Source organism: Corynebacterium silvaticum, from assembly GCF_004382825.2.
Lineage (GTDB): Bacteria > Actinomycetota > Actinomycetes > Mycobacteriales > Mycobacteriaceae > Corynebacterium > Corynebacterium silvaticum.
The window spans coordinates 1-57,671 of sequence record NZ_SDQO02000004.1 but is presented as its reverse complement, the minus strand read 5'-3'; the positions used below and the strand labels follow the sequence as shown (position 1 = coordinate 57,671).

At 54.5% G+C, this 57,671-nt stretch carries 52 protein-coding genes, 2 pseudogenes and 1 riboswitch (1 of these 55 running past the window's edge); of the genes and pseudogenes, 41 read left to right on the top strand and 13 right to left on the bottom strand.

Annotated elements, in window-relative coordinates:
• Positions 1-624 carry the 5' portion of a long-chain fatty-acid--CoA ligase gene (locus tag ET810_RS10115; RefSeq protein WP_134316002.1) on the bottom strand. Its footprint begins 1,113 nt before the window's first position, so 624 of the gene's 1,737 nt are visible here — the first part of the coding sequence; its start codon is at positions 622-624; its stop codon lies off the left edge, out of view.
• A 445-nt stretch (positions 625-1,069) separates the two neighbouring features.
• Between ET810_RS10115 and rho the strand changes: the two genes are divergently transcribed.
• The 17 genes from rho to ET810_RS10030 all read left to right on the top strand — a co-directional run bounded on the left by rho (position 1,070) and on the right by ET810_RS10030 (position 16,907).
• Entirely contained in the window at positions 1,070-3,145 is a 2,076-nt protein-coding gene (gene rho, locus ET810_RS10110; RefSeq protein WP_375167319.1) for a transcription termination factor Rho, read from the top strand.
• Complete coding sequence (gene prfA, locus ET810_RS10105) at positions 3,145-4,215, top strand: peptide chain release factor 1 (RefSeq protein ID WP_087453795.1); 1,071 nt, start codon at positions 3,145-3,147, stop codon at positions 4,213-4,215. The genes rho and prfA overlap by 1 nt, the downstream gene beginning before the upstream one ends.
• 9 nt (positions 4,216-4,224) lie before the next feature.
• Positions 4,225-5,043, top strand: coding sequence for a peptide chain release factor N(5)-glutamine methyltransferase (prmC, locus tag ET810_RS10100; RefSeq protein WP_087453796.1), 819 nt, complete (start codon positions 4,225-4,227; stop codon positions 5,041-5,043).
• Between the two features lie 72 nt (positions 5,044-5,115).
• Complete coding sequence (locus ET810_RS10095) at positions 5,116-5,766, top strand: L-threonylcarbamoyladenylate synthase (protein ID WP_087453797.1); 651 nt, start codon at positions 5,116-5,118, stop codon at positions 5,764-5,766.
• Positions 5,767-6,921, top strand: coding sequence for an MraY family glycosyltransferase (locus ET810_RS10090; RefSeq protein ID WP_087453798.1), 1,155 nt, complete (start codon positions 5,767-5,769; stop codon positions 6,919-6,921).
• Positions 6,922-7,054: 133 nt separating this feature from the next.
• Positions 7,055-7,489 (top strand): Cg1360 family ATP-synthase-associated protein, encoded by a 435-nt coding sequence (locus ET810_RS10085; protein ID WP_087453799.1) that lies wholly within the window; start codon positions 7,055-7,057, stop codon positions 7,487-7,489.
• Positions 7,490-8,125: 636 nt separating this feature from the next.
• Positions 8,126-8,911, top strand: coding sequence for a F0F1 ATP synthase subunit A (gene atpB, locus ET810_RS10080; protein ID WP_087454862.1), 786 nt, complete (start codon positions 8,126-8,128; stop codon positions 8,909-8,911).
• 89 nt (positions 8,912-9,000) lie between these two features.
• Positions 9,001-9,240: an ATP synthase F0 subunit C gene (locus ET810_RS10075; protein ID WP_013241700.1), complete on the top strand. Its 240-nt coding sequence runs from the start codon at positions 9,001-9,003 to the stop codon at positions 9,238-9,240.
• A 33-nt stretch (positions 9,241-9,273) separates the two neighbouring features.
• On the top strand, positions 9,274-9,840 hold the full coding sequence (locus ET810_RS10070; RefSeq protein WP_013911274.1) for a F0F1 ATP synthase subunit B: 567 nt from the start codon (positions 9,274-9,276) through the stop codon (positions 9,838-9,840).
• A 5-nt stretch (positions 9,841-9,845) separates the two neighbouring features.
• A complete protein-coding gene (locus tag ET810_RS10065) occupies positions 9,846-10,667 on the top strand; it encodes a F0F1 ATP synthase subunit delta (protein WP_087453801.1) in 822 nt (273 codons plus the stop codon).
• A 61-nt stretch (positions 10,668-10,728) separates the two neighbouring features.
• Positions 10,729-12,357: a F0F1 ATP synthase subunit alpha gene (gene atpA / locus ET810_RS10060; protein ID WP_134316001.1), complete on the top strand. Its 1,629-nt coding sequence runs from the start codon at positions 10,729-10,731 to the stop codon at positions 12,355-12,357.
• Positions 12,358-12,412: 55 nt separating this feature from the next.
• Complete coding sequence (locus ET810_RS10055; RefSeq protein ID WP_087453803.1) at positions 12,413-13,393, top strand: F0F1 ATP synthase subunit gamma; 981 nt, start codon at positions 12,413-12,415, stop codon at positions 13,391-13,393.
• A gap of 3 nt (positions 13,394-13,396) precedes the next feature.
• Positions 13,397-14,842: a F0F1 ATP synthase subunit beta gene (gene atpD / locus ET810_RS10050; RefSeq protein ID WP_013911278.1), complete on the top strand. Its 1,446-nt coding sequence runs from the start codon at positions 13,397-13,399 to the stop codon at positions 14,840-14,842.
• Between the two features lie 13 nt (positions 14,843-14,855).
• Positions 14,856-15,227, top strand: a complete 372-nt coding sequence (locus tag ET810_RS10045) for a F0F1 ATP synthase subunit epsilon (protein WP_087453804.1) — start codon at positions 14,856-14,858, stop codon at positions 15,225-15,227.
• 199 nt (positions 15,228-15,426) lie between these two features.
• Positions 15,427-15,921 (top strand): DUF2550 domain-containing protein, encoded by a 495-nt coding sequence (locus ET810_RS10040; RefSeq protein WP_087453805.1) that lies wholly within the window; start codon positions 15,427-15,429, stop codon positions 15,919-15,921.
• A gap of 18 nt (positions 15,922-15,939) precedes the next feature.
• Positions 15,940-16,623, top strand: a complete 684-nt coding sequence (gene nucS / locus ET810_RS10035) for an endonuclease NucS (protein ID WP_087453806.1) — start codon at positions 15,940-15,942, stop codon at positions 16,621-16,623.
• Entirely contained in the window at positions 16,623-16,907 is a 285-nt protein-coding gene (locus tag ET810_RS10030; protein ID WP_087453807.1) for a hypothetical protein, read from the top strand. Before nucS ends, ET810_RS10030 begins: the two co-directional genes overlap by 1 nt.
• Before the next feature lie 53 nt (positions 16,908-16,960).
• On the opposite strand, the gene mce is transcribed toward ET810_RS10030, so the two are convergent.
• Positions 16,961-17,419, bottom strand: a complete 459-nt coding sequence (gene mce, locus ET810_RS10025) for a methylmalonyl-CoA epimerase (protein WP_087453808.1) — start codon at positions 17,417-17,419, stop codon at positions 16,961-16,963.
• A 201-nt stretch (positions 17,420-17,620) separates the two neighbouring features.
• Between mce and ET810_RS10020 the strand changes: the two genes are divergently transcribed.
• Both ET810_RS10020 and ET810_RS10015 read left to right on the top strand, forming a co-directional pair.
• Positions 17,621-17,938: a thiamine-binding protein gene (locus tag ET810_RS10020; RefSeq protein ID WP_087453809.1), complete on the top strand. Its 318-nt coding sequence runs from the start codon at positions 17,621-17,623 to the stop codon at positions 17,936-17,938.
• A gap of 116 nt (positions 17,939-18,054) precedes the next feature.
• Positions 18,055-18,948, top strand: coding sequence for a tetratricopeptide repeat protein (locus tag ET810_RS10015; RefSeq protein ID WP_087453810.1), 894 nt, complete (start codon positions 18,055-18,057; stop codon positions 18,946-18,948).
• Between the two features lie 60 nt (positions 18,949-19,008).
• Here ET810_RS10015 and glgB read toward each other — a convergent pair whose 3' ends face one another.
• Together glgB and ET810_RS10005 are read right to left on the bottom strand one after the other, a co-directional pair.
• Complete coding sequence (gene glgB, locus ET810_RS10010; RefSeq protein WP_087453811.1) at positions 19,009-21,207, bottom strand: 1,4-alpha-glucan branching protein GlgB; 2,199 nt, start codon at positions 21,205-21,207, stop codon at positions 19,009-19,011.
• A gap of 31 nt (positions 21,208-21,238) precedes the next feature.
• On the bottom strand, positions 21,239-23,254 hold the full coding sequence (locus ET810_RS10005; protein ID WP_134316000.1) for an alpha-1,4-glucan--maltose-1-phosphate maltosyltransferase: 2,016 nt from the start codon (positions 23,252-23,254) through the stop codon (positions 21,239-21,241).
• A 94-nt stretch (positions 23,255-23,348) separates the two neighbouring features.
• Between ET810_RS10005 and ET810_RS10000 the strand changes: the two genes are divergently transcribed.
• From ET810_RS10000 to ET810_RS09975, 6 genes and pseudogenes are all read left to right on the top strand, one after another.
• Positions 23,349-24,197: an ABC transporter ATP-binding protein gene (locus ET810_RS10000; protein WP_087454863.1), complete on the top strand. Its 849-nt coding sequence runs from the start codon at positions 23,349-23,351 to the stop codon at positions 24,195-24,197.
• Positions 24,198-24,298: 101 nt separating this feature from the next.
• On the top strand, positions 24,299-25,105 hold the full coding sequence (locus tag ET810_RS09995; protein ID WP_087454864.1) for an NUDIX hydrolase: 807 nt from the start codon (positions 24,299-24,301) through the stop codon (positions 25,103-25,105).
• A 17-nt stretch (positions 25,106-25,122) separates the two neighbouring features.
• Positions 25,123-26,336: pseudogene (locus ET810_RS09990) on the top strand (THUMP-like domain-containing protein).
• A 116-nt stretch (positions 26,337-26,452) separates the two neighbouring features.
• Complete coding sequence (locus tag ET810_RS09985) at positions 26,453-27,247, top strand: electron transfer flavoprotein subunit beta/FixA family protein (protein WP_087453813.1); 795 nt, start codon at positions 26,453-26,455, stop codon at positions 27,245-27,247.
• A 20-nt stretch (positions 27,248-27,267) separates the two neighbouring features.
• The gene (locus ET810_RS09980) at positions 27,268-28,224 is read left to right on the top strand and encodes an electron transfer flavoprotein subunit alpha/FixB family protein (protein ID WP_087453814.1); all 957 of its coding nucleotides are present in this window, start codon (positions 27,268-27,270) and stop codon (positions 28,222-28,224) included.
• Positions 28,225-28,342: 118 nt separating this feature from the next.
• Complete coding sequence (locus ET810_RS09975; RefSeq protein ID WP_087453815.1) at positions 28,343-29,470, top strand: cysteine desulfurase family protein; 1,128 nt, start codon at positions 28,343-28,345, stop codon at positions 29,468-29,470.
• Here the strand turns inward: ET810_RS09975 and ET810_RS09970 are convergent.
• A complete protein-coding gene (locus ET810_RS09970; RefSeq protein WP_087453816.1) occupies positions 29,467-30,336 on the bottom strand; it encodes a spermidine synthase in 870 nt (289 codons plus the stop codon). The two genes, ET810_RS09975 and ET810_RS09970, sit on opposite strands and share 4 nt — an antisense overlap.
• 118 nt (positions 30,337-30,454) lie before the next feature.
• Between ET810_RS09970 and mnmA the strand changes: the two genes are divergently transcribed.
• Positions 30,455-31,579 carry a tRNA 2-thiouridine(34) synthase MnmA gene (gene mnmA, locus ET810_RS09965; RefSeq protein ID WP_087453817.1) on the top strand — a complete coding sequence of 375 codons (1,125 nt, stop codon included), beginning with the start codon at positions 30,455-30,457 and terminating at the stop codon, positions 31,577-31,579.
• Between the two features lie 17 nt (positions 31,580-31,596).
• A complete protein-coding gene (locus tag ET810_RS09960; RefSeq protein WP_087453818.1) occupies positions 31,597-32,568 on the top strand; it encodes a uroporphyrinogen decarboxylase/cobalamine-independent methonine synthase family protein in 972 nt (323 codons plus the stop codon).
• A 23-nt stretch (positions 32,569-32,591) separates the two neighbouring features.
• Here the strand turns inward: ET810_RS09960 and ET810_RS09955 are convergent, their stop codons facing one another.
• Positions 32,592-33,290: a 3'-5' exonuclease gene (locus ET810_RS09955; RefSeq protein ID WP_087453819.1), complete on the bottom strand. Its 699-nt coding sequence runs from the start codon at positions 33,288-33,290 to the stop codon at positions 32,592-32,594.
• A gap of 71 nt (positions 33,291-33,361) precedes the next feature.
• Here ET810_RS09955 and ligA point away from each other — a divergent pair, with 71 nt between their 5' ends.
• Positions 33,362-35,446, top strand: a complete 2,085-nt coding sequence (ligA, locus tag ET810_RS09950; RefSeq protein ID WP_216605379.1) for an NAD-dependent DNA ligase LigA — start codon at positions 33,362-33,364, stop codon at positions 35,444-35,446.
• A 46-nt stretch (positions 35,447-35,492) separates the two neighbouring features.
• Here ligA and ET810_RS09945 read toward each other — a convergent pair whose 3' ends face one another.
• Positions 35,493-36,155, bottom strand: coding sequence for an ACT domain-containing protein (locus tag ET810_RS09945; protein ID WP_134315998.1), 663 nt, complete (start codon positions 36,153-36,155; stop codon positions 35,493-35,495).
• A gap of 401 nt (positions 36,156-36,556) precedes the next feature.
• On the opposite strand from ET810_RS09945, the gene gatC reads away from it, so the two are divergent.
• The gene (gatC, locus tag ET810_RS09940) at positions 36,557-36,850 is read left to right on the top strand and encodes an Asp-tRNA(Asn)/Glu-tRNA(Gln) amidotransferase subunit GatC (RefSeq protein ID WP_013911300.1); all 294 of its coding nucleotides are present in this window, start codon (positions 36,557-36,559) and stop codon (positions 36,848-36,850) included.
• A gap of 4 nt (positions 36,851-36,854) precedes the next feature.
• On the top strand, positions 36,855-38,339 hold the full coding sequence (gene gatA, locus ET810_RS09935; RefSeq protein ID WP_134315997.1) for an Asp-tRNA(Asn)/Glu-tRNA(Gln) amidotransferase subunit GatA: 1,485 nt from the start codon (positions 36,855-36,857) through the stop codon (positions 38,337-38,339).
• A 101-nt stretch (positions 38,340-38,440) separates the two neighbouring features.
• On the opposite strand, the gene ET810_RS09930 is transcribed toward gatA, so the two are convergent.
• Positions 38,441-38,935, bottom strand: coding sequence for a GNAT family N-acetyltransferase (locus ET810_RS09930; RefSeq protein WP_087453822.1), 495 nt, complete (start codon positions 38,933-38,935; stop codon positions 38,441-38,443).
• 225 nt (positions 38,936-39,160) lie between these two features.
• Here ET810_RS09930 and ET810_RS09925 point away from each other — a divergent pair, with 225 nt between their 5' ends.
• Positions 39,161-40,609 (top strand): DHA2 family efflux MFS transporter permease subunit, encoded by a 1,449-nt coding sequence (locus ET810_RS09925; RefSeq protein WP_375167313.1) that lies wholly within the window; start codon positions 39,161-39,163, stop codon positions 40,607-40,609.
• A 29-nt stretch (positions 40,610-40,638) separates the two neighbouring features.
• Here ET810_RS09925 and ET810_RS09920 read toward each other — a convergent pair whose 3' ends face one another.
• Positions 40,639-40,971: a hypothetical protein gene (locus tag ET810_RS09920; protein WP_134315996.1), complete on the bottom strand. Its 333-nt coding sequence runs from the start codon at positions 40,969-40,971 to the stop codon at positions 40,639-40,641.
• 131 nt (positions 40,972-41,102) lie between these two features.
• Positions 41,103-41,297: riboswitch (cobalamin riboswitch) on the top strand.
• Positions 41,298-41,356: 59 nt separating this feature from the next.
• Between ET810_RS09920 and ET810_RS09915 the strand changes: the two genes are divergently transcribed.
• The 7 genes and pseudogenes from ET810_RS09915 to ET810_RS09880 all read left to right on the top strand — a co-directional run bounded on the left by ET810_RS09915 (position 41,357) and on the right by ET810_RS09880 (position 49,420).
• Positions 41,357-42,385 (top strand): FecCD family ABC transporter permease, encoded by a 1,029-nt coding sequence (locus ET810_RS09915; protein WP_134315995.1) that lies wholly within the window; start codon positions 41,357-41,359, stop codon positions 42,383-42,385.
• 1 nt (position 42,386) lies between these two features.
• Positions 42,387-43,157 (top strand): ABC transporter ATP-binding protein, encoded by a 771-nt coding sequence (locus ET810_RS09910; RefSeq protein WP_134315994.1) that lies wholly within the window; start codon positions 42,387-42,389, stop codon positions 43,155-43,157.
• A 30-nt stretch (positions 43,158-43,187) separates the two neighbouring features.
• A pseudogene (locus tag ET810_RS09905) lies at positions 43,188-44,239 on the top strand (ABC transporter substrate-binding protein).
• A 193-nt stretch (positions 44,240-44,432) separates the two neighbouring features.
• Positions 44,433-44,936: a hypothetical protein gene (locus ET810_RS09900; RefSeq protein ID WP_225870122.1), complete on the top strand. Its 504-nt coding sequence runs from the start codon at positions 44,433-44,435 to the stop codon at positions 44,934-44,936.
• A 499-nt stretch (positions 44,937-45,435) separates the two neighbouring features.
• Entirely contained in the window at positions 45,436-46,464 is a 1,029-nt protein-coding gene (locus ET810_RS09890; RefSeq protein ID WP_014525642.1) for an ATP-dependent 6-phosphofructokinase, read from the top strand.
• Positions 46,465-46,625: 161 nt separating this feature from the next.
• The gene (gene gatB / locus ET810_RS09885; RefSeq protein ID WP_087453827.1) at positions 46,626-48,131 is read left to right on the top strand and encodes an Asp-tRNA(Asn)/Glu-tRNA(Gln) amidotransferase subunit GatB; all 1,506 of its coding nucleotides are present in this window, start codon (positions 46,626-46,628) and stop codon (positions 48,129-48,131) included.
• A 176-nt stretch (positions 48,132-48,307) separates the two neighbouring features.
• Positions 48,308-49,420: an aldo/keto reductase gene (locus ET810_RS09880; RefSeq protein ID WP_087453828.1), complete on the top strand. Its 1,113-nt coding sequence runs from the start codon at positions 48,308-48,310 to the stop codon at positions 49,418-49,420.
• Between the two features lie 51 nt (positions 49,421-49,471).
• On the opposite strand, the gene ET810_RS09875 is transcribed toward ET810_RS09880, so the two are convergent.
• Positions 49,472-50,209 (bottom strand): LysE/ArgO family amino acid transporter, encoded by a 738-nt coding sequence (locus ET810_RS09875; protein ID WP_087453829.1) that lies wholly within the window; start codon positions 50,207-50,209, stop codon positions 49,472-49,474.
• Positions 50,210-50,279: 70 nt separating this feature from the next.
• Between ET810_RS09875 and ET810_RS09870 the strand changes: the two genes are divergently transcribed.
• The gene (locus ET810_RS09870) at positions 50,280-51,170 is read left to right on the top strand and encodes a LysR family transcriptional regulator ArgP (protein WP_087453830.1); all 891 of its coding nucleotides are present in this window, start codon (positions 50,280-50,282) and stop codon (positions 51,168-51,170) included.
• A 112-nt stretch (positions 51,171-51,282) separates the two neighbouring features.
• Here ET810_RS09870 and ET810_RS09865 read toward each other — a convergent pair whose 3' ends face one another.
• Positions 51,283-52,362, bottom strand: coding sequence for a glutathione S-transferase C-terminal domain-containing protein (locus ET810_RS09865; RefSeq protein WP_134316061.1), 1,080 nt, complete (start codon positions 52,360-52,362; stop codon positions 51,283-51,285).
• A gap of 164 nt (positions 52,363-52,526) precedes the next feature.
• On the opposite strand from ET810_RS09865, the gene ET810_RS09860 reads away from it, so the two are divergent.
• Together ET810_RS09860 and ET810_RS09855 are read left to right on the top strand one after the other, a co-directional pair.
• Positions 52,527-53,348 (top strand): HNH endonuclease family protein, encoded by an 822-nt coding sequence (locus ET810_RS09860; protein ID WP_087453831.1) that lies wholly within the window; start codon positions 52,527-52,529, stop codon positions 53,346-53,348.
• Between the two features lie 89 nt (positions 53,349-53,437).
• The gene (locus ET810_RS09855; protein ID WP_087453832.1) at positions 53,438-54,889 is read left to right on the top strand and encodes a DoxX family protein; all 1,452 of its coding nucleotides are present in this window, start codon (positions 53,438-53,440) and stop codon (positions 54,887-54,889) included.
• A 68-nt stretch (positions 54,890-54,957) separates the two neighbouring features.
• On the opposite strand, the gene ilvD is transcribed toward ET810_RS09855, so the two are convergent.
• Positions 54,958-56,799 (bottom strand): dihydroxy-acid dehydratase, encoded by a 1,842-nt coding sequence (ilvD, locus tag ET810_RS09850; RefSeq protein ID WP_087453833.1) that lies wholly within the window; start codon positions 56,797-56,799, stop codon positions 54,958-54,960.
• Between the two features lie 212 nt (positions 56,800-57,011).
• Complete coding sequence (locus ET810_RS09845; RefSeq protein ID WP_087453834.1) at positions 57,012-57,563, bottom strand: PH domain-containing protein; 552 nt, start codon at positions 57,561-57,563, stop codon at positions 57,012-57,014.
• Between the last annotated feature and the right edge of the window lie 108 nt (positions 57,564-57,671).

The following is a 57,671-nucleotide window of genomic DNA, read 5'->3' as shown; positions in this document are numbered from 1 at the left end:
GTAGAGGGCGCGGTGGGAATAGACAACGCCCTTGGGGGCTCCGGTGGTTCCGGTGGAATAGCAGATGGCAACCGCATTATTTTCTTCGATGACGGGCCAATCATAAATTGTGCTTCGGCCGTCTAGGAGGGCCTCGTAGGAGTAGCACGTGATGGTATCGGGAATAAAGCGTGCTGCAGCGGCAATGTCATCGCGGCCGATAAAAATTACGGATCGGACTGAGGGGCAGCCTTCATCCAAAATAGTGCCCAGCTGCTTTGCTAACCGCTGATCTGCGACAATCACGTGATCTTCCGCGTGGTTGATGATGTGACGGATTTGATCGTTCATCAATTGCTTGTTTAACGGATTAAACACGGCTCCCATGCAGCCCACGGCAAAGAGTGTTTCTAGATGCTCCGAGCAGTTATACATCATTGATGCTACGCGTTGGTCAGCGGTGATGCCCAGCTCATCGCGGAGGGCATGGGCGAGGGCCGCGGCGCGGGCTGCAATCTCAGCAAAGGTGGTCTCTTGCATAGCGTCGCCCTCAAAAGTGGACACTTTAGTTTCGGCATGGATCTGTGACCCATAGGTGAGGATCTGTGCAAGGTTGAGCGGAATAGGCTGCATCGTACTGAGCATGACTTACACCATAGTTGCGAAAATTGCCTCAAGTTCACCTCACACGCATTTATGCGTTAGACTGCGTTACGAGCTTCACAATAATTTTTGTACTGACCGCGTTTCGCCGAGTAATAACCCGAGACGCAGTGTTCAGTTCCCGCTTTAGAAGTTCACCACCGAATTGCTGTCAAGGCCGCGCCGGCGCGGGACGATACATCCTCGCATGTGTGCGTTCTTAACGCATTTGGTAGGGATTCTCGGGCACCTACGCCATCAGTACCTGAATCCAGTTAATTCCACAGCATGCTTTCCAGTGGTGGTTACTTGGTTGAATATTTTCCCGGTGACCTCTTTTCCCTCTGGTAAAGGCGATGAAAGGACATCTGTGACAACAACAGATAACGGCGCACAGCGTAATCTTGCTGCATTGCGTCTGCCCGAGCTGCGCAAGATTGCCGCTGAAATGGGTCTAAAAGGCACCTCTGCACTGCGCAAAGGCGACCTTATTGCCGCGATTAGCGGTGCGCAGGGGGGAAAGGCTGCACAGGGTGGACGTAGCGCCGCTCCTGCAGCAAAGCACAATACCCAAGCAAAGGCTACGCCCAAGGTGGAGAAGGATTCTGCACCTGTAGAAAGTTCAGCCCCAGAGGCCGCTAAGACCCAACAGGAAAAGGCTGATCAGGCTCCCGCCAAGGAGTCAAAGTCACGCCGTCGTCGGGTGCTGAAGACCGCGGGAACCGCCGAGGCAACAAATGATGCGGTCTCCCACGAGTCCAGTACACAGGAATCTGCGCCCGTGGAAGAAGAGAAGCCGCGTCGTCGTCGCGCGACTCGTCGTGTAGAAACTCCTTCAGAGAAGCACGGCTCTGCAGAAAGCTCCTCACGTGACAAAGCGGATACGCCCGTTGAATCTAACGATGGGGCAGCGGAAGCTGTTGGACATGGCGATGCCGATGATGAGAATCGCTATGAATCGCGCTCGGCTGCTCGACGTGCTCGTCGTAACCGTGCTCGTCGGGAACACCGCGAGGATCGACAGGTTTCTCAGCGAGAAGACAATCGTGCTGAGAACGATCAGGCTTCCCACGACGGGGAACAACGTAAAGAAGCACCCGCGGATAACGTGAAGACAGAGGAGCGTCGAGAAGCTTCTGAGCATCAGGCTGCAGATCAGCAGCAGACTCGGGAATCTCGTGAGGGCTCTGAAAACGAGCATCCTCGTCAGCGTAACGGTCGCCATCATGAGCGCGGCGACCGAGGTGATCGCAATGATCGTAACCGTCGGAATCGCCGTAACCGACGTGGTCGTGACCGCGATGATAACCGGGAGAACACCAGCGTCGAGCCTCGTGAAGACGAAGTTTTGCAGAACATCGCCGGCATTCTCGACATCGTGGACAGCAATGTCGCTTTCGTTCGTACGTCGGGCTACCATGCTGGTCCCGCAGACGTCTACGTAAACAACCAGATGATTCGTCGCTTGGGCCTACGCGCCGGCGATGCCATCATTGGCCAGGTTCGGATGAATGGCGATAACAGCCATGGTGGACATCATGGACACAACCGCGGGCGCAATCGTCAAAAGTACAATCCGTTGGTTCGCGTTGAATCCGTCAACGGCATGTCTATAGAGGAAGCTAAGGCTCGTCCGGACTTCTCTAAGCTCACTCCGCTGTACCCGAACCAGCGACTGCGCTTGGAAACCGAACCAAAGATCCTTACCACTCGTGTGATCGACTTGATCATGCCTATTGGTAAAGGCCAGCGTGCACTTATCGTGTCCCCGCCGAAAGCCGGTAAGACTACGATTTTGCAGAACATCGCCAACGCTATTGCCACAAATAACCCTGAGTGCTACTTGATGGTGGTGCTTGTCGACGAGCGCCCCGAGGAAGTCACCGATATGCAGCGCTCCGTCAAGGGTGAGGTTATTGCCTCCACCTTCGATCGCCCGCCAAGCGAACACACCGCTGTGGCTGAGCTGGCAATTGAGCGCGCTAAGCGACTCGTAGAACAAGGACAAGACGTTGTGGTGCTTCTCGACTCCATCACACGCCTTGGCCGTGCTTACAACAACTCTTCTCCTGCTTCAGGCCGTATCCTGTCTGGTGGTGTGGACTCGAATGCCCTCTATCCGCCAAAGCGTTTCCTAGGCGCAGCTCGTAACATCGAAAATGGTGGCTCTTTGACTATCATCGCCACTGCGATGGTAGAAACTGGCTCCGCAGGCGATACCGTGATCTTCGAGGAATTCAAGGGAACCGGTAACGCAGAGCTCAAGCTGGATCGCAAGATCTCCGAGCATCGCGTATTCCCAGCAGTGGACGTTAACCCGTCAGGAACTCGTAAAGATGAACTTCTTCTGGTGCCTGAGGAAGCTCGCATCATGCACAAACTGCGCAGGATTCTCGCGGCCTTGGACAACCAGCAGGCCATTGATCTGCTTATCAAGCAGCTCAAGAAGACCAAATCCAACGGTGAGTTCTTGATGCAGATTGCATCGAGTGCTCCGATGGCTGCAGACGCCGAGGAGGAGTAATGGCCCAGGTATCAGCAGTCGATGACATCGTCTCGGAGTACCAGGGTATTGAAGCTCAGATGGCCGACCCAGAAACCATGGGCGACCAGATGTTGTTCCGGAAATTATCCAAGCGCTATTCCGAGCTGCAGCCGATCATCAACGTGAATAACAAGCTGGTGCAGGCCAGGGATGATCTGGAAGTAGCCAAAGAGATGGCTCACGAGGACCACGAATTCCAAGAAGAGGCAGCTCGCTTGGAATCTGAGGTTGTGGTCCTTGAAGAACAGCTCGCTGACCTTCTGGCACCTCGCGATCCCCATGATGGAGATGACATCGTCATGGAAGTGAAGGCAGGCGCAGGCGGAGAAGAAGCTGCCTTGTTTGCCGGCGAGATTGTGCGCATGTATCAGCGTTATGCTGATAAGCATGGCTTTGCCGTGGAGATTTTGGACTCCTCTGAATCTGATTTAGGAGGTGTCAAGGATATGACTCTGTCTATCCGATCAAAGACGCCTTCTCGTGATGGTGCCTGGAGCGTGTTCAAGTTTGAAGGCGGAGTCCATCGCGTGCAGCGCGTTCCGGTCACTGAGTCTCAAGGCCGCATCCAAACATCTGCCGCAGGTGTGCTGGTGTATCCAGAGCCTGATGAGGTCGCGGAGATTGAGATCGACGATAAAGATTTGCGTATCGACGTCTACCGTTCCTCCGGTAAAGGCGGTCAGGGTGTGAACACGACTGACTCTGCTGTGCGTATTACCCACCTTCCTACTGGCTTGGTTGTTACCTGTCAGAAGGAGCGCTCGCAGATTCAGAACAAGGCACGAGCCATGCAGGTTCTAGCTGCGCGTCTTCAGTCTATGGCTGAAGAGCAAGCAGAGGCAGAAGCTGCTGAGGGACGCGCTGCACAGATTCGCACCATGGATCGCTCCGAGCGCATCCGCACGTATAACTGGCCAGAGAACCGGATTTCCGATCACCGTATCGGATTTAAAGCAAATAACCTTGATTCGGTTCTCAACGGTGAGTTGGATGACCTGTTTACTGCGCTACGTGCAGCAGAACGCGCGGAACGCCTAGAAGTTGAGTAAAATAATTTCGTGTTATTTACTTCTCTGAGAGACGCCGAGGCCACCCTGGAAGCAGCCGGGGTGGCCTCCCCGCGTAACGACGCTCAGATCCTAGCCGCGCATCTTCTACGATGCACTCCCATGGAACTGGGGCTACGCATGCGCGAACCGACCCCGGATCAGTTCGAGGCTCTTGTCGCACGGCGCGCACAGCGCGAACCCTTGCAGCACATCGTAGGAGAAGCATGGTTCGGTCCTCTTACTTTGAAAGTGGGGCCGGGGGTTTTTATCCCACGTCCAGAAACAGAAGTTCTTGCCGACTGGGCGGTGCAGCAACTCGGCGGTGGGGAAACCGTCGTGGACCTGTGTACGGGGTCGGGAGCCCTAGCGGCTTACGTCGCAACGCTTGTTCCTACGGCGAAGGTTACTGCAGTGGAACTTTCTCCTGCTGCGACCCGCTACGCACAGGAAAACCTTCCTACTAACGTGAATCTGGTCATCGGCGATGCAACGGATTCTGATCTGCTGAGGTCGTTGGCCGGGACAGTGGATGTAGTGGTGAGCAACCCTCCGTATGTGCCGGAAACTCCTGACCTTGCTCCCGAGGTTTATCACGATCCTGCAATGGCTGTGTTCTCCGGCGCGGATGGGATGGACACGATCAAACTGTTGATTCCTGTCATCCATGAGCTCTTGGCTCCTAAGGGACGAGTGGGGATAGAGCATGATGATGCAACGTCTCTAGCCGTGCTCCAAGAATTCCATAAACACGGAGGATTTTGCGAGATTGCCGTTTTGGAGGACCTGACGGGTCGAAAACGATTTGTTACGGCGAGTAAGCTTCCTTAAAAGAACGGTTGTGCCCGAAACTGCGGAAGAGATTATTTATCTCTACGCCGTAAGACGAAAGAAAAATATATCGTGAGCAGAATTTATGACTGCAGTGACGCAAGTATTCGTAACGCTGCACTCAAAGTAGCAAGTGATGCCGTCAAAGACGGTCGCCTTGTTGTCATGCCAACGGACACTCTTTACGGCATCGGTTGCGATGCGTTTGACAATAATGCGGTGGCAAAGCTTCTTGCTACTAAGCATCGTGGTCCCGATATGCCCGTGCCGGTGCTCGTGGGAAGTTGGGACACAGCTCGTGGGCTTGTCCACTCCTACTCAGAGCAGATGCGAACACTCATAGAGGCGTTCTGGCCAGGTGCCTTGAGCATTGTGGTTGCTCAAGCACCGAGCCTGCAATGGAACCTGGGGGACACCCGTGGCACAGTAATGCTGCGCATGCCACTTCATCCTGTTGCTATTGAGCTACTGCGAGAAACCGGTCCGATGGCTGTATCCTCGGCAAATATTTCGGGGCAGAAGCCACCGGCTACAGCATTAGCCGCTCAGGAGCAGCTTGGCGATGCCGTGAGTGCGTATCTTGATGGCGGTGCTACACCGGTAGGGACCGCCTCAACGATTATTGATCTTTCTGGTCCTACGCCTCGAATTTTGCGCGAAGGCGCGATCAGCGCTGAACGCATTGCAGAAGTGCTGAACCTCGATGTGGAGACGCTACGCTAAATGGGCGCTGGTGTTGCTGGTGTGCCGATGAGGGAATTGGCGCTTGTCATTTTGGTGGCTGCCGCGCTGACGTACCTCACGACAGGCATCGTTCGTTATTCCATGGTCCGCTCAGGTCGCATGGGAGAAATACGCGAGCGCGATGTTCACACCCAACCGAAGCCTCGGTTGGGCGGCGTGGCAATGTTTACGGGATTTCTAGGGGCAGTATTCCTTGCAGACCAGTTTCCCGCCTTGACTAGAGGATTTCAGCCGATCACTCCGGAGATGAGCGCAGTGATTTGGGCGGGAGTGGTCATTGTCACCGTGGGTATTATCGACGACCTCTACGAGCTTGACGCCATAACCAAACTATTTGGGCAGATCCTCGGATCGATCGTGATGAGCATCCTCGGTCTGACCTGGTCATTGCTTTATGTCCCTTTCGGTGGCGGTACCACCGTCATCCTTGACCAAGTTGCGTCAACCATCGTTACGGTGCTGTTTACGGTTACTCTGATCAACGCCATAAACTTTGTGGATGGACTCGACGGTCTAGCGGCGGGGCTTGGCATGATAGCTGGGCTTTCCATCCTGGTTTTCTCTATGACGGTGCTTCATGATCAAGGGGGCATGGTGTCGGCGTACCCGCCGGCCATCATCGCGGCAGCACTTGTGGGAATGTGCGCTGGCTTTCTTCCTCATAACTTTGAGCCGGCGAGGATTTTTATGGGGGACTCGGGCTCTATGTTGATTGGACTTTTACTTGCGGCGGCGTCCACCTCGGCGAGTGGAAAGATTGATATGAGCCTGTATGGGACTGTGGACGTTATTGCTCTTATGTCTCCGATCATCGTGGTGGCTGCCGCTGTTTTTGTCCCTATGCTCGATCTGGTTATGGCTGTCGTTCGACGGGTACACAAAGGACAGTCTCCTTTTTCGGCGGACAAGATGCATCTGCACCATCGGCTGTTGTCGCTTGGGCACACTCATCGCCGCGTAGTGTTGGTTCTCTACTTATGGGTCTCCGTCGTAGCATTTGGTGCTGTTTCATTTTCTGTGGTGCCACCGATTGCCTCGGTCATTGGAATTGTGATCGCTATGTTCGTAGCTTTCCTAGCCACGCGAGGGCCAGTGCGCCGCGCTAACGAGCTGGGAAAAACTACACAGAAATAAGTCTTAATGGCTAGCAGATCAGGTTTATTGTAGGGTTCTCGGCTGAGGCCAAGCGGGTTTTGTTTCGGCAAGGTGGCCCCACAATGGACTGTAGTTTTCCTAATAGTTAGTGATCTCGATAGGATTTCAACTCGTGACTAACCTGAATCCCAGCCAAAGCACTTCGCCTTACGACGATCACCGGCGCCCATTACTGCGAGCCCTGAAATACGGTTCCGGTGCATTAGTACTCATAACTTTGGTTTCGCTAGCCGCGTGGGGCTGGGCGCGAGATCTTCCCGGTATGTGGGGAGTACTGCTCGGTGCAGCCATTGGCGGCGGTTTTGTGCTACTCACGGCTTTGAGTGTGTTAGCAACGTCAAATACCTCGGCTGCGACTACTGGTGCCATAGTGCTGGGCGGATGGTTGCTGAAGATTGTTGTCCTTATCATTGTGCTTGTAGGCATCCGCAATCTGGAGTTTTATGACAAGTATGCGTTTCTTATCACGCTCGTTCTTGCCTTGGTCGTAGTGCTTGCTTGCGAAGTCTGGGGCGTCATTACCTCAAAGGTGACTTACGTGAGCTAAAGGCTGCGCCCCTCCTTGGGGTACTCCCATAGAACCTTTGCGCGTTTATTTGTGGATTCGGAGCTATGCCGTGGAGAGAAATTTCTATCACGGAATAGCCCCGTTTTTCTCTGTAACCAAACAGTGCCGTGTTTGGTGTGCAGATTTTTGTGGCTTCTCCTCGTCGCGGAGCTCCGGAGGGGCGCTTTTGGGCTGACTCGCTAGGAAGGGGAAAAGGCGAGGAAGTGGCCTTAAAGTTATCCGTTTTTATCTGAACTTGACGGCGCGGAACGTCGTAAAGGCGTGCGGGTGGGGGACAGGGGTAGTACCCCTAAGTATGTACAGTGAGTGACGTCACAATTCCGCGTTTTCCCCGCTTATTGCCTTAATTAAGGTTTCTGGCATCAAGGGGGTGTTCATAGGGCTGGGCTATATGGGAAATTCGGTGAACTGCCTGATAGGGTAATCCGCGGGTTGCTTAAGTTTGCAGTTGTAAGCTTTTAAGCGAGATCCCCTGCGATCGCCATGCTGATGTGCGACGGAGTCCGTGGTGGTCGCAGAGAGTTTTCAGACGTCCATCGCACCGCACACCCGCTTAAGCGGGTAAAATATGCGGCCCGAACGCGGGAGAGAACGCTGAGCGTTACAACATTGGCCATGAAGGGTGAATTCCATGCACCCTCCTTGGATCACGAATTTTTCCCGGATCCCATCTGGTTCGCCGACGTGGCGAACGGCTGGTTCACAATCGACCGTCTGATGTTCGTCCGCCTGCTTATGGCGCTTGTCCTCGTACTATTCTTTGCAGTCGCTATGCGTAACCCGAAGCTGGTTCCTTCTGGTCTCCAGAACTGCGCTGAATATCTTTTGGACTTTGTCCGAATCCATATTGCAGAAGACATTTTGGGCAAGAAGGAAGGCAACCGGTTCCTGCCGGTTATTGCCACCATCTTCTTCATCGTCTTGTTCTGCAACCTTCCTTCGGTCATCCCGTTCCTAAACATTTCGCCAAACGCGCGCATTGGTATGCCGCTTGTCTTGGGACTGTTTGGCTACGTTGCGTTTATTTATGCAGGTGCGAAGCGCTATGGCTTCTTCAAGTACATCAAGTCATCGGTGGTTATTCCTAACCTTCCTCCGGTCTTGCACCTACTTGTCGTGCCTCTCGAGTTTTTCTCGACCTTCGTTCTGCGCCCGGCCACGCTGACCCTGCGTCTTATGGCCAACATGCTCGCAGGACACATCATTTTGGTTCTGTTGTTCTCTGCTACGAACTTCTTCTTCTGGCAGTTGAATGGCTGGACCGCGCTGTCCGCCGTGACACTCGTCGCGGGGATTGCGTTCACGCTGTTCGAGCTTTTGGTGATTTTCCTTCAGGCTTACATCTTTGCCCTGTTGTCCGCCGTGTACCTCGAACTGTCGCTGCACGCCGACGAACACTGACCCCGCAGAACCGCGGATCATCATTCTCGAAATATTGACACTCCGCCCCGTGATTTCCATGGGGCACTTAGAAAGGGAACGAACCTCTCATGAACGAAGCCATACTCGCTGCATCTGACACCGCAGTTTCCGGCTCCATCGCAACCGTTGGTTACGGCCTTGCTACCATCGGCCCGGGCCTCGGCATCGGCATCCTCGTTGGTAAGGCACTCGAGGGCATGGCTCGCCAGCCCGAGATGGCCGGCCAGCTCCGCACCACCATGTTCCTCGGTATCGCTTTCGTTGAGGCTCTTGCCCTCATCGGTCTGGTTGCAGGCTTCATCCTTTAATTCCTCCAACCACCCGACACGAAAGCCGAGATTATGACGAACGTCATTAATTACCTCGCTGAGGCGCAAGGATTGCCGCTGGAGGAATCCCCCAGCGTTCTTTTGCCTGCCAGCTACGACATCGTCTGGTCGCTCGTCGTGCTCGTAATTGTCTCGATCCTATTTAAGAAGCTTGTGCTTCCTAAGTATCGAGAAGTCCTGACCGAGCGTGAGGACCGGATTAAGGGTGGCATTCAGCGTGCAGAGGCTGCACAGGCTGAAGCTAAGGCAGCTCTTGAGAAGTACAATGCTCAACTCGCAGAGGCACGCGCCGAAGCAGCAGAAATCCGCGAAGATGCCCGCGCAAAGGGTAAGCAGATCGAAGCTGACATGAAGGCAAAGGCCACCGAGGAGAGCAACCGCATCATCGAGTCCGGTGAGAAGCAGCTGGCCGCTCAGCGTGAGCAGGTCGTCGAAGAGCTTCGCCGCGAGATGGGCCAGAACTCGATCAGCCTTGCAGAGCGCCTTCTCGGAGACCAACTCTCCGACGATGTGAAGCGTTCTGGCACGATCGACAAGTTCCTGGCTGAACTCGACACCGTGTCTCCGGCAGGGAAGTGAGCACCATGCACGCAGCGAGCCGCGACGCACTAGCACGCGTGATCTCTCACCTAGACGTAGCTCTGTGGGAGGCCAAAGAAAACGCAATCGCTACTGCAGCGCAGACTGGCGCTGAGCTTTTCGACGTCGTAGATGCCTTGGACAACGAGCGCGGATTGCGCATCGCTGTCGCAGATGCATCCACGACTGCCGACCAGCGTACCGGTTTGGTTTCTGCTGTGTTCGCCGGAAAGGTTTCGCCTGCCACCCTCGAAGTGCTGATTTCTGCAGCACGCGAGTCGTGGTCTAACTCCCGCGAATTCCGCGCAGGCTTGATTACCTTGGGTCGCCGGGCACTCCTGAGGTCCGCTGAGGGACAAGGACAGATAGCACAGGTCGAAGACGAGCTCTTCCGCCTGTCTCGGATCCTGGAAAAGGAATCCGAGTTGACGCTGCTTCTTGATGACCGCAGCATCGACCGCACGAGGAAGCGCGAACTGCTGGCGAAGGTGCTGTATGGCAAGGTCACCGCTGTGACTGAGGCCCTTGCACTTCAGGTTATTGGTCGCCGTGAGTCCAACGCCATCGATGACATCAATGCATTGTCCAAGGAAGCGGCTGCATTGCAAGGCCGTTCCGTTGCACATGTTGTCTCTGCTGGCCCGTTGAGCGACGAGCAAAACCAGGCACTGGTACAGAAGCTAGAGCGCATTTATGGTCGTGCGATGAGCATCCACTCTGAGGTTGATCCCAGCCTCCTCGGTGGACTGGTCATCCGAGTCGGCAACGAAGTCATCGATGGATCTACCTCGGGCAAGCTCGAGCGTCTCCGTGCGAGCCTCGTATAGCCAGACACGACGAAACAATTAATTAATAATGCTGGAAGAAACAACCGAGAGCAGGAAGAACATGGCGGAGCTTACGATCTCCTCCGATGAGATCCGTAGCGCGATTGCGAACTACACCTCGAGCTACTCCGCGGAGGCCTCCCGTGAGGAGGTCGGCGTGGTCATTTCCGCAGCTGATGGTATTGCCCAGGTATCTGGTCTGCCTTCAGTCATGGCAAATGAGCTCCTTGAGTTCCCCGGCGGCGTCATTGGCGTCGCGCAGAACCTTGATACTGATCACATCGGTGTTGTGGTTTTGGGTAACTATGAATCCCTTAAAGAAGGCGACGAAGTAAAGCGGACGGGCGAGGTTCTCTCGATCCCTGTCGGCGACAACTTCCTTGGTCGCGTTATCAACCCCCTTGGCCAGCCAATTGATGGACTCGGCGCCATTGAAGCAGAAGAGCAGCGCGTTCTTGAGCTTCAGGCACCTTCTGTGCTGCAGCGTCAGCCAGTTGAGGAGCCGATGCAGACTGGCATCAAGGCTATCGATGCGATGACCCCGATCGGCCGTGGCCAGCGTCAGCTCGTCATTGGCGACCGCAAAACCGGCAAGACTGCCGTGTGCATCGACACAATCCTGAACCAGAAGGCAAACTGGGAGTCCGGCGACAAGACCAAGCAGGTCCGTTGTATTTACGTCGCTATTGGTCAGAAGGGCTCCACCATTGCAGCCGTCCGTAAGACTCTTGAAGAGCAGAGCGCTTTGGAGTACACCACTATCGTGGCTGCTCCGGCTTCTGATTCTGCGGGCTTCAAATGGCTCGCTCCATTCGCAGGTGCCGCTCTAGGCCAGCACTGGATGTACCAGGGCAACCACGTCTTGGTGATCTATGATGATCTGACCAAGCAGGCTGAGGCATACCGCGCAATTTCGTTGCTGCTTCGCCGCCCTCCGGGACGTGAAGCTTACCCAGGCGACGTCTTCTACCTCCACTCCCGTCTCTTGGAGCGTGCTGCAAAGCTTTCCGACGAAATGGGCGCAGGTTCGATGACCGCACTTCCGATCATCGAGACCAAGGCTAACGACGTCTCCGCCTTCATTCCTACCAACGTGATTTCGATTACCGATGGTCAGGTATTCCTTGAGTCCGACCTGTTCAACCAGGGTGTTCGCCCCGCTATTAACGTCGGTGTGTCCGTTTCTCGTGTTGGTGGCGCAGCGCAGACCAAGGGTATGAAGAAGGTTTCTGGCTCTCTTCGTCTTGATCTCGCCGCATACCGCGACCTCGAGGCATTCGCTACCTTCGCATCTGATCTTGATGCTGCCTCCAAGGCACAGCTGGATCGCGGTGCCCGCCTTGTTGAGCTGCTCAAGCAGGCTGAAAATGCTCCGCAGCCGGTTGAACACCAGATCGTCTCCATCTGGCTTGCAGGCAATGGCCACTTCGATAACGTTCCCGTCGAGGATGTCCGTCGCTTCGAGTCCGAGTTGATTGAGTACTTCCACAGCACCACTCCGCAGGTCTTTGAGCAGATTGCGGGCGGTACTCAGCTGTCAGAGGAATCTCAGGCAACCTTGGTTTCCGCAACAGAGACGTTCAAGCGTACGTTCCAGACCACCGCCGGCACGGTCGTGATCAACGAACCTGAGGTTGAGGCTCTGCCTGCAGACCAGGTTAAGAAGAACACGCTGTCGGTCAAGAAGTAAGGCGTAAAGGCCTGAACCATGACCACACAAGGAAAAGAAGGGAGGCGAAAGACCCATGGCTAATCTTCGTGAGCTACGCGACCGAATTCGGTCCGTCAACTCTACTAAGAAGATCACCAAGGCCCAGGAGCTGATCGCAACTTCGCGCATCACCAAAGCCCAAGCACGGGTCGAGGCTTCGCAGCCTTACGCCACCGAGATCCACAAGGTGATGGAACGTCTGGCCGCAGCTAGCTCTTTGGATCACCCGATGCTGCACGAGCATGAAGACGGCAAGCGCGCCGCTGTGCTCGTGATTTCGAGTGACCGCGGCATGGCTGGTGGCTATAACTACAACGTGTTCAAGAAGGCAGCCGAGCTTATCAAGCTGCTTGAAGACAACGGCTACGAAGTAGTTCGCTACGTTACTGGTAACAAAGCTGTCGGTTACTACAAGTTCCGTGGCGAGGACGTCGCAGGCGCATGGACCGGTTTCTCTCAGGATCCGTCCTGGGAAGAAACCCACAGCGTGCGTCGTCACCTCATCGATGGCTTTATTGCCGGATCGAAGGGTACTGCAAAGTACCGCGAGGGCTTGAACACAGGCGAGGGCGATCCTATTCAAGGTTTCGACCAAGTTCACGTGGTGTACACCGAGTTTGAATCCATGCTGGTTCAGACCGCTCGTGCTCATCAGCTGCTCCCGATCGAACCGGCCATTGAGACCGAAGAAATTCAGATCAGCGATGAGGGCATCTTGCAGAATGCAGGAGAACCTACTCCAGACGTTGAATTTGAGCCAGACGCAGACACGCTGTTTGAGGCGATGCTTCCGCAGTACGTTTCTCGTAGCCTGTTTGCTATGTTCCTCGAAGCAGCAGCTGCTGAGTCGGCGTCCCGTCGAAACGCAATGAAGTCTGCAACTGACAACGCAACGGCCCTTGTTAAGGACCTATCGCGTGTTGCTAACCAGGCGCGTCAGGCACAAATCACCCAGGAAATCACAGAGATCGTCGGCGGCGCTAGCGCGCTCGGCGATAGCGGAGAAAGTGACTAGATTATGACCACAGCTCTTGAAGAGCAGAACACGCAGCAGGCGGCTATCGCCGGCCGCGTCGTGCGCGTCATCGGTCCGGTTGTCGACGTGGAATTCCCGCGTGGCGAGTTGCCGGCACTGTTCAACGCGCTGACTGTCGAGGTCACCCTCGAAGCAGTCGCTAAAACCATTACCCTTGAGGTTGCACAGCACCTCGGCGATAACTTGGTTCGTGCCGTGTCCATGGCACCGACCGACGGTCTCGTCCGTGGCGCTGCTGTGATCGACAGCGGTAAGCCGATCTCAGTTCCCGTTGGTGACGTAGTCAAGGGCCACGTCTTCAACGCGCTGGGTGACTGCCTTGACGAGCCAGGTCTTGGCCGTGATGGTGAGCAGTGGGGCATCCACCGCGACCCGCCACCTTTTGACCAGCTTGAAGGTAAGACCGAGATTCTGGAAACCGGCATTAAGGTCATCGACCTGCTGACCCCGTACGTTAAGGGCGGAAAGATCGGCCTGTTCGGTGGCGCTGGCGTGGGTAAGACCGTTCTTATCCAGGAAATGATCACCCGTATCGCTCGCGAGTTCTCCGGTACCTCGGTGTTCGCAGGCGTGGGCGAGCGTACCCGTGAGGGCACTGATCTCTTCCTCGAAATGGAAGAGATGGGCGTTCTTCAGGACACCGCTCTTGTGTTCGGCCAGATGGACGAGCCTCCAGGAGTTCGTATGCGCGTGGCGCTGTCCGGTCTGACCATGGCGGAGTACTTCCGCGATGTGCAGCACCAGGACGTGCTTCTGTTCATCGACAACATCTTCCGTTTCACCCAGGCAGGTTCCGAGGTTTCTACCCTCCTAGGCCGCATGCCTTCTGCCGTGGGTTACCAGCCAACGCTGGCAGACGAGATGGGTGTTCTGCAGGAGCGTATTACCTCCACAAAGGGTAAGTCGATTACGTCTCTCCAGGCCGTTTACGTGCCTGCCGACGACTACACCGACCCAGCTCCGGCTACCACCTTCGCTCACCTCGACGCGACGACGGAGCTCGACCGCGCTATTGCTTCCAAGGGTATTTACCCTGCCGTGAACCCACTGACATCTACGTCTCGTATTCTCGAGCCAGGTGTTGTCGGCGAGCGTCACTACGAGGTAGCTCAGCGCGTTATCCACATCCTGCAGAAGAACAAGGAACTCCAGGACATCATCGCCATCCTTGGTATGGACGAGCTGTCTGAAGAGGACAAGATCACCGTTCAGCGCGCACGTCGCCTTGAGCGTTTCTTGGGCCAGAACTTCTTCGTGGCAGAGAAGTTCACCGGTATCCCAGGTTCTTATGTTCCGCTGGCTCACACCATCGAGGCATTCGAACGTATCTGCAACGGCGACTTTGACCACTACCCAGAGCAGGCCTTCAACGGCTTGGGTGGCTTGGACGACGTCGAGGCTGCGTACAAGAAGATGACCGAGAAGTAGGGGAGGCAAGCACATGGCTGACATCACCGTGGAATTGGTTTCCGTGGAGCGCATGTTGTGGTCTGGTCAGGCCAGCATCGTCACCGCGCAGACCATCGAGGGTGAGATCGGCGTGCTGCCAGGTCATGAGCCCATGCTCGGCCAGTTGGTCGACAATGGTGTTGTGACCATCCGTCCTGTAAACGGCGACAAGCTCATTGCCGCCGTGCAGGGTGGTTTCCTCTCCATCTCCAAGGAAAAGGTCACCATCCTCGCGGAGTATGCAGTATGGGCTGACGAGGTTAACGCCTCAGAGTCTGAGTCCCACCTGCAGGACGACGATGCCATCGAGAAGGCTCGCGCTCAGGCCGAGCTCAAGGCACTTCGTCGCATGAAGCAGTCCTAGGATTAGGGCAGTAGCCCTCCTCACTTAAGTTTTATGGCCTCTCCGATTGATCGGAGAGGCCATAATGCTTTGTATAGTAACTTTCTTATAAGTCTCTTGAGCTGGTAATAGCTTAAAGTTTTTGGTTTAACAAGATACTCAGTTTGTACAGGATTTGAACCGTTGTAGGATATTAAACAAAACTCAGGCGTAGCGCTGTGTGGTAGTGACAGATGTGGAGCGTATGATGTCGGTCGTCCTGTGGATTATCTTGGTGGTCATCGTTCTCGTCATGCTGCTCGCCGCATGGCGTTTTTTGGTTGTCCGGAGTGAAGGCTCGGCGGTTGTGATTAGAAGGCTTCCAGCCGACACCGGGCGCCGTTGGCGGCACGGTTCAATGCGCTACAGGGGCGAGACCCTTGAGTACTTTAAACTGCGTTCCCTGGTTCCCAAGGCAGATCTGATTATTAATCGTCAGGATGTGGATTACATGGGGTCGCGGGAGCTGGACCCCAGTGAGATCCGGCTATTGGCCGATGGTGCGACTGTTCACTCTTTGAAGGTCCGAGGGGTTCGCTATGAGATCGCACTGGATAATGCGTACTCTATGGGACTTGTCTCGTGGTTGGAATCTGCCCCTAGTCGCAGGTTAGAGCGCATGGATCATACGATTCTCCAGAATAAGATTGACCGGAGTAAGCGTCGCGATCGGTGACACGCTAGTCTATGGAACATGCGTTTAGTCATAGCCCGTTGTTCGGTTGATTATATTGGTCGATTAGAAGCACATTTGCCTCTAGCCGACCGTCTTTTAATGGTAAAGGCCGATGGGTCTGTGTCTATTCACGCGGATGATAGGGCGTATAAACCGCTCAACTGGATGACGCCCCCGTGTACTTTGACGGAAACCACTGTCGAAGAGGACGGTGCGAATGTTGCGCTGTGGATCGTAGAAAACAAGAAAGGGGAGCAGCTTCGCATTACCGTCGAGGCTGTTCACTCAGATTTGTACTATGAGCTGGGTGAGGACCCCGGCTTGCAAAAAGACGGCGTAGAGGCTCATTTGCAGGAACTTTTAGCTGAGCACATTGAGACCCTAGGGGAAGGCTATTCTCTTGTGCGTCGGGAGTATCCTACCTCGATCGGACCGGTGGATATTTTGTGCCGGGACTCTGATGGGCTGAACGTTGCCGTAGAGATTAAACGTCGTGGGGGAATCGACGGTGTGGAGCAACTTACGCGCTATTTGGAGTTGCTCAATCGCGATGAACTGCTCGCTCCAGTCACCGGAGTCTTTGCCGCACAGCAAATCAAGCCACAGGCACGGACTTTGGCTGAAGATCGTGGAATCCGATGCGTTGTCCTAGACTATGACAACTTGCGCGGTATTGAATCCCCCGAGCTCAGGTTGTTCTGATGGGCCGACGGAATCGACGCGTTGTCTCCGAGGTCCGTGCGTTACCCAGGGACGGCGCTAGCTTCTATGGAACCCAGGCTGTTGAGGGGCCATCATGGACACATGGTGAGATGTACATGATGCGCCATATGGGTTCGCACGCGGCCACGAAATTTTATGTTTGCCCGGGATGTAACCAGAATATCCCGCCAGGAATAGCCCACATTGTTGCGTGGCCTAAAGATTCCGGGCGCGGGGCCGAGGATCGGCGCCATTGGCACAGGGCGTGCTGGGAACGTCGATAAGCAAAAAGAGCTAGGCGTTAACCTAGCTCTTCAACGTATGGAAGCGGATGTATTTACTTCTGAGGCTGGGTCAGCTCAAGGAGGACTCCGCCTGCATCCTTGGGGTGAACAAAGTTGATGCGAGCGCCGGCGGTACCGGTCTTTGGCTCGGGGTAGAGTAGCCGCACACCTTGCTCGCGGAGGTACGAGCATAGTGCGTCGATGTCACTGGTGCGCAGACACATTTGCTGGAGACCAGGGCCCTTTTTGTCGATGAATTTAGCAATAGTGGATTCTTCATTCAACGGAGCCAACAGCTGAATCATGCCATCAGTTTCTTTGGGGTTCTTGGGACCCACCATAGCTTCAATAACGCCTTGCTCTTCATTGGTCTCCTGGTGATGATTGACCCAACCAAATGCAGAGCGGTAGAACTCGACTGCGACATCCAGATCCGGGACCGCGATTCCGACGTGGTCGAGGCACGTGACGAGCTCATGAGGAATGTCGATGGAGTTGATATCAGTACTCATACTTCCTCATCATAGTGACGTGGGAGATGCCATGTTTAGGTTTAAAATGTGACGTCCTCCATGCGCTATGACATATGCCATGAACTACCTCCTAGAAACTGGTAGCACCACAGACCCGCTCACAGCACTCAAAGTTAGGGAATGCCCTGCGTCTGCACCACCTTAACCGCAGAGCGCAGCGATCCGAGTAGTCTTAGGGGCATGATTCTTGCGTTTTCCGTTGTCCCCACCGAAGTTCCTAATTCTGAAGCTGAGATGTCCCTGGCAGTCTCGCGAGCCGTAAAAGTCGTCCGAGACTCTGGCCTGCCCAATGAAACAAACGCTATGTTCACTCTGATTGAGGGGGAATGGGACGAGGTTATGGAGGTGGTGAAAAAGGCTACCGACGCGGTCCTGGCAGTCTCGCCTCGCGTTGGATTAGTCATCAAAGCCGATATTAGGCCTGGCTACACCGGGCAGATTCGTTCCAAAGTGGAATCTGTGGAGCATCACCTTGCAGAAGGCCTAGAAGGGGCCTAGAAAGCTGCAACATTTGCGCTGGACGGGCACAAACACAACACCGTCATGCGCCACATCTGGCTTCGTGGCATTCTAGAAAAGCTGCTGCAGAAAGAAACTATTAGGAGGATACGTAAGTGACTAATCCGAACTCCACACCGCATCGTTTTGTGGCTGGCGCGATAGATTTGGGTGAGGTGAAGTCGCGCGCGGAGGCACGGCAACAAGCAGCCCAATCACCGAACGGCATCCCGGCAGTAGTCGTGGTTACCCGGGACAACGTTGAGGCAGAAGTGCTGCTGCGCTCTCAACAGGTACCGGTCATCGTTCTCCTAGGGACTGCGCGCAGCCCGGAATCCGAACAACTCAAAGCTGATTTTTCACAGCTTGCAAAGGCCTCGCAGAAGAGCTTCATCTTTGCTTACGTAGATGCAGACTCGACTCCAGACATCGCGCAGATGTTTGGGATTCAAGGCTTGCCGACGGTTGTCGCGCTTGCTGCCGGTCGCCCGCTAGCAAACTTTGAAGGCGGACAGCCTCTCGACGCTCTCAAGCAGTGGACCGACGCTGTGGTCAAAGCCGTAGCAGGCCAGCTAGAGGGATTAGCCCATGACCAAGAAGAGGATGCGTCCGATCCTCGGTTTGATGCAGCGACTGACGCATTGAATAACGGCGACTTTGAATCCGCGATTGCTGTGTATGAGTCGATTCTTGCTCAAGAACCCAAAAATCAGATGGCTCTGCAGGCCCGCGATAATGCACGCTTGCTTGCGCGATTGAACACAGCTCGTGGCGATGTGGATCCGATTGCAGCCGCAGACGCAGACCCACACGACGTTGATTTGGCTTTTGCCGCTGCGGATGCAGAAATCGCTGCGGGCGTTCCTGAGGCGGCATTCGACCGGCTCATCTCCATGGTCAAAGGACGCGATGAAGTCCGGGCTAGGTTATTGGAACTGTTCGCGCTCTTTGATCCCACAGACGCGCGGGTGATTGCAGCGCGGGGAAAGATGGCCAGCGCGTTGTTCTAGGTACACGATATGGGACGTTAAAAGTCAGTCTGCCGCCGCATATGCGGCGGCTTCGTGTTTTTAGCCTATCCAGCGATAAAACTGCCCACTCATCGCAGGAATATGAACCGTGAGGGAGTGCTCGTATCCGTCCCACTCGGTATCCCATGCGGTGATGGTGTGTTCCAGAAGGTTGTTAGCGCCTTCATATACGCCGGCGTCGGTGTTGAGTATGCATTCCCAACGTCCGCCTTCTGGCACCCCCAACTTGTAATGCGGCTGGGAGCTACCGCCAAAGTTAAATACTGCAAGAATCTTTTCTCCGGTAGATCCATATCGGATGAAAGACAAGACGTTGTTGTCTGCATCATTGGACTTAGACCAGCTAAAGCCCTCAGGACCATTGTCCTGGGTATAGAGCGCAGGATTATCTTGGTACACAAAGTTGAGATCGCGGATGAGTTTGATGAGTCCCTCGTGGTACGCGCCTTCCCAACCGACGAGGTTGTCCCAGTCAAGAGAACGACCTTCGGACCATTCCATCACTTGACCGAACTCTTGACCCTGGAACAACAGTTTTTTGCCTGGATGGGCATACATGTAGGCGTAGAGGGTGCGTAGCCCGCTGGCTTTATTCCATGCGTCGCCAGGCATCCGCGTCCACAGTGATCCCTTGCCGTGGACTACTTCATCGTGGCTAAAGGGAAGCACAAAGCGTTCTGAATAGGCATAGACCATGGAGAACGTGATCTCGTTGTGGTGATAAGCCCGGTGTATGGGGTCTAGGGAGAAGTATTCGAGGGTGTCGTTCATCCAGCCCATGTTCCACTTCATGCTAAAACCAAGGCCATTGTGGTCAGTAGGAGTGGTGACTCCGGGCCATGAGGTGGACTCTTCTGCGATGGTAAGAACACCGGGGAACGTCTTATGCACAGTGGCGTTCATTTCTTGCAAGAATTGCACTGCTTCTAGATTCTCTCGGCCCCCATAGATATTGGGCAGCCATTCGCCGGCCTCGCGGGAGTAATCAAGATAGAGCATGGAGGCAACAGCATCCACGCGCAGGCCGTCGACATGGAATTCATCTATCCAATACAGGGCATTAGCTACAAGGAAGTTGCGGACTTCATTGCGCCCAAAATCAAAGACATAGGTGCCCCAATCCTTTTGTTCTCCTCGACGCCAGTCGGGGTGTTCATAGAGAGGCTGGCCGTCGAAGCGCCCGAGAGCAAAGGAGTCTTTGGGGAAATGCGCGGGGACCCAGTCCATGATGACTCCGATACCAGCGCGGTGGAAAGCGTCGATAAGCATGCGAAGCTCATCGGGGGTTCCCCATCGCGACGTGGGAGCATAATAGCCGGAGACTTGGTATCCCCAGGATCCGCCAAAGGGATGCTCGGCGACTGGGAGGAACTCTACGTGGGTGTATCCGAGAGAAGAAACATAGTCGACGAGCTCCGATGCGAGGTCCTTATAGGTTCGATTTTCTCGCCACGAACCCAAGTGGCATTCGTAGATACTCATCGGTTGAGCGGCATGGTCGCGAGTAGCACGCTTGGATATCCAGTCGGCGTCTTGCCACTCATAACCGGAATCCGCGACGATGGAACCCGTAGCAGGGGCTACCTCTGCGTGGCGCGCTAGCGGGTCGGCTTTGTCGATCCGGTGCCCCTCCCGAGTATGAATTGCATACTTGTACACTTCTCCAGCCTGAATGCCAGGGACGAACAGTTCCCAGACACCCGAGTCTCCCAGAGAGCGCATGGGGTACTGATTAGGGTTCCAGCCACAGAAATTGCCAACGACGGCAACGCCCGTGGCATTGGGGGCCCATACGGCAAAGGAGGTGCCTGTGACGTTGCCTAGTTCCGTGCTAAAAGTACGAACGTGCGCGCCTAGGACATCCCAGAGACGTTCGTGCCTTCCTTCTCGGATGAGGTGGATATCTAGTTCCCCCAGAGTAGGAAGGAAATGATAAGGGTCGGCGGTGGTCAACGTCTTGTCTCCGGCCCACGAGACGTTGAGGCGATAATCAGTGGCCAACGATGCGTCTACACTTGCTGCGAAGATATCGTCGCCGATGGGAGATAGTACGTGTGTTGACCCGTCTGTCAGCGTGACTGTGACGGCCTCTGCCCCAAGTTGGCGGGTGCGAATGACGGCGTGGGAGTCGTCGATAGGGTGGCAGCCGTAGACCGCGTGAGGGTCGTGGAATTGGCAATACCGCAGCCGACCGAGAACATCATCGTCGATACGGACGGGATCGGAAGAAGAAATCATGGGGATGGTGGGATCCTTTCAACGATGAGAATTAGTTGGAATAGTCGGTGGGCGTGCGCCAGGAGAGTGCTTCACGTTTGTTTTCATCCACAACGGGAAGCTGCAGGATGTGGGCGACGTCTGCGCAGGGATCTAGCCGGACATAGGTGCGTTTGTTCCAAGGGAATTGAGCACCTGTAACTAAATCTGTGACAGTGAAGTGATCGGTGTCATCACGTCCGATAGCGCTCATGGTGAGGTCCACGGTGGCTGCATGGGCGTGTTCAGGATCCAGATTGATCACCACGAGGATGGCGTCGCCAGACACGGGATCGACTTTGCTATAAGCAATGATGTTGTCATTATCGGTGTTGTGGAAGTCAATAACCCGAAGCTGTTGTAAGGCAGGGTGTGCGCGCCGGATTGCATTGAGCGTGCCAAGGTAGGGCTCGAGGGAATTTCCCTGTTCGAGGGCTGCGGCGAAGTCGCGTGGACGAAGTTCATACTTCTCAGAGTCCAGGTATTCTTCGCTGCCAGCTGAAACTGCCTCGTGCTCATAGAGCTCAAACCCGGAGTACACTCCCCACAGCGGAGACAATGTGGAGGCAAGGGCTGCCCGGATCGCAAACATGGCACGCCCGCCATGCTGCAGGCTCTCATGCAAGATGTCTGGAGTGTTAACAAAAAGATTGGGGCGAGAGGAATCCGCCATCGCGGCTATCTCAGTACCAAACTCTTCCAGCTCAGTCTTGGTGGTACGCCACGTAAAATACGTATAAGACTGGGTGAAGCCAAGCTTGCCAAGCCCATAAAGCCGCGCCGGGCGGGTAAAGGCTTCCGCTAGGAAGATGACCTCAGGATGCGTGTCATGGATGGTACTGATGAGCCATTCCCAGAAGTTGGCAGGTTTTGTATGCGGATTATCAACGCGGAATACCGTCACGCCTTGTGCAATCCAGAACAGAACGATGCGCTTGAGTTCTGCGTAGATAGCCGACTTATTGTTATCAAAATTCAGCGGGTAAATATCCTGATATTTTTTGGGAGGATTTTCTGCATATGCGATTGTGCCGTCGGCAAGCACCGTAAAAAAGTCCTGGTGGGTACGCGCCCAGGGGTGGTCGGGGGCTGCCTGCAACGCGAGATCAAGCGCAATGTTAAGACCGAGTTTCTCGGCTGTGGACACTAAGTCTTGAAAGTCTTTGAGCGTTCCTAGCTGTGGGTGTACTGCGTCGTGTCCGCCGTCAGCGGAACCGATTGCCCATGGCGAGCCGACGTCATCAGACTCAGCGATCAGGGTGTTGTTTTTCCCTTTTCGGTGGATGTAACCAATGGGATGAATAGGAGGGAAATAGACGGTATCAAAGCCCATGGCCGCTACTCGCTTAAGAGCTTGGGCCGTGGTAGAAAACGTGCCGTGCACGGGGGTCCCATCAGCATCCCAGCCCCCAGTAGATCTAGGGAAGAGCTCATACCATGAGCTGAACTGCGCATCGCGGCGTTCTACCAGCACGGTATGGCTTTGTCCTCGGGTAAGCAGCTCCCGTACGGGATGCTCGCGGAGAATGGAATGAATCTCCTTGCTCAGCGCTGGTGCCACGCGAGCCCACAGTGGTTGGCTGGAACGCAGAGAATCAGCCACAGCAAAAAGCTTGTGTGCAGCGGACTTCGGTGCCTGCGCAGCGGCTTTTTCAAAGAGCTGAGCTCCGTGTTCTAAATCATTAAAAAGATCGTCTTCGTCTTGTCCTACCTCAATTTTTGCTATCACCGCATGGCGCCAGGTGCGCATAGGATCGGACCACGCATCGACCTGAAAGCTCCACGTTCCCATCGCATCGGGGACAAAGCTGGAAAACAGCTTGTCTTGGTCGAAGGGAGCGGGGGTCATGATCGTACGAGTCACCTGGCCGCTCGGGGAGGTGACGTTGAGCGTTGCCGACACCGCGTCGTGGCCTTCACACCATACGAGGGCACTCACGGGAATCATCTCTCCGACTACAGCTTTGGAAGGCTGCGATCCTCCCGATATGCGTGGGCGTACGTCTTCGATGGCAAGTCTTCCTGTCACTTCAGCAGTGCTCGCTTCCTGGTGTCGATGGGTTACCTATCTTTAAAGCGTAGTTCACCTGTGTCACTTCCACATGGACAGTGAGAAATCCGTCATGATGGAAGGCATGACAAACGCTGAGATCGAGCCCCGTAACCCTGATCTACTCCTCGACTTTTCCGAGGTGGAATTCAAACGTGGCGGTAAAACATTGGTTGGTCCTGTTGAATGGCAGGTTGAGCTCGATGAGCGATGGGTGATTTTGGGGCCGAATGGCGCCGGAAAAACCACGTTGATTCGCATGGCTGCCGCCGAGGAATTTCCCTCCAAAGGAAAGCTTTGGATTATGGGGGAACAACTCGGTCGGACTGACATGCGCGATCTGCGTGCAATGATTGGTGTCTCCTCGTCCGCTCTGGGCAATCGAATCCCAGCGGATGAAAAAGTGTCTGACCTGGTTATCTCCGCAGGCTATGCGATTTTGGGTCGCTGGCGAGAAGAATATGAAGAGTGGGACCTGGGGCGAGCTACGGAAATTTTAGAGCAAGTCGGCGCCTATCACCTTGCAGATCAAACCTGGGGCACGCTGAGCGAGGGCGAGCGCAAGCGGGTCTTGGTAGCTCGCGCGCTGATGACCAACCCGGAGCTTTTGCTTCTCGACGAACCAACGGTTGGCATGGATCTCGGCGGCAGGGAAGACCTGGTGGCTTATCTTGGCGAGCTCGCGATGGACGCCGATGCACCGGCAATCGTCATGATTACTCACCATGTGGAAGAAGTTCCTCCTGGGTTTACGCATGCTTTGCTTCTCGACGAAGGTGCCGTGGTGGCACAAGGCCTCATTGACGATGTGATCACTAGTGAAAACCTGACGAGGGCGTTCCACCAGCCGATCGCTGTGGATAAGATAGATGGTCGGTATTTTGCCCGACGGCAAAGACGCGCAACGAGGCATCGCAAGTAGACTTGTTGCTAGACCATTCAACAACTGGCGGTAAACAGCAGTAATGCGTTGTTTGTTCACAGGCTACGAGAACGATTGCAGAGCGCATCGTGGGGGTGATCATGCACGAACCTGAGGAGATGTTGGGCCTTGGCGGCGCCAAGCTTGCTGTCACCGTATTGATGGTTCGCGACTCGCCGCTAGGCATGGAAGTGTACGTGCAAGAGCGCGTGTCTTCTATGCCCACGTTCCCCAACACCACCGTTTTCCCTGGCGGTGGCGTTGACGCTCGCGATTTTGAGCTGAGCCATGAAGATGCCCCTTATGACACTTTTGGTGGCCCAAGCCTGATGCATTGGGCCCGAGTGTTAGGAACTAATCGCAATAGAGCCCGAGCGCTACTATTTGCTGCGGTACGCGAACTTTTTGAGGAAACCGGCACCCTTCTTGCCTCGCACGCAGATGGCCGCCCGATTTTGGATGCCACTCCCTATCATTCGCAGCGCTTGGCTTTAGAAAGCCACCGACTTTCCCTCTCCCAGGTGCTAGAACGCAACGGATTGATGCTGCGATCAGAGTTGCTACGCCCCTCGACCAGGTGGGTGAGCCCCGATGAGGACGAACGCCGGTTTGACATGTTTTCCTTCGTCGCTGTCCAACCCCCAGGACAAGAACCGGACGGAAACACCAGTGAGGCGGCATCCACCGGATGGTTTTCCCCCGAGCTCATCTTGGACGGCTGGAGGGCAGGGCTCTTACGCCTAGTCTTTCCCACATGGGCGCAACTATGGACCCTGAACCAGTTCGACTGCGTGACCGACCTGCTCACTCATTTGAGAAAAGCGGATATGAAGCCTTATAAGGGCATCCCTGAGTACGATCCTCTCTACGAAGAGTTTTTCACGTATGTTCCTCCCAAACGTTTTTAAGAAAGATAGCCCTACACGTGAGTTTTCATCCCGCTGAGGTGCGCTTCCTCGTTGCCCACGAGGAAAAAATCGCCGATGCAGAACGACGCCTGACGGCAGACCACCCCATGACCAAAGAAAGCGCCATCAAAGACAGCGCTTTCTTCCGTTCCGAATTTGGCGACTACGGACGTGCAGTGATGGAACTGGTGAGTTCCCGATCTGCGGCTAAAGGAAAACTTCCTAGCCAGTGGCTTATGTGCCACGAATCAGCACAGCAAGCAACTCCACTCGTGGTAGCCCAACGCAGGGCTGAAAGGATTGCTGCGCATTGTCCCCAGGGGCTGGTCCACGATGTCACGTGTTCGATTGGCGCCGAGGGGGCCGCGCTTATCGACGCCGGGGTGGGCTATCACGGCAGCGATCTCGATCAGGCCCGCTTGTTGATGGCCCAGTCTAACGAGCCGCGTGCTCTCTACTCGCGAGCAGACGCCCTCAGGCCGGCGTCGACAAGCGAAAGCTTCATTGTGGCCGATCCCGCGCGCCGGGCCGGTGGCCGAAGAATCACTTCTCCGACGCAACTCATTCCGCCACTTCCCAGTCTCGTAGAGACCTGGCAGGGGCATGAGCTGTCTATCAAATGCGCCCCGGGCCTTGACTTCTCAGAGTGGGACGGACTCGTGAGCGTGGCAAGCGTGAACGGGGGGGAGTAAAAGAGGCCTGCTTATACACAGCAGGATTGAGCGATGGAGAAACTCGCGAGGCGCTTCTCATAACCACATCGAAAACAGAAGACCTCACCGATAGTCATCGCGTAGACAAAATTACTGATCTTATGCCTTCCGATGTCGGCGCGGACGCCCCAGGGAAATATCTCATCGACCCCGACGGTGCGGTGGTGAGATCAGGGCTGGTACGCCATTATGCCCGGCGCGAGGGACTGTGGATGCTAGATGAGCGGATCGCATACCTGACGGGTGATGTGATTCCAGAGGGACGCAGTGGTTTTGCTTTTGTGGAATCCGTACCGTTGAAAAAGCTCAAAGCTGCATTAAAAAAGCACGATTGTGGAAGCCTAGAGATCCTTGTACGCGGAGTAGACGTGGACCCGGATGTACTAAGAAAGAAGCTCGGACTTAAAGGCAAGCGGCCCATGGCGGTGTTGTGTACTCGCATCGGTTCTCAAGGAGTTGGGCTTATTTGTGAGGCCCGTGAGTGCGCAGATGAACCACCCCGTACTTTTGTGCACTAGACTTGCCCAAGGTGTGCGTCGTCGAGACGCGAGATAAAACAAGAGACTGTTTCGATTTTCGGTAGGGACGTCACCTCGACTCCTGCCCTGAGAGAAGAAAAGAAGGGATGACACCGATGCCCGCAATCGTGGCTCTGGTCAAAAATGTTCCCGATACGTGGTCAACAAAGAAGCTTGAGAGTGATTTCACCCTTGATCGCGTCAACGTTGATTCTGTGATCGATGAGATTAACGAGTACGCGGTGGAACAAGCGCTGCGGCTTAAAGAGTCCAATCCAGATGCTGGTTATACGGTAGTCGCCCTTTCCGCCGGCCCGGCAGGCTCCGAGGAAGCATTGCGCAAGGCGCTCGCTATGGGAGCCGATCAGGCGATTCTTCTCTCGGATGACGCGCTCGCGGGCTCTGATGTTTTGGGAACCGCATGGGCACTAAATAACGCAATTAACCAGATCCCAGATGTCGCGCTCATCGTTGCAGGCTCCGCCTCTTCCGACGGCGCTATGGGAGCAGTTCCCGGAATACTCAGCGAATATCGTCAGCAGCCCGCTCTCACCAGCATGCGTGAGATTACCCTGTCGGGGAACACCATCAGCGGTATCAGGGAGACCTATGACGGTGACTTCGCTCTTGAAACAACGCTTCCTGCGATCGTGGCTGTCACAGAAAAAGCGGATAAGCCTCGATTCCCTAACTTCAAGGGCATCATGGCTGCTAAAAAGGCCGAAATTCAGCAGTTTAACTTGGTGTCCATAGGAGTCGCCCCAGAACACGTGGGGCTTGCACATGCCGCCACCGCTGTTACCGCAGCCACGGAGCGCTCGGCCCGCCAAGGTGGCGACGTGATCAACACCGACCCACGCACAGCAGCCGCTGCTATCGCAGACTTCCTAGCCGCTGAGAAGCTCATCTAAACAAAGGAGAAGAACAGACAATGTCAACTGTTTACGTACTTGTCGAACACGCCGATGGACAGGTTCTTCCCGCAACAGGAGAGCTTTTCACCGCTGCACGAGTGCTTGGCGACGTCACGGCCGTCGTCGTAGGCACCCCGGGGACTCATGAACCGCTCGTGTCTAAGCTGGCCGAGCTTGGCGCCAGCTCCATCGTTGCGGCGCAGGCCGCCGACGTGGATTCTCGCATCGTGATCCCGCAGGCAGATGCGCTGTCGATGCTTGCAGCAGCCGCGCCGGGTCCGATTCTTTTGGACGCAGGGGTCCACGGTAATGAAATCGCGGGACGCCTTGCTGCGCGCCTTGCCTCTGGCGTGTTGTGCGATGTGGTCGGAATTAACCCCGATAGGACCGCGCATCTTTCTGTGTTTGGCGATACTGTCGACGTGTCCGCTGCAGTCGGGGGAGCAAGCCCGATTTACACATTGCGTCCCGGAAGCGTGGAGGCTGTGCCTGCTCCGGCAGCTGGAACCGTATCTGTCATGGAGATCCCCACGGCAGCTGTGAAAGACGTAAAAGTAACCTCCTTTACTCCAGCGGTTAAGGGTGACCGCCCGGATCTGACCAGCGCGAAGGTCGTCGTGGCAGGCGGCCGCGGAGTGGAATCTGCGGAGAACTTTGGTTCTATCGTCGAGCCGCTTGCCGACGCTCTCGGCGGGGCTGTGGGTGCTACCCGCGATGCTGTTGACCTGGGGTATTACTCGGCGCAGTACCAGATCGGGCAAACAGGCGTTACCGTCTCTCCCGATGTTTACATTGGCCTCGGCATCTCTGGCGCTATTCAGCACACGTCTGGAATGCAGACTTCTAAGAAGATTATCGTCATCAACAATGATGAGGATGCTCCGTTCTTCTCCATCGCAGACCTAGGTGTGGTGGGAGATATTCATGAAATCACCCCGCTGCTTGTCCAGGAGATTGCTCAGCGGAAAGCCTAGAAATACGGCTGTGATTCACAGTATGCCGAGTCTTGTACCACAGGGACTCGGCATATTTTTGTGTCAACAGGGAACCGGCTTTCTACCCGGAGTGCAGCGCCGAGTAGAATCAGCCCCCATGCAGTCGAGTTATTTTGATCATGCCGCAACCACGCCAATCCGCAAGGTTGCGCGAGACGCTTGGCTAGACAATGCTCATCTGGTTAATCCAGCAAGCCAATATGGTTCGGGGCGTGCGGCGCGGAGCGTCCTTGACACCGCGCGTGAGGAAATCGCTGAGTTGCTCGGGTGCGAGCCCATTGAGGTCCTATTCACTGGTTCCGGTACAGAGTCGGACAACATCGGTGTTGCAGGGCTATGGCAGGCCAGTTCTCTTCGCAGGATCGTTAGTACGGGAATAGAACACCCGGCGGTTCTTGAGACGCTGAAATATCTTGAGGCGCGTGGAGCCAACGTAGACATGCTTCCTATCGGAACAGACGGGATTATCTCGGATCTTTCGGCGTTGGAAGAACCCGCTGCTGTGGCCGCGGTGATGTGGGCGAATAACGAGACTGGGGCGATACAGCCGATCCACAACGTGGCTTCATCTGCTGCCGCTGCCGGCACGCCTCTCCATGTTGATGCAGTGCAAGTGGTTGGGCATCTTCCCGTGAATTTTCATGAGCTTGGGGCGACCACACTTGCGGCGAGTGCCCACAAATTTGGTGGGCCTCGGGGCGTTGGTGTGTTGTTGGCGCGACGCTCGCCTGCTCCTCGTCCTATTTTCCATGGTGGTGGGCAAGAACGCGGTATCAGATCTGGAACCGTGGATGTGGCTGGGGCTGCGGCTACAGCTGCGGCTTTGTCTGAAGCAGTAGCCGAGATGGAGCAGGAACAACGCAGAGTGACAGCATTGCGCAACGAGCTTCGCAGTCGCATCCTAGAAACGATCGATAACGTTGTGGTGCACACCCCCCACGATGCATTGCCAGGGCACCTTCACATGTCTTTCCCTGGAGCAGAAGGCGACAGCCTCATTATGCTTCTGGATTCGTTTGGTTTGGAAGCATCCACTGGCTCAGCATGTTCAAACGGGGTGAACAGGGCCAGCCATGTTCTTTTGGCCGCAGGGGTGGAAGAAAAAATTGCACGCAGCACCATTCGCTTTACTCTTGGCCGGACAACGGAGGAGGCGGACGTCGAGAAGCTTGTACAACAGCTACCCGACGTCGTCAGGCGTGCGCGTTTAGCAGGTATGGCTTAGGCGGCTGGCGGGTCGAAGCGAGGTGTTCCTGCGGCCATGAAACTACGAGTCCAGGCATCGTCCTTGTAGTGGGCAGGCACTCCACCTCCTAGCAAGGAACGCGTTATGTGTTGCGTCGCTGTAAGATCTGGGAGCGGAGAGTCCGTGCCAATCAGTATGAGGTTTCCGTACCTGCGACCTTTGAGCATTGCGGGATCTGAGATGCAAGCGACGTGCGTAAAGACCTCTGCCATGCCTTTGAGCTCGGCCTGAGCGCCCCGGAGATCGGAGTGATCTCCGCAGTTGGCTACGTAAAGCCCTCCTGGTGCAAGGCTGCGGTGGCACTGGCGGAAAAACTCGACGGTTGTCAGCGGGAGCGGAGTGGAATCGCCAGCGAAGACATCTCTGATAATCACATCTCGGCTTGCATCGGCAAAAGAATTGGTCACCTCTCTGGCCTCACCCACGCGGATCTTTAACAACGGTGCGCGGGGAAGATCGAACCATACGCGAGCCAATCGAGCTAGCTCGCCATCCAATTCCACTACGGTATTCCGCGACTTAGGGTATTGGTGAGCTAAATAGCGAGCCATCGTGCAGGCCCCGCCGCCTAAATGGGTGACTCTGAGCGCAGTCGGCGACGCATGTGCGGTGACAAACCACTCCACTGCTGCGGCAATCCACCGCATGTACTCGTACTCAAGCCTGCTTGGGTCTTCGCATATATGGCTCGACGGTACTCCGTTGACGTAGACCTCCCAAGCACGAGACATGAAAGAATCTGGTCGAAGTTCCATGGTTCCCGTAGACGTGGGATAAACCCCTGCTACGGGACCATTGCTAGCGTTGCTATCCGGGTGAGACCCGACCGCCTTTTTCCTACCTATGAGCGATAAGGTTACAGTGCCTATGCTGAGCGGACGGGAATAAGACTAAGATAGCTCCGTTGAACAAGTAGCGGGCATGTTCGGCGCTGAGGACAATATAAGGAGTACAGGGAATCACATGCGAGTTCTTGCAGCGATGAGTGGCGGAGTGGATTCAGCGGTGGCAGCAGCGCGAGCTGTCGCAGCAGGCCACGAGGTAGTAGGCGTTCACCTTGCGCTCTCGCAGGATCCGCAAACGGTACGGGAATCTTCTCGGGGGTGCTGCTCATTGGAGGATTCTGCGGATGCCCGCAGGGTATGCGACAAACTGGGAATCCCTTTTTATGTGTGGGATTTTTCGGATCGCTTTAAAGAAGACGTGATTGATGACTTCATCTCCGCCTACGAAGCGGGAGAAACACCAAATCCGTGCCTTAGATGTAATGAAAAGATCAAGTTTGCTGCGTTGCTTGAACGCGGGATCGCTTTGGGCTTTGATGCCGTAGTAACTGGTCATTATGCCCAGCTCACCCAGCCCGCAGATGGCGGTGACGGCTATTTACGCCGTGCTATTGACCCGGAAAAAGATCAGTCGTATGTGCTTGGCGTGCTCAGCGAGAAAGAAATCGCTCATTGCATGTTCCCCGTGGGCGATACCGTTAAGCCCAAGATTCGCGAAGAAGCAGCAGCTCAGGGCTTTTCTGTGGCAAAAAAGCCGGATTCCTATGATATTTGCTTCATTCCTGACGGCAATACGCAGGCGTTCCTGGGCCGGCACATTGGCCTTAGGCCGGGCATGATCGTGGATACAGAGGGGCAGCCTCTGAAAGAGCACGACGGCGCCTGGAACTACACCATCGGTCAACGCAAAGGACTTGATATTAAGCAACCTGCAGTGGACGGAAAACCACGCTATGTCACTGATATTGATGCTGCCACGGGGACAGTAACCGTGGGATCGCGTGAGGACCTTTCGGTGAGCCGGATTTATGCTGATCGCTTGAAGTATCTCCATCCAGCCCTTAGCGGAGAGTTCTCCGCAGAGGTTCAAGTTCGGGCGCATGGCTCCGTGGTGCCCTGTCAGGTGAGCGTCGATTCGCACAACGATACGATGACGATCACCCTGCACAAGCCGTTGTCTGGCGTGGCTCGTGGTCAAGCCGCGGTGATCTACTTGCCGGATGCCGGCGGAGACATCGTGCTTGGGTCCGGGACAATTTACAGCACCCAGAAGTCCACCGGCACGTGCCTCAACAGTGCCTAACTGCGGAGAGATTTTCTATGGCAACATTCGCTTTAGGTCCTATGCCTGGTACGAGCATTATCGATGCTGCAGATGTTATTGCGGGCGAAACGGGGGACATGAGAGCGCTCCCGCAGCTTCCCAGTCGCGGGTTGGGATCCGATGCGGTCGGCCGGACATGTACGTTGATGCCCGATCTTCCGGTAGAAAAAGGGCCGAGGTCCTGGCGTCTGAGCGCGCGACCGCAACTGCTTACTCACCGGATCTGGGATCGCATGGAAGAAGACCTGGACCACATGCAGGAACAGTGGGGAAGCGCCCCTGCGCTCAAAGCGCAAGTGCTGGGCCCTTGGACCTTGGCGACTCATATGGAATTGCCCAATGGGCATCGAGCTGTCACTGATTCGGGTGCACTGAGAGACATCACAGAGGCTCTGACACATGGAGTGAGGGAACACGTATCCGACTTACATAAGCGTTTCGACGCTCGCATCCGCATACAGATCGATGAACCAGTGCTTTCTGCATTACGCCGTGGGGAGATCCAGGGCACGAGTGATTTTGATACGATCCCAGCCGTTCACCCCAAAGATCTAGGGGAACGGCTTGCCGGCATTGCAGAAGCGGTGCGTGGCGAGAACGTAGACCTGGTGTTACTCAACGAGACCGGCAGGGAACCCAATGTGGACGTTGCTGTTCTTGCAGCGGTAGATCAAATCCTCATCTCTCCTACTCGCGTTAAAGGAACGAGGCTTCTCGACGCCTTCGGGGAAGCACTTGCGTCGGGAATGCGCGCTGGCTTAGGGCTTTATGGCGCTCACGCCCGCGATCTTGCTATCGCTGTGGCCAGATTCTACGACGAACTCGGTATAGAGCGTCATGCCTTGGCACACGCCGACATAACCCAATCTGCTCCTAGGATTGACACAACTCTCGTGGATGTGGCCCATGATTTGGCCACGTTGCGGGAGGTCGAGGAGATTCTGCAGCGCGACGCAGGCGATCTTTAGTCTTAGCGGGCTAGCGGAGGCGTTCAGCCCTGCATCGGCCAGGACGTATTGACAGAGGATGCGTCTTTGCCTTTGCCCTCAAAAAAGTTTTTGAGGTTTGCCTGAAACTCATAGTATTCGACGGCTTGGAATTCCATGAGCTCGTTGAGGGATTTTTGCGAAATCTCCTCTTTGAAGTTTCGATTTGCTTGGACCCACGCTATGCGTGCCGCTGCTAGTGCATCGGAGGTAGCCTCATGGGCATTATCTAAACGCACGTTGTAGTGCTGGCAGAGATCTGTGAGCGTGCGCTTGCCTCGACGGAACCGGTCGAGGGCCTTATCCATGACGTAAGGGTCAAACACTGGGCCGGTAACAACAAAATCACCAGTGAGCTTTCTTAGCACCGTGAGGTCATACGCAGCGTTATAAACAATGAGCGTAAGCCCGTCAGCCCACGCCTGTTGGATGGCGGCTACGGTTTCCTGTAGCACTTCTTCATGCGGGCGTCCGTGTTCGCGTGCATATTCCGTGGTGATGCCGTGAACCTTTGCGGCTTCCTCGGGGATTTCTATTCCAGGGTCTGCCAGAAGTTCCTGTGGGTGGGCACCATTGCTGTCGATCTTGACGAGTGCAGAGGACACGATGCGAGCTTCATGGGGATTCGCAGAGGTGGTCTCAAGATCAAAGCTTAAGACTTTCATGGGATCAAAGACAGCAACATTGGGGTCAAGAGAGTTCATGACTCACACCCTAGACAATCCCTTCAACGCGCGGTGTAACCCGGTGGCTCATGAGCGATGAAGGGCTGTATATGGGTCAGAAGCCGCTGAAGTTAAGTACCAACGATAAACTAGCTAGCGTGACTGATTCCAATATCGAACTCCGCAGACAATGGGACGAACTCGCCGAGCAAGTACGGTATCACCGTGATGCGTATTACAACGGCACACCTGAGATCAGTGACCAAGACTTTGATGCACTGTTTCGGACACTCCAAAGGCTTGAAGAGGAACACCCCGAGCTCGCAGTCCCAGACAGCCCTACGCTAGAAGTCGGAGCCCCTGTGGCTTTAGGCTCTAGTTTTAATAACGTAGAGCACCTGGAACGTCTCATGAGCTTGGATAACGTGTTTGACGCTGCGGAGCTTTCCGACTGGCTCCAAAGAACTCCGGCGCAGTCTTATCTTACCGAGCTAAAGATCGACGGACTCTCACTGGATCTCATCTACCGTGAGGGGAAATTATGGCGTGCGGCTACCCGGGGCGACGGTCGGATAGGCGAAGACGTCACGGAAAACGCAAAAGTGATTGCGGATGTGCCGCATCAGCTTAGCGAAAACGCAGAGTTCCCTGTTCCCGAACTCTTGGAAGTTCGAGGCGAAGTGTTCATCGCTGTAGAAGACTTTGCTGCGGTTAACGAGCAACGTCAATTAGAGGGGGGAAAGCCCTTTGCCAATCCGCGCAACGCCGCTGCCGGCTCATTGAGGCAAAAAGACGTTGAGGCCGTGAAAAAACGCCGGCTTCGGATGATCTGTCATGGGCTTGGTGCAACGCAGGGCTTTACCCCAGCGTCGCAGTATCACGCATACGAGGCGTTGGCGGCGTGGGGATTGCCTGTGTCTCCCTATACCGAACTGGTTCACTCGGCAGCAGAGGTACAGGAAAAGGTTCTTTATTGGGCGGAACATCGTCACGACGCAGCCCATGAGATGGACGGTGTTGTGGTCAAGGTGGACAGCATCTCAGAGCAGCGGGCATTGGGTGCTACAGCCAGAGCCCCTCGCTGGGCTATCGCCTACAAATATCCGCCAGAAGAAGTCACCACGGAACTTTTAGACATTCAGGTGGGAGTAGGAAGGACCGGACGAGTTACTCCCTTCGCTGTTATGCGCCCCGTCTTTGTTGCCGGATCTACTGTGTCCATGGCAACGCTGCACAACCAAACGGAAGTAAAGCGTAAAGGTGTCCTCATAGGAGACACCGTGGTGATCCGCAAGGCAGGCGAGGTGATCCCAGAGGTCCTTGGACCGGTAGCAGAAAAGCGAGATGGGACTGAACGCGAGTTCATTTTCCCCACGTTGTGCCCTACCTGCGGCACCCGACTCGCCCCACAAAAAGAAGACGATGCGGACTGGCGCTGTCCCAATTCGCAGTCATGTCCGGCCCAGCTCAGCGCACGTTTAACCTATCTTGCAGGACGCGGCGCCTTTGACATTGAGGCTTTGGGGGAAAAAGCGGCAGAGGATCTTATCCGGACGGGCGTGCTTATCGACGAAGCCGGGTTGTTCGACCTCACAGAAGAAGATCTGCTGAAGACTCGTGTGTACACGACTGAGAAGAAGACGTTGAACGCGACTGGTTCCAAGCTTCTGGCCAACTTAGAGCAATCGAAAAAAGCTGACCTCTGGCGGGTGCTTGTTGCATTATCTATTAGGCACGTTGGCCCCACCGCTGCCCGAGCCCTAGCCGCCCGTTATCACTCTATGGACGCATTGCGCGCAGCCAGCGCGGAAGAAATTGCTGATACCGAAGGCGTGGGTGCCATCATCGCACAAAGCTTCAAGGATTGGTTTGAGGTCGATTGGCACGTTCACATCGTAGAACAGTGGGCACGAGCCGGCGTGACTATGGCCGAAGAGACCTCTCAACTACCGGAGCAGACGCTGGCGGGCATGACCGTTGTTGTTACTGGTTCTTTGGAAGGCTTTAGTCGCGATTCTGCCAAAGAAGCCATTATTAGCCGTGGCGGTAAGGCATCGACATCGGTATCTAAAAAAACCGACTATGTTGTTGTCGGAGAAAACGCTGGTTCTAAGGAAACCAAAGCACGAGAACTCGGACTCATCATTCTCGATGAAGCTGGGTTTATCCGACTACTAGAAAACGGATCGGTATAACCGCTAGGTGTAGAGAGCAGCGAGGGAGGTGCTCTCTACACCTGTTTTATTTATTCAGAATTCTGCCGAGGAGCGTTCCCAGGTTTCCTAGGTGTTCTACCTCGCTGCTGAGGTAATCTGGGCCGCCCACGCGCCCGATGACAAGCACAAGGTTGGTCCCGATGAGCGGGGCTGCAGCAAGCGAGGAATCCAGGAGCCCCCACGACTGTGGGATCCACGGCTCGGACTCGGGAATGAGTGTGCGCGCTTGTTCAATGGGGACTATGTCAGGGCTGGAACCGTCGTCTTCAGGGGCGGCAATAGAAGCGGTGACGCGCGTGACTCCGCCGTGGACGTCGAGAAGCACTGCCCACGTTGAAGTAAGCGCCTGCGGCATATTGTTAACGAGTTTTGCCAGAGAATCAGAATGTGTATTAGCTCCGGCAACTGATGCCAGCATTGCGATTTGCCCACGACGATCAACGCGGCCGGAAAACGGGCGAATGGAATCGACGTCTACGCCCTCTACCTCGTGCGCGGCAGTGATCAAAGCATCCGCCATCGTGCCTGCAGGAAGCTCGACCACCATGTCGTCCATGACGGTGCCGTCGGGAAAAGACTCGACGACGTCTACGGAGGAAATATTGCCATCGACAAGCCCAATGGCCTCTGCTAAACGTCCGAGGCTACCTGGTGCATCGGGGATATGAACACGAATGAGGTAGGACATGAACAATCATCGCCTTTCTAGGGCGCAGCTCCGTTAACAACATAAGTCCGACACTGCGGACAGGGAGGATTCGGAAAATACCTATCAAATACTAGGCGCCGATAATAATACGTTGTCTATGTTATGCGATGGCCTTCTAGGGGACACTATTCACAATGTTTATCGATTCTATGAGGGAAATTCCTATTAATCCTGCGCTATGGAAAACCGGTGAATGAAATGTCTTAAGGCGCATGGGGAAAGCCACAAGCGGTTTCCTGGGGATAGTACGGTGCAGATGCTGAAGTAGAGGAGCTGTGCAGTAGTATGTTTAAGAATGACAATGACCTCGTGCTGACAGAGCATGGCATGGAGATTTACACGTTTTAATTAGCACCCAATGTGAGAAGGATCGACGAAAAGTGCCTGAGATTTCGCGCGATGAAGTCGCACACCTGGCCAAGTTGTCGCGCTTGGCGTTGACTGACGAAGAACTCGACCGCTTTGCAGCGCAAATTGACGGCATCATCGGTAACGTGAGCGCTGTTCAAAAAGTCGCTGCAGAGGGTGTAGAGCCGATGAGCCACCCGCACTCGATTAAGACCACCATGCGTGAAGACGTAATTGAACAGATTATGACTCCAGAGCAGGCTCTTGATCAGGCTCCGGCTGTTGACCAACAGCGCTTCGTCGTTCCACAGATTCTAGGGGAGTAGTCCGATGACCAATTATCTAGTACCGGAGTCCGGACTCACATCACTTTCTGCTGCGGAACTCGCCCAGAAGATTCATTCCCGTGAGGTCACCTCCCGTGAAGTCACCCAAGCTCATCTTGACCGCATTGCTGAGGTCGACCTCACCCTTAATTCGTTCTTGCATGTGGGTGCTGCGGAAGCCCTTGCTGCTGCCGACGAGGTAGACGCTGCGTTGGACCGTGGAGAAGCTCCGGCATCCGCACTCGCCGGTGTTCCCATTGCCCTCAAAGATGTCTTTGTTACCACGGATGCACCCACCACGTGCGCCTCAAAGATGCTGGAAGGCTACGTTGCGCCTTATGACGCAACCGTTACCCAGAAACTCCGTGCCGCAGGTATCCCGATTTTGGGCAAGACCAACATGGATGAGTTTGCGATGGGTTCCTCCACGGAGAACTCCGCTTATGGCCCGACCCGCAACCCATGGGATATCGACCGCACACCAGGCGGCTCCGGTGGCGGTACATCCGCAGCTCTTGCATCCGGTGAGGCGCCACTCGGTATAGGCACCGACACGGGCGGTTCGATCCGCCAGCCGGCAGCCCTAACCAACACGGTGGGAGTGAAGCCAACCTACGGCACTGTCTCTCGCTACGGCTTGGTAGCCTGCGCATCGTCGCTAGACCAAAGCGGCCCAACCGCGAGAACCGTTCTAGATACAGCTCTGCTCCACGAAGTTATTGCAGGCCATGATAAATACGACGCTACCAGCGTAGACCTCCCAGTTGCTCCTGTGGTAGCAGCAGCACGAGAAGGCGCAAACGGAGATCTAAGCGGCGTGAAAATTGGCGTGGTTAAGCAATTCGACCGCGACGGTTATCAGCCGGGAGTGCTGGAGCAATTCCACGCCGCAGTGGAACAGCTCACCTCCCAGGGCGCAGAGATCGTGGAAGTCGATTGCCCGCACTTTGATGATGCCCTGGCAGCGTACTACCTGATCCTGCCATGCGAGGTTTCTTCCAACCTGGCGCGTTTCGACGGCATGCGTTACGGTCTGCGCGAAGGCGACGACGGATCGCATTCGGCGGATGAAGTCATGTCGCTGTCTCGTGCGGCTGGATTCGGCCCCGAGGTAAAGCGCCGCATTATTCTGGGAACCTATGCACTTTCTGTGGGCTACTACGATGCGTATTACCTGCAAGCACAGCGCGTACGTACCCTCATCGCTCAAGATTTTGCTGCGGCCTATGAAAAGTGCGACGTCTTGGTTTCCCCAACTACACCGACCACTGCCTTTAAGCTCGGCGAGAAAATCTCCGATCCCTTGGCTATGTACAACTTTGATTTGTGCACCCTGCCGTTGAACCTTGCCGGCCTGTGCGGAATGTCTGTTCCTGCGGGATTGGCAAAAGACACAGGGTTGCCCGTGGGCTTGCAGATCATGGCACCGGCATTCTGCGATGACCGCCTGTACAAGGTAGGCGCCGCGTTTGAAGCAGGTCGCAAGTAACTGCTTTTGCGCCACAACCCCTTTCTTTGCTCAGCGTAATGCGCTGAGTGCGGAAAGGGGTCTTTCTTATCTAATGCCTAAGGTGTTGCGCGATGGATGCATTAGAACAAGATCTGCATCACATAAAATCCTGATGCCTGATCAAAGGTCACCTCTGAGAATCCGAGGTGCGAATACACCTGGTGAGCCCTGGTGTTTGCTTTATCCACGGAGAGTGAAATTCCTGGTGCGCCTAGGCTTTGGGCTAACGCTATGGCGGCCTTGAGTAGGAGAGAGGCTACGCCTGTGCCACGAAACCTCGGTTCGATGGCAATAGCAACTTCGGGGATCTCCTCGCTGACGTAACCGTAGCCGTGGTTGTCTGAGGTTCCCCACAGCAGCCAAGCTCCACCAGCAGGGATCCTGTTATCGTCCCAGGCGATAAAGCCGCCATCTGTGGGGTCCCAGTGATCGAGATAAAAATATGTGTCGTTGATAAAGTTTTGGCTTAGCTCGGAGCCTTCATCACCGTAAACGTCCGTGAGAAAGTTGAGCCGCGCAATATAGGTGCGGTCAGCCTCACGAGTCGGGACGAGAACAATATTTTGTTCGGTCATGACAGCACAGTCTATACGTAGCGTCGCGGTGTATTGTGGGACAAGCAATGAGCATCAACATAGAAGACGCTCAGATAGCCTTCAGGTTCTGTTGTGAATGCTGTATCCGCAGGAAAAAGGTGGTTAACGGCGCAGAGCTGGGGGTTTTCTTCTTCTATCATCACCGGGTGCTCGCTATACGGAGCCAGAAAAATAGCCCAGGTTCATAGAAAGAAGGAACGTCCTATGAGCGTCGAATCTCGTGACACATACGCTGATCCTGATGCCGGGATGCGCAGTGCACAAGGATCGAATCAGTATCCGACCATGCCGCTTCCAGAAAAAGAAGCGTGGCCGGCACTGATTGCATTGTGCGTTGGCTTTTTTATGATTCTGCTTGATCAAACCATCGTGGTGGTTGCTACCCCAGTGCTGCAAAAAGAGCTAGGGGCATCGTATAACGAGGTCATTTGGGTTACGTCAGCGTATCTCCTCACCTTCGCTGTCCCTCTCCTTATCACGGGGCGTCTTGGCGATCGCTTTGGTCCACGAAATGTCTATGTTGCTGGAATGGTCGTGTTCACGCTCAGCTCTCTGGCGTGCGGTTTTGCTCCGAATATGATCACGTTGATCATCGCCCGCGCGGTGCAAGGCTTTGGAGCTTCTCTTCTAACTCCGCAGACTATGAGCCTCATTAACCGGATGTTTGCTCGTGAACGCCGTGGTACGGCGTTGGGAGCATGGGGAAGCGTAGCCGGTTTGGCCACTCTCACTGGTCCTATCCTCGGCGGCTTTATTACGGCCTCGTTTGGCTGGCAATGGATCTTTTTTATTAACGTTCCACTCGGGATCGTGTCAGTATGGTCTGTTATCCGTCTTGTCCCACGGTTGCGTCCGACCAATCGCAGCATTGACGGCATGAGCATGGTGCTCTCTGTTGTCGCCGTGTTTTCTCTTGTGTTTGCTCTCCAAGAAGGCGAAAACGCTGGTTGGAGCTGGTGGATTTGGGTCCTTATCGTAGTAGGACTTGTGGTTGCCGTGCTGTTTGTTTATCAGCAGGAACGTGCGGAAAAAGCAGGCAAAGACGCTTTGATGCCGTTGTCTCTCTTCTCGATCCGCAATTTTTCACTGGGAAACATCGGCATCATCGCTATGGGCTTTGCTATTGCGGGCACCCCTTTGCCAATCATGTTGTTCTTGCAACAGGTACACGGGTTATCGGCCTTTCAGGCGGGCCTATTTTTAGTCCCCCAAGCACTTATTTCTGCGCTATTTTCCCCGTTCATCGGCAAGCTTTCAGATAAACGTTCGCCGCATAATATCGCTGCTTTTGGCTTTACGACGATGGCCATCGGGCTTGGAAGCGTTGCACTCGTGATGATTCTTGAGGTTTCCGTTTATTGGGTTCTTCTTGCGTTTATCATCTATGGATTTGGCAACGCGTTTGTATGGTCGCCCAACTCTACATCGACGATGCGAGACCTCCCGTTGAATCACATGGGAGTGGGATCTGGCGTGTACAACACCACACGCCAGATCGGATCGGTCATGGGATCAGCGGCTATCGGGGCAGTATTGCAATGGCGAATCATGGTAGCGAGCCCAAGCGTGGCCTACGGTGAAGCCGTGCTGTTGGGAGCGGGATTCCTTATCATCGGTATTATTTCTGCCCTTTTGGCCAAGGATAATAGCTAGTCAACCTTGGGGAGGCAGCCGGAATGTGGTTAACGGGTGTCTGATAGCGCGTAGGAAGCGGTTGCGGTTGCAGCAGTAACCGTGAGAACCGCTGGCCATGCGCCGATCTTTTTCGCAAGCGGATGGCTAAGTCCGAATGCTCCAATGTAGGTTGCCGCAAGAGCGGACGTCAGGAGGACTCCGCCTTTTGCCCACCACGAGCGCCCAGCCCACACACCTGCAGCCGCAAGGACCGCGCCACCGAGTGGCCGTATGCCGGTCTCGCGGGCAGTAAGCCAACCTCCTATCAGACCACTAGCAACGACCGCAGACGTAGTGACCTCCGCAGGAGGCTTGATGTCAAAACCCATAAATTGTGCCATGGTGCTCATGCTACAGGCTGAGATATTCGTGCGACGTGAGCGATTGGTAGGAGAGGGGCGTCGAGAAGCTTTTGCGTCGGGGTGTCCCAGTGAGAGATTCGGTTTCTTAGTATCTTGCTATTTATACTGAAGAAGATTTTCAGTGACTGAGTGAGTGGCGGCAGCGCCACATCGGGAATCTGGTGCAAAACCAGAACTGGCGCGCAGCGGTGAGGATACAACTGCAATTACCTTGAAATACCACTGGGGTTTGGATTCCTGGGAAGGGCGGTAATTGTGGGTTTGAGTATCTAAGTCCGAAGACCGGCTTAGTCAGCAGACTTGTTCTGCCGCCTCGCGATTTAGGCGGGCAGACCGACTCAAGTGGGTCTTGTAGTGCGTAAAATTGCCTGCCACTCCAGCGCTTTTCCTCATCATTGTAGGACTAGCGGCACTGAGCTTTGTGGTGTCTTTATCTTTTGGGTCGGTTGATTATTCGCGCTCGGAAATATGGGAAGTAGTACGTCAGCACCTTGCAGGGGAGACCTACTCCGATCAAGCGGTAGACGCAGTGGTTTGGGAGCTTCGTGCACCTCGTGGTTTGCTTGCACTTATTGTGGGAGCAGGCTTGGCTCTTGCCGGTGTAACAATGCAAACGCTTGTCCGAAATCCGTTGGCTGACCCGTATCTGCTTGGTATTTCTTCCGGCGCGAGCGTAGGTGCAACCGCAGTGCTCGTCTTTGGCGTCTTGAGTGGCTTTGGCCTTTATTCACTCTCAGCTGGGGCTTTGATTGGTGCACTTGTGGCCACGTTAACTGTGTATGCGGTGACTATCGCTCAAGGAGGGCTGACGCCACTGCGCCTCATCCTCTCCGGTGTGGTTCTGTCTTCCGCTTTCTCCGCGCTTGCTAGCTTTTTGGTGTTCAAGGGGCCTGATGCTCGTGCTGCGCAAGGCGTGATGTTTTGGATGCTCGGATCAGTAGCCGGAGCACAATGGAACAAGCTCCTCATACCGGCAGTCGTGGTGCTTGTGGCTTTTATTATTTTGATGCTATGTAACCGCCAGATGGACGCTCTTGCCGCAGGCCCCGACACCGCCGCCGCTTTGGGTGTTCGGGTAGGGCTGCTGCGCCAAGGCCTGTTTTTTGTCCAAGCTCTCCTCGTAGGCGGCATGGTCGCTGTGGCTGGAGGCATCGGATTTGTGGGCCTAGTAATTCCGCATCTGGCGCGGATACTGGTTGGCTCACTTCATCGTCGTCTTTTGCCTATCGCTGCAGTGTTCGGTGCGCTTTTTATGGTCTGGGTTGACGTACTTGCCCGGATTGCTGCTCCGCCACAGGAGATCCCGTTGGGCGTGGTAACAGGGGTTGTCGGCGCACCGCTCTTCCTGATTCTTATGGGAAGAAAGAACTATCATTTTGGGGGCCAGGACTAAAATGACACGTTTTCAAGCAGCAGGCGTTGCGTGTGGATTTGACCGGACAGTATTATTGCTCCGAGACGTTTACTTTGCAGTGGACAGCGGCACCATGACCGCAATAGTTGGCGTCAATGGAGTGGGAAAGTCAACTCTTTTGCGCGTCCTTGCCGGAATCCGGAAACCACATGCCGGCAAGGTTTTCATAGACGATGTTGACGTGTATTCCATGCGGTCAAAACAGCGAGCAAAGACGCTCACTTTTGTGGGACAGGAGGAAACACCTCCTGGAGATTTGACCGTAAAAGAAGCAGTCTGCCTGGGTAGGCTCCCGCACACTAAAGTGTGGCAGTTCGATTCCAAGGAAGAGACGCGCTTGGTCAACGATGCATTGCAACTTGTTGGCTTGCAGGACCGTGCGGCGATGGAATGCGCGTCGCTTTCTGGTGGGCAGCGCCGTCGAGTGCTTTTTGCTCGTGGATTTGCGCAAGGCACGGATCTCATTTTTCTTGATGAGCCGACCAACCACCTTGATGTGCACCACCAGCTGCACCTGCTCAAAGTGCTACGAGACTCTGGGCGCACGATTATTGCAACGGTTCATGACCTTGATCTAGCGATGAGCCATTTTGATCACGTGGTGGTTCTTGATCACGGTGGTGTGGTTGCTTCAGGGCCTCCGGAAAGTGTGCTGATCCCGGAGAACTTGCGCAAAGTCTTTGAAGTGGAAGCATTTGTCACCCGGCACCCTGGTGCCAGCCGCTCCCACGTCATCATTGATTCACTCTAAAAATTCCTATTTTTTTTAAGGAGCATGACCATGAAGAAAGCCATTATCCCAATTCTTGGGGTTTCCCTTGTTCTTAGCGCATGTGGAGGCGCTACCTCCGATTCTGCTAAAGAGTCGACTGCCGCAAAAACTAGTGGTGTGACCGTCACCAACTGTGGTGAGGAAGTGACCTTTGACAAGGCTAATGAGCTCTTTGTCAATGATGGCAACATCATCTCTATTGCGCTTGCCGCAGGCGCCAGCGACAAGATCAAATATGTCAGCTCACTGCAGCGTGACAAGGAGATTCTGCGCGCAAAGTTTGGCGAGCACGTTGACTCTCTGAACGAAACTTCCAAGGATTACCCCTCCCTGGAGGCCGTGGTGGCAAAGCATCCGGACGTCTTTATGGCAGGCTGGAATTATGGCTTTTCTGAGGAAAAGAATCTCACTCCTGAATCCCTGAAAGCACAGGGGATCTCTTCCTATATTCTGAGCGAGTCCTGCAAGCAGAGTGGATCAGATAAGCGTGGGGTCTATGACCCATGGGAAGCTGTCCAGATGGACATCTCCAACATCGGAGCCATCACCAATAATAACAAGGAAACAGCAGAATCCTCGGTGAAAGACCTTACTGATCGACTTGAGTCCTTGAAGAAGCTCAAGACAGCGGATAAGAAGCCGAATGTTTTCGTCTTTGACTCCGGAAGAGGCGATGCTGTTTACACCTCTGGAAAGTTTGGTGCTCCGCAGGCGCCCAGAATGCTTCAGGTGATATCGAGGACACCTGGACCAGCGTGGGCTGGGAAAAGATCGCTTCTGCTACCCCGGATGCTTTTGTCTTTGTGGATTATCCAGGTCAGGAGTTCAACGAAAAAGTAGAAGAGCTCCGCGCAAATCCTGCGACCAAGAACCTTCCCGCGGTAAAAGAGAATCGCTTTATCAACTTGCCGTACACAATGTGGACCTCAGGTTACCTCAACATCGATGCCGCCGAGCATGTGCGTAAGGGCCTAGAAAAGTTCAACCTTGCTCCACAGTCTGAGATGACTCCAAAGCTGACACTTCCTAGCTCTGTAGCTGGCCAGGAGTTTGTTTCTTAAAGCATCTGAACGCCTCCTGATTGCTTTTGATTACTTTCCCTGATGGAAACTCTGTACGTTTTCCATCAGGGAAAGTAACGTTTTAGGCGAGGATTCCTCGCCCTTTTATGTGTTGCGAGGAATAGTGCTGTGTAGCTGACCCAATGCGCGGCAAGGAGCTACATACCCACAATCTACGCAGAGGGAAGATGCTATGAGCGACAAACAAGTCTCGCGAGCTGGAGGTGTACATAAAGAGCTCCAGCAACCAGAAGTGGACCTGCACGAACTTCTTACTACTGCTGAAGATGCTCAACACAAAGTCTCAGCAAGCTCTCCCCGGTGGAGGAAGAGTCTAGTAGGGGCGTCGTTCTTAGCCATTCTTTATTCTCGACTCATTGGTACTCCTTGGTTGAGCATCGCTGTGCTTTTCTTCTTTTTGGCCATCTTCCGTGCCTCATCCGTGTACAGTTATCGGACTCGAGGAGTCCGGCATGCCGTGCGGGGTAGCGGAAAGCCAATGCAACAAAATTGGTTTTACGACGTTCCACCTGGGCAGAGGAAGCGGATGCAGGCAGGGTACATGGTGCTTGTGTTGAGCCCTCTTCTTGTCTCTGCGGCACGAGATTTCAGCATTGTTGCGGGCGCTACCCTAGCGACGCTGTTGAGTGGTGTGGCCATATTCTGGTTTGCCAAGTACTCGGAAGCGATGTTGTGACAATGAGTCGTCGGAAGCTGTGAGCCCTGTGTCGCTGGATCGGTATTTACATACTGTGCCGCGGACAAAAATCTGTGCCACTTTGTGGGCAGCAAAAGCGATTCCTGATCGTAATGAGATGAAGTTTTCTAAGCTTCAGAAGCTTACCTGCTTGAGCGAATCATCGCTATCCAAGCAATTAAACTTTCTTGAGTCTGTGGGATATGTACGTAGGTTTCGCGATTATGGGTCCAGTCGTTCTAAAGACGTTGTGTGGGTGTCTCTTACAGAATAAGGGGACGCTGAAATACGAGGAATATGTGGACGCGCTGAAGCAGCTATTGCAATCTGGCTGTGGCAGCTCTTAAAATCTTGTGCGGACTTCAGGACTTCATGGGGGACTCTTAGCAGGTGATAAATCCCACAGGCTCAAGGGTATTCGCAACAAAAAGAGGATCAAGGGTTTCCGTGCGGGCATAAACAAACACAAAAGTGGCAGGGAAGGACTAGACTGAAGCCTATGCGAATTGCGACTTTAACCTCCGGTGGCGATTGCCCTGGACTCAACGCTGTTATCCGCGGTATCGTCCGCACGTGTTCCGAATACGGTTCTACCGTTGTGGGATATGAGGACGGTTGGGTTGGTCTCATGGAAGACAAGCGCATTCAACTTTACGATGATGAAAATATTGATCGTATTCTTTTGCGCGGCGGAACGATCTTGGGAACTGGTCGTCTTCACCCAGATAAGTTCAAAGCGGGGCTTGAACAAATCAAAGAGAATCTGGCAGACGCCGAAATTGACGCATTGATTCCCATAGGCGGCGAAGGCACACTAAAAGGAGCCCAATGGCTCTCCGATAACGGAATTCCTGTGGTGGGTGTGCCAAAAACCATTGACAATGACGTCAACGGTACCGATTACACCTTTGGTTTTGACACAGCAGTGTCGGTAGCAACCGATGCCATTGATCGACTCCATACCACAGCAGAATCCCACAATCGCGTGATGATCGTGGAAGTGATGGGACGCCATGTCGGGTGGATTGCGCTGCACGCCGGAATGGCAGGTGGAGCTCACTACACAGTGATTCCAGAACAGCCTTTTGACATCAATGAAGTCTGTAAGGCAATGGAACGTCGTTTCCAAATGGGGGAGAAGTACGGAATTATTGTCGTTGCTGAGGGTGCCCTGCCTAAGGAAGGGACGATGAGCTTTGACCAAGGGTGCGTGGATCAGTTTGGACATCAAACCTTTAATGGCATCGGTCAGGTGATCGGAGAAGAGATCAAGAGGCGTCTGGGACACGATGTGCGCACCACTGTGCTTGGGCACATCCAACGTGGTGGCACCCCAACTGCCTATGATCGCGTCTTGGCAACTCGATATGGTGTACACGCTGCTCGTGCATGCCATACACAGGATTTTGGCAAGATGGTGGCACTCCACGGTGAGCATATTGATCTGATTCCTTTGGAAGAAGCCGTAGGAACTTTGAAGGTAGTTCCTGAGGCCCGGTATCGGACTGCTAGAGCACTCTTTGGATAAAACATTCGTGGTGGCCCTTCCTGTTTTTCGAGTAGGAAGGGCCATTGTTTTACCCTGTTGGGCTGTGAACGTTGCGCAGATTCCAAGCGCGAGCATGGAGAGCCTCGTTCTGGCAACCTCAATGAACCATTAACGGTAGCGATGAACTAGAATTTCGAGTCATGACCGCTGCAATGTATGACCTGATGGACTTTGATGAGGTCCTGGAGAAATTCGACCCTGTCATGGGCCTTGAAGTTCACGTGGAGTTGGCCACTGAAACTAAAATGTTTTCTGCCCCCTCGGCGCATTTTGGTGCCGAGCCTAACTCGAACGTTGATCCAGTTTCCCTAGGACTGCCAGGTGCATTGCCTGTGGTTAATGCCAAGGGCGTTGAGTGGGCTATCAAGATCGGTCTTGCACTGAACTGCCAGATTGCAGAATCCTCACGGTTTGCTCGTAAGAACTATTTTTACCCAGACCAGCCAAAGAACTACCAGATTTCGCAATACGACGAGCCCATCGCTTACGACGGCTACCTGGATGTTGTGCTGGACGATGGCACCCCGTGGCGCGTGGAGATTGAGCGCGCGCACATGGAAGAGGACACCGGAAAGCTGACTCACCTAGGCGGTGCCGACGGACGTATTCACGGAGCTACAGCTTCGCTCGTCGACTGCAACCGTGCAGGTATCCCACTCATCGAGATCGTTACCAAGCCAATTGAAGGCGCCGGAGAGCGAGCTCCAGAAGTTGCGCGTGCGTACGTAGGGGCGCTTCGGGATTTGGTGAAAGCCTTGGGCGTTTCTGATGCTCGCATGGATCAGGGCTCGATGCGATGTGATGCTAACGTGTCGCTGCGTCCCGTTGGAACCGTCGAATTTGGTACGCGCACCGAGACCAAGAACATTAACTCCTTGAAGTCCGTTGAGCAGGCAGTGCGCTTTGAGATGCAGCGTCAGGCTCAGGTGTTGGAAGATGGCGGGACGATTGATCAGGAGACGCGCCACTATCAAGAAACCGACGGAACTACGTCCAAGGGTCGTCCTAAAGAAACAGCTGAAGACTACCGCTACTTCAACGATCCCGACCTCCCACCGGTTATCGCACCGCGTGAGTGGGTGGAGGAAATCCGCTCGACGCTTCCTGAACTTCCTTGGGTGCGTCGTTCGCGTATCCAGCAGGAGTGGAATCTTAAAGACGAGGAGATGCGTGATCTGGTCAACGCAGGCGCGCTTGATCTGATCGTAGAAACTGTAGATGCAGGGGCAACGCCTGCAGAGGCGCGTTCCTGGTGGGTTGCTTACTTGTCGCAGAAAGCAAATGAGCAAGGAATAGACCTTGACGCTTTGCCTATTAGCGCCGCGCAGGTTGCTCGCGTAGCTGCTTTGGTTAAAGAAGGAAAGCTGACAAATAAGTTGGCTCGCCAGGCTGTCGACGGCGTTCTTGCCGGCGAAGGCGACGTTGACCAGGTTGTTGTTTCTCGTGGTTTGGAAGTTGTGCGTGACGATGGTGCGATTGAAAAGGCTGTCGAAGAAGCATTGGCTGCTAATCCCGATATCGTAGAAAAGTACCGGGCTGGAAACACCAAGGTTACAGGTGCAATCGTCGGAGCAGTGATGAAGGCTACCCGAGGCAAAGCTGACCCGGCTCAAGTAAATAAGCTCATCGCGGAGAAGCTTGCCTAATTGAGCTAAAGGAGCAATGCTTCCGCGCTGCTAAAACACAAAGAGGCGTACCACAGTAGCTAGTAGATTTTTGCTAGCACATCGTGGCACGCCTCATTGTGCTTGGTCAGTGGCTTAAATTAGGGTGTTGTATTTTTCCTCGACAACGAGCGGTGTGTGAGCGCACACTGGTAGGCATGACATATTCAAGAGAAACAGAACCTGTATACGTTCCTGCTGCGGATCGCTACAAGGATATGGAATACCGGATTGTCGGGCAGTCGGGTCTGCGGCTTCCTGCTATCAGTCTCGGTTTCTGGCATAACTTTGGAGATGACAAGCCGCTAGCAACACAGCGTGCGATTGTTCATCGTGCGTTTGATCGGGGAATTACTCACTTTGATCTGGCCAACAACTACGGCCCTCCTGCAGGATCTGCGGAGAAAAATTTTGGTCGGATTTTTTCGGAGGCCCTCAAGGCGTATCGCGATGAGATAGTGATCTCAAGCAAAGCCGGCTGGAATATGGGGGCAGGCCCTTATAGCTTCGGAGGATCACGGAAGTATCTGATGGATTCTTTGGATGCTTCTTTATCTCGACTGGGCCTAGAACACGTGGATATTTTCTATCACCATCGCCCGGACCCGGACACCCCGTTGGAGGAAACCGTATATGCGCTGCGCGATATTGTGGCTTCGGGTAAGGCTCGCTATGTGGGGATCTCATCGTACGGTGCAGAGCTGACTAGTGAGGCTGCGGCGATGATGGCAGAAGAGGGATGCCCGCTGCTTATCCATCAGCCGAGTTATTCCATTTTGAATCGTTGGGTGGAAGAACCTGGTGAAGACGGGGACTCTCTCCTGGAATCTGCTGCTGATTCTGGCCTCGGGGTTATCGCGTTTTCCCCTCTGGCTCAGGGGCTGCTGACTGACCGTTACCTGGATGGAATTCCGGAAAACTCGCGTGCCGCGGCTGGGAAGTCTTTGGGAACGGACATGCTTTCTCCTAGCAACCTAGAGATGGTGTCCAAGCTCAATGAGATTGCAAAGCGACGCGGACAGACCCTTGCACAAATGGCGATCGCATGGGTTCTGAGGGAGCAAGGAGATTACGGAATAGAGACCGTTACTAGTGCATTGATCGGAGCTTCCTCGGTTGAACAGCTAGATCAGAACATTGATGCGCTTAATAATCTGAGCTTTACCACTGAAGAGCTCAATGAAATCGATACGATTGCTAACGACGGCGGAATCAACATCTGGGCTGGGGCAACGAAATCGAAAACTCACGGTTCGGAGTCTGACTCTTAGCAAAATAATGTGAAGGGAAGAAGGTGCCTGCCTTCTTCCCTTATACGGTTGTTAGTGCATCAGCAGGCGGAAGCACATGATGAACATGATCACGCCGATGGCAACGTTGATGTAGCGCCAGACCGTTGGACGGGCAAGCACATGCGCAAAGCGGAGTGAAGTAAACCCGATGAATGGGAACCACACAAAGCTAGCCGCTAGAGCTCCGGCAGCGAAGACCCAACGCCCAGTCTCACCGTGCTGATTGGCGATGCCTCCGAGCATTACTAAAACGTCGATGTAGGCGGCAGGGTTAAGCCACGTAAAAGCAAGCGCTGCTAAGGCGGGTTTAACCCAGGGGCGGTGGGCGTCGTGTGCCGTGTTCTGCTGTTCCGTGGATCGTCGTGAAGGCTTTCCTAGGCGCGTTTTAGGCGCAGTGATCAGGCTAGAGTTGCCGTGCTGCCGGGAATGCATTTCGGAGCTCTCGGCGTACTCGGGTTCAGATTCTTCCACCGTGAGGGCGTCGCCACGCCGTTTAAGAGCATCTCTCCAACAGCTAATGCCGAAGTACAAGAGATAAGCGGCGCCGAGCCACTTCAACGCCACGAGGGCTATAGGTGCGCGTTCTACCAGCGCACCAACGCCTGCTGTGCCGCCAAAGATCAAAATGACATCGGAAATGATGCAGACCAGAAGCACGGCCAGGACGCCCTCACGTTTGACGCCCTGTCTAATAATGAGAGCATTTTGCGGGCCGATGGCAACGATAAGGGACAATCCCATCAGGAATCCAGCGATTGCAATACTCATATCTCAAGAATGCACCGTGCAGTAAGGTTAAGTAAAATGAATGATTTTACACTTGGTTTAGAATAGCTTCATGAACCCACTTCACCTGCAAACATTGTCCGCGATCATAGACGAGGGAAGCTTTGAAGATGCAGCCTCCATTTTGGGGGTCTCGCCGTCCGCGGTAAGTCAGAGAATCAAGGCGCTAGAGAAGGACATCGGCCGGGTGGTCATTCGTAGAACATCGCCTCCTACTCCCACCGATGCTGGCGAGATTCTGCTCCAAACTGCGCGCAGAATGGAACTACTACAGGCCGAGGCAAACGCACAGCTCCACGAGCGTATTGACCGTGTTCCGCTGACCGTGGCAGTTAACGCGGATTCGCTTTCAGAGTGGTTCAAACCAGTGCTTGCCGACGTCGCACGGTGGGACTCGGCTACCTTGCATGTTCGGGTCGATGACGAGGCTTATTCGCTCGACCTTCTCAAACGTGGAGATGTGCTCGGTGCAGTTACCGGTGAGGCTAAAGCTGCATCGGGTTGTGAATCGATTGCTCTGGGGGCATTCCATTACGTATCCGTGGCAAACCCATGGCTTCTAGACCGTTACACACATCAAGATGGGACAGTGGACTGGAATACGATGCCGGTGCTGCGTTTCGGCCCACGGGATGCATTGCAAGATAAAGATCTTGAACGCAGGTTATGCCAAGTACCGCGTCGGCGTCGGGTGTCTGAAATACCTTCGGCAGAAGCTTTCTTTGAGGCGGCTCGAGTGGGGTTGGGGTGGGCGCTACTACCGGAATCGCAGGCTACGCCTTTGCTGGAAAGCGGTGAAGTGGTCATGCTAGATTCCACTGTTTTTGAAGTGCCGCTGTATTGGCAGAGGTGGCGGCTAGAGTCGCCGTCCCTTGACCGACTTACGGAATCGGTCATTTCTGCAGCGTCGCAGGTATTGCGTCCTATGAGTCGCACGGCGTAATGGGTATGACGAGTTGGCGAAAGCGATAGGAATATCCGCGCACATGAGAAAGACTGGTTAGCGGGAACGGCACGACACTATCGGAAAGTGCTGTGTCTATAGCGGAAGTCTCTTAAAGAATGTGTGCCTGTCCTGGTACGGGATTTTTTAGACGCTCTGAGTAGGAGAGTGGAGTGGGGAGTGAAACACCTTCACGGAAAGGTGTGCCGTCGAAAGCTTCCCGATGATGCTCTGTGAAAAACTGGGCAAAGTCGGGGCCCTTAGGCACGATCTGATTGGGGTTTATGTCGGCGTGAGTGATGTAGTAGTGCTGCTTGATCTCGTGGAAGTCCGTGGTGTCGCCGAACCCGGGGGTTTGAAAGAGATCCCGTAGATATCCCCAGATCATGGGCATTTCCGTAATTTTATTGCGATTGCACTTAAAATGCCCATGGTACACCGCGTCGAATCTGATGAGGGTGGTGTAAAGGTAGATATCTGCGAGCGTAATGTGACGTCCTATGAGGTATCTCTGAGAAGAGAGTCGCTTTTCGATGGTGTCGAGGGCCGAGAAAAGGCGATCGTAGGCCGCATCATAAGCTTTTTGACTCCCCGCAAATCCACACCTATAGACCCCGTTGTTGATCTCGGTAAACATAAACTTTGTTATGGCGTCGATGTCTTTGCGCAGCTCTATTGGGTAGAGGTCTGGCGCGCCGGGACGCTCATAGGCAGACCATTGGTCGTTAAGATCGGGCACCATGCTGGGATAATCGTTGGTGATGACTTTTCCTGAAGCAATCTCGACGATCGCCGGAACGGTGATCCCACGTGGGTAATTGGGGAATCGTTTGAGGTAGGTGTCGCGAAGCCTCGGTATGGCTAGGACGGGGTCAACTTTTCCTGGGTCGAGATCAAACGTCCACGAGCGCCAATCGTGGGTTGGTCCTGTTAGCCCAAGGGAAATGACATTTTCAAGACCTTTTAGGCGGCGCGTGATTACTGCCCTGTGCGCCCACGGGCAGGCTCGGGCTGCGATGAGACGGTAACATCCCGGCTCAACAGGCCAGAACGTTCGACCGTCTTTTTGTGGCGTGGGGTGGTCAACGGTGGCGAGGATGCGATCGTCGATATAGTGGGTGTCGCGTTGGAATTCTCCGTTGTCGTCTTTGGACGTGTAGCTTTCGTAGCCGTCGAAGTCTTTCTTGTGCATGGCGGTGTTTTCTGGGTTGTCTGCTGCGGAACTGGGCTGCAAGGGTGCTGGTGACATGTCATCAAGTATAGATTTTTTAATATTAAATTCGTGATAAGGTTTGCCTAAAGGTGTGAGATTTTTTACATGCAATCGTTAGCATGGACTGTTACGTTTAAATCATTATGAATATGAAGCCCAATAACCTGCCCCGCGCAATAAAACGAGCGTTTATGCGTGCGACGATCCTTTCCCTCGCGATAGTAACCAGCCTTGGCCTGTTCTCTGGAAACCTCACAGGCGCTTTTAGCCAGTGGGTATCCAACGCCGGGGCAGCAGACTCGCAGGATGCGCCCCTACCTCTCATTGATGCACAGCCACTCCCTGCTCAAGAGGTGCCTCAAGAAGGGATCGTCCCGGAAACTTTTGCGGCAACTGCCGACGCTGCAACGTTGGAATCGCTCCCCATCGACGATGCTCTCGGAGGTAAGCCGGTATACAGCCGGGACCAATTTGGTCAAGCGTGGAGCGATGACGTGGACGTTGAAGGGGGACATAACGGATGTGACACTAGAAACGACATCCTGCGTCGAGACCTCACCGACATAGTTGTTCGGAATAAGACCAGGGATTGCATCATAGAAAAAGGAAAACTGGTCGATCCTTATACCGGTAGCACCATTGACTTTGTCCGCGGCGGAAAGAAAACGCACGGCGTAGACATCGACCACATCGTTCCGCTGGCCAACGCTTGGTACGCCGGAGGATACACATGGGATGAACAAAAGCGCCGCAACTTTGCCAACGATCCGATCAACTTGGTGGCTACGTCGCTAGAAGCAAACCGCATTAAGAAAGCAAAAACTGCAGACCAATGGATGCCATCAAATAAAGCATTCACATGCGAGTACGCACAGCGCCAGATCCGAGTAAAGTCCACATATGCGCTCACCGTAACAACCCGAGAAAAAGCTGCCTTAGCGGGAGCATTGAAGTCCTGTTCCTAGACTATCCGCCCGGATGCTTCTAAAATTTAGCGTCCGGGCGCGCCGAGGACTTCCCATCTTCTTCAACATTTTCGCATATTCTGGGGCGCATGAACGACAATGCCAAGCCCGACCGCGCCAGCGATCTTGACGACGAGATTCCCACGTACCAAGCCCCCTCCGCGTCATCGCCACGTGAAGAGTCTCCAGAAGCGCCTCAAGAACCTTCACAAAAAACTGTAGATCCCGCCAAGAGCCTTTATGAACGTGCGGGACGCGTGGCACCCCAGTCGATTCAACCCTCAGCGCGAAGCAATGCTGCCCCTGAGCCTGCGAGTGTGCAGCCTCCGCACGTAGAGAGCCCTGCGGAGAAGAAAGAGCGTGTCGACGCTACCTCTCACAAAGAATCCATACCGGAAGCAGTGTCGGATTCTCCTCGCGTGGAGCCGACTCGTGTTACAGAAAAGGTAGTAGCCGATGAGCCTACTACTGTGTCGCAGAAGCCTTTAGCTTCTAAGACTGATGCCACAGACGTTAAGCCCGCCGTGGCACCAGAGGTGGTTTCTCAAGCAAAGGTGCAGCATCCGCCCACGGATTCTTTTAGCACAGAGACCGTGGCAAAGCAGCCTGCACCTGCGGAAGACAAAACCACTGTGTTTAGTGCTGCGCCGGCAGCTCCAGCGGCCGCGGCTGCCTCCGTCGCTAGGCCTGTCACTCCTAAAACTCCAGGAGAAGAGAAGACAACAACCCTGGGGCGAGACACTCAACGTCATAGCCAACCGCTTGCTTCAGACGCTCCCACCTCGATATACCGCGATCCTGCTCCTACTGAGCGGGCGGCTTATAGGGATGAGGATTTCGCACCCGCTGTGCCTCCGGTACCACCTGCGCAGCCTGCGCCGTCGACAAGCCCAGTAGTAACGCCGGCGCCGGTATCAGCACCGGCTACTACCGCCTTTGCTGAATCCCCGGTTGAGCAAGCACCTGCGGTTGCACCAGCGGCACCGCAGCCGGAACCGGTAGACGCACACGCTGTTGCCGTTGCGGCCAAACGCGGAACAATCGATTTTGGTTTGCTTGTGCTGCGCGTAGTCTTTGGCGCTTGGCTGATTTTGGATGCCGTTCAAGTGTTCTTTGCGATGGGGAATTCTGGAGGAATAAACGGCCTGCAGGATCAGTTCTCTTCCTACGCTTACGCCAGCACGTTGGCTGTTGCCGTCCCGGCTATGGAATTGGCGGCGGGCGTTTTCCTCGTCTTTGGTCTGCTCACACCAGTCGCTGCTGCTGTGGCTACTGTTGTGACGTCATTCCTCACCGTGCACCATATTGCGAGCGCGGATTCGCTGAATCTGATTGGTCTTAATAACTCCATCTGGTTTGCGTTCTTCCTCACCACTATCTCGCTGGTGCTGCAATTCACCGGCCCTGGTCTTATTTCCTTTGACGTAAGTCGGAGTTGGGCTAAACGGCCACTCGCTAGCTCGTGGGTCTTTGCCGTCTTAGGCATCGCTGGAGCCGTGGCATTGTGGTGGTTCGGCGCCGCCGTAAACCCGCTGGTCTAAACCAAGAAAAGCACTAAAGACCCTGATCTCCAGGTTTTCGGAGGTCAGGGTCTTTGCTTGTGTACTTGCTAATCTACGTGACGCACTGCGCCTTTGTCTGCGGACGTCGCCATTTTGGCGTATGCACGCAGCGCCTTGGACACGGGGCGCTGACGGTCTTGCGGCTCCCACGGTTTTTCTCGTGAATTCATAGCTTTACGACGCCGCTCGATGTCATCTTCAGTCACATCCAGGCGCAACAGCCTCTTCTGAATATCAATCGTGATCTGATCACCATTTTCGATCAGACCGATGAGCCCGCCATGAGCGGCTTCAGGAGAGATATGGCCGATTGATAGGCCTGATGTGCCTCCTGAGAAGCGACCATCGGTAATCAGTGCGCATGCTTTGCCCAGGCCAGCACCTTTAAGGAATGAGGTTGGGTGAAGCATCTCTTGCATGCCGGGACCACCAGAGGGACCCTCATAGCGGATCACCACCACGTCGCCGGGTTGGACCTCTTTATTCAGAATGATGGAGACGGCTTCTTCTTGGCTTTCAACCACGCGAGCGGGACCAGAGAACGTCCATACGGATTTATCGACTCCGGCAGATTTTACTACCGCGCCGTCGGGGGCAAGGTTGCCACGCAAAATGGCTAGACCCCCGTCGGCGGAATATGCATGGTCAATATCGTGGATACATCCATTGGCGGCGTCCAGATCGAGCGAATCCCAACGGTTGGATTGAGAGAACGCCTCAGTGGTGCGCACGCCTCCAGGAGCTGCATGGAATAACTCGATGGCTTCTTGTGAAGGATTATCGCTGCGTATATCCCAATCGCCAAGCCACTCATCCAACGATGAGTAGAGGACAGAATGGACAGTTTTTTCTAATAGGCCGTTCCTGTGGAGCTCCCCAAGTATGGCGGGGATTCCTCCGGCCCTGTGGACATCCTCGATGTGGTAATTGCCATTCGGGGCAACTTTGGACAAACAAGGGATCCGGTGTGAGAGCTCATCAATATCGGAGAGTGAGAAATCGACTTCACCCTCCTGCGCTGCAGCCAGAGTGTGGAGAACCGTATTAGTTGAGCCGCCCATCGCCATATCAAGGGCCATGGCATTGAGGAATGCTTCTTTTGTGGCCACGTTACGGGGAAGCACCGACTTGTCTTCTTGTCCGTAGTATCGCTGACACATGTCCACGATCATGGTGCCTGCTTGTTCAAACAGCCGTTTACGTGCAGTATGCGTAGCCAGCGTAGTTCCGTTGCCTGGCAAAGAAAGCCCGAGTGCTTCCGTTAAACAGTTCATTGAGTTAGCGGTAAACATTCCGGAACAGGATCCGCAGGTAGGGCAGGCAGATTCCTCAATAGTCTGTAAAGAGTCATCGTCTACGGCTTCATTGGCTGACGCAGTGATAGCGGTGATTAGATCGGTTGGGGCATGCGCTATCCCGTCAACAACTACGGCTTTGCCAGCTTCCATAGGGCCGCCAGAGACAAAAATAGCGGGGATATTTAAGCGCATTGCAGCATTGAGCATCCCAGGAGTAATTTTGTCGCAGTTGGAAATGCAGACCATGGCATCGGCAGTATGCGCATTGACCATGTATTCCACCGAGTCCGCAATAATCTCCCTACTGGGAAGGGAATAGAGCATGCCCCCGTGTCCCATGGCGATACCATCATCTACCGCGATGGTATTGAACTCTTTGGGAACTCCACCTGCTGCCCGAACTGCGTCAGCAACAATATCGCCAACATTTTTAAGATGCACGTGGCCTGGAACAAACTGCGTGTAGGAGTTAACAATCGTTACAATTGGCTTCCCAAACTCGTGCTCTTTAGTTCCCGTGGCCCGCCAGAGAGCGCGAGCGCCCGAGGCATTTCGACCGACAGTAGTGACGCGTGAACGGAGTGGAAACATGCTGTTCCTAACGTGTGGGCTGATTCTATAGATGTAGTGCTGCGCCAGATGAGATCGTGGCAGCGTAGAGCAGTGAAGGCTTGTTTCAACTGCTGCTCTCCTAGCGGGGAACCCAAGGAAAGTAGGTGACTCGTGCAGTCTCATTATGGGTGGATGAGACTGCATCGAATATTCCTACTATGTAGGATAGCTCATCTCATAAAGCTCTGTGGCTAGGACTCGTTGCGATTTTTTGCAGCCTCGCGTCGTTCAAACTCTTCTTTTGTGAGCATTTCTTGGTAGCCGTCACGATGCACGATGACAACTTTATCGTCTGCGGCCTTCTTACCTTGGGACAAGACATCGGGAATACGCCCGGCAGATGCTTCCTCTAGCCGGGGGAGTGAGTTGAAGGTAACCGCAGGTAACGGAAAGGTCTTATGCGTGGTTTTGAGCATAGCCCGGGATCCCTTGAATTCGATCCCTTGGATGTCTTCCCAATCCGCATGTGCGGGAGCCTGGAGAAAATACATAGCCGTAATGCCCGAATCGTCGACGACGGTCTTAGTTCTGAGCACCCAGATAATAAAGAGCACGGGGAAAGCTAACAGCCAAAACAGATAGAGCGGTGCTGCACCGATGATAAGGAGAAGCATCGCAGCCATAATGCCAGCCGCCAAGATATGGGTGCGCTCCTGGGAGAAAACAACTTTTGTTTTCGGCGATTGCACACCGGGGGACTTAGTGGGATCGGCAGGAGAGCCGGCTGAAGGTTTTTCGCTCATGGGAAGACATCCTAACGGACAGGGGATGAACGGGGTTGTCTGCCGCAGTTTTTAAGGAGTTATTACGCGCGAATTATGTGTACCCGCGTCGGTTGTGCCGCCTTCTGC

Excerpts from the sequence above, each read along its gene's own strand:
- ET810_RS09955 (WP_087453819.1), bottom strand. The coding sequence starts at position 33,290 with ATGAACTCTCTTGACCCCAATGTTGCTGTCTTTGATCCCATGAAAGTC.
- ET810_RS09890 (WP_014525642.1), top strand. The coding sequence starts at position 45,436 with ATGCGAATTGCGACTTTAACCTCCGGTGGCGATTGCCCTGGACTCAAC.
- ET810_RS09845 (WP_087453834.1), bottom strand. The coding sequence starts at position 57,563 with ATGAGCGAAAAACCTTCAGCCGGCTCTCCTGCCGATCCCACTAAGTCC.
- ET810_RS09910 (WP_134315994.1), top strand. The coding sequence starts at position 42,387 with ATGACACGTTTTCAAGCAGCAGGCGTTGCGTGTGGATTTGACCGGACA.
- ET810_RS09930 (WP_087453822.1), bottom strand. The coding sequence starts at position 38,935 with ATGACCGAACAAAATATTGTTCTCGTCCCGACTCGTGAGGCTGACCGC.
- ET810_RS09870 (WP_087453830.1), top strand. The coding sequence starts at position 50,280 with ATGAACCCACTTCACCTGCAAACATTGTCCGCGATCATAGACGAGGGA.
- mce (WP_087453808.1), bottom strand. The coding sequence starts at position 17,419 with ATGAGTACTGATATCAACTCCATCGACATTCCTCATGAGCTCGTCACG.
- ET810_RS09980 (WP_087453814.1), top strand. The coding sequence starts at position 27,268 with ATGTCAACTGTTTACGTACTTGTCGAACACGCCGATGGACAGGTTCTT.
- gatA (WP_134315997.1), top strand. The coding sequence starts at position 36,855 with ATGACCAATTATCTAGTACCGGAGTCCGGACTCACATCACTTTCTGCT.
- atpB (WP_087454862.1), top strand. The coding sequence starts at position 8,126 with ATGAAGGGTGAATTCCATGCACCCTCCTTGGATCACGAATTTTTCCCG.
- ET810_RS09855 (WP_087453832.1), top strand. The coding sequence starts at position 53,438 with ATGAACGACAATGCCAAGCCCGACCGCGCCAGCGATCTTGACGACGAG.
- mnmA (WP_087453817.1), top strand. The coding sequence starts at position 30,455 with ATGCGAGTTCTTGCAGCGATGAGTGGCGGAGTGGATTCAGCGGTGGCA.
- ET810_RS10090 (WP_087453798.1), top strand. The coding sequence starts at position 5,767 with ATGGGCGCTGGTGTTGCTGGTGTGCCGATGAGGGAATTGGCGCTTGTC.
- ET810_RS09865 (WP_134316061.1), bottom strand. The coding sequence starts at position 52,362 with ATGCACAAGAAAGACTTCGACGGCTACGAAAGCTACACGTCCAAAGAC.
- ET810_RS09945 (WP_134315998.1), bottom strand. The coding sequence starts at position 36,155 with ATGTCCTACCTCATTCGTGTTCATATCCCCGATGCACCAGGTAGCCTC.
- ET810_RS09920 (WP_134315996.1), bottom strand. The coding sequence starts at position 40,971 with ATGGCACAATTTATGGGTTTTGACATCAAGCCTCCTGCGGAGGTCACT.
- ET810_RS09975 (WP_087453815.1), top strand. The coding sequence starts at position 28,343 with ATGCAGTCGAGTTATTTTGATCATGCCGCAACCACGCCAATCCGCAAG.
- ET810_RS10045 (WP_087453804.1), top strand. The coding sequence starts at position 14,856 with ATGGCTGACATCACCGTGGAATTGGTTTCCGTGGAGCGCATGTTGTGG.
- rho (WP_375167319.1), top strand. The coding sequence starts at position 1,070 with ATGGGTCTAAAAGGCACCTCTGCACTGCGCAAAGGCGACCTTATTGCC.
- atpA (WP_134316001.1), top strand. The coding sequence starts at position 10,729 with ATGGCGGAGCTTACGATCTCCTCCGATGAGATCCGTAGCGCGATTGCG.
- ET810_RS10030 (WP_087453807.1), top strand. The coding sequence starts at position 16,623 with ATGGGCCGACGGAATCGACGCGTTGTCTCCGAGGTCCGTGCGTTACCC.
- ET810_RS09995 (WP_087454864.1), top strand. The coding sequence starts at position 24,299 with ATGCACGAACCTGAGGAGATGTTGGGCCTTGGCGGCGCCAAGCTTGCT.
- ET810_RS10000 (WP_087454863.1), top strand. The coding sequence starts at position 23,349 with ATGATGGAAGGCATGACAAACGCTGAGATCGAGCCCCGTAACCCTGAT.
- ET810_RS10070 (WP_013911274.1), top strand. The coding sequence starts at position 9,274 with ATGACGAACGTCATTAATTACCTCGCTGAGGCGCAAGGATTGCCGCTG.
- ilvD (WP_087453833.1), bottom strand. The coding sequence starts at position 56,799 with ATGTTTCCACTCCGTTCACGCGTCACTACTGTCGGTCGAAATGCCTCG.
- ET810_RS09880 (WP_087453828.1), top strand. The coding sequence starts at position 48,308 with ATGACATATTCAAGAGAAACAGAACCTGTATACGTTCCTGCTGCGGAT.
- ET810_RS09875 (WP_087453829.1), bottom strand. The coding sequence starts at position 50,209 with ATGAGTATTGCAATCGCTGGATTCCTGATGGGATTGTCCCTTATCGTT.
- ET810_RS09860 (WP_087453831.1), top strand. The coding sequence starts at position 52,527 with ATGAATATGAAGCCCAATAACCTGCCCCGCGCAATAAAACGAGCGTTT.
- ET810_RS09960 (WP_087453818.1), top strand. The coding sequence starts at position 31,597 with ATGGCAACATTCGCTTTAGGTCCTATGCCTGGTACGAGCATTATCGAT.
- prfA (WP_087453795.1), top strand. The coding sequence starts at position 3,145 with ATGGCCCAGGTATCAGCAGTCGATGACATCGTCTCGGAGTACCAGGGT.
- atpD (WP_013911278.1), top strand. The coding sequence starts at position 13,397 with ATGACCACAGCTCTTGAAGAGCAGAACACGCAGCAGGCGGCTATCGCC.
- ET810_RS09925 (WP_375167313.1), top strand. The coding sequence starts at position 39,161 with ATGAGCGTCGAATCTCGTGACACATACGCTGATCCTGATGCCGGGATG.
- nucS (WP_087453806.1), top strand. The coding sequence starts at position 15,940 with ATGCGTTTAGTCATAGCCCGTTGTTCGGTTGATTATATTGGTCGATTA.
- ligA (WP_216605379.1), top strand. The coding sequence starts at position 33,362 with ATGGGTCAGAAGCCGCTGAAGTTAAGTACCAACGATAAACTAGCTAGC.
- ET810_RS10075 (WP_013241700.1), top strand. The coding sequence starts at position 9,001 with ATGAACGAAGCCATACTCGCTGCATCTGACACCGCAGTTTCCGGCTCC.
- ET810_RS10020 (WP_087453809.1), top strand. The coding sequence starts at position 17,621 with ATGATTCTTGCGTTTTCCGTTGTCCCCACCGAAGTTCCTAATTCTGAA.
- glgB (WP_087453811.1), bottom strand. The coding sequence starts at position 21,207 with ATGATTTCTTCTTCCGATCCCGTCCGTATCGACGATGATGTTCTCGGT.
- gatB (WP_087453827.1), top strand. The coding sequence starts at position 46,626 with ATGACCGCTGCAATGTATGACCTGATGGACTTTGATGAGGTCCTGGAG.
- ET810_RS10065 (WP_087453801.1), top strand. The coding sequence starts at position 9,846 with ATGCACGCAGCGAGCCGCGACGCACTAGCACGCGTGATCTCTCACCTA.
- ET810_RS10055 (WP_087453803.1), top strand. The coding sequence starts at position 12,413 with ATGGCTAATCTTCGTGAGCTACGCGACCGAATTCGGTCCGTCAACTCT.
- ET810_RS09900 (WP_225870122.1), top strand. The coding sequence starts at position 44,433 with ATGAGCGACAAACAAGTCTCGCGAGCTGGAGGTGTACATAAAGAGCTC.
- ET810_RS09985 (WP_087453813.1), top strand. The coding sequence starts at position 26,453 with ATGCCCGCAATCGTGGCTCTGGTCAAAAATGTTCCCGATACGTGGTCA.